58 protein-coding genes and 1 pseudogene (2 of these 59 cut by a window edge) are annotated in these 56,058 nt (G+C 61.1%); 28 read left to right on the forward strand and 31 right to left on the reverse strand.

The genetic code is table 11. From position 1 onward, the window contains the following. A protein-coding gene (locus HKK54_RS29720) for a DHCW motif cupin fold protein (RefSeq protein ID WP_169388795.1) crosses the window boundary here: on the reverse strand, window positions 1–147 show its beginning. 183 nt of this gene lie to the left of the window's left edge; the window shows 147 of its 330 coding nt (coding positions 1–147); it begins with the start codon at window positions 145–147; its stop codon lies off the left edge, out of view. A 125-nt stretch (window positions 148–272) separates the two neighbouring features. Here HKK54_RS29720 and HKK54_RS29725 point away from each other — a divergent pair, with 125 nt between their 5' ends. After that, on the forward strand, window positions 273–749 hold the full coding sequence (locus tag HKK54_RS29725) for an HIT family protein (protein WP_169388796.1): 477 nt from the start codon (window positions 273–275) through the stop codon (window positions 747–749). Window positions 750–953: 204 nt separating this feature from the next. On the opposite strand, the gene HKK54_RS29730 is transcribed toward HKK54_RS29725, so the two are convergent. The 6 genes from HKK54_RS29730 to HKK54_RS29755 all read right to left on the reverse strand — a co-directional run bounded on the left by HKK54_RS29730 (window position 954) and on the right by HKK54_RS29755 (window position 7,272). Beyond that, window positions 954–1,430, reverse strand: a complete 477-nt coding sequence (locus HKK54_RS29730) for a GNAT family N-acetyltransferase (protein WP_169388797.1) — start codon at window positions 1,428–1,430, stop codon at window positions 954–956. A 17-nt stretch (window positions 1,431–1,447) separates the two neighbouring features. Next, entirely contained in the window at window positions 1,448–1,924 is a 477-nt protein-coding gene (locus HKK54_RS29735; RefSeq protein WP_169389391.1) for a GNAT family N-acetyltransferase, read from the reverse strand. Between the two features lie 48 nt (window positions 1,925–1,972). After that, window positions 1,973–3,463 carry an aldehyde dehydrogenase gene (locus HKK54_RS29740; RefSeq protein WP_169388798.1) on the reverse strand — a complete coding sequence of 497 codons (1,491 nt, stop codon included), beginning with the start codon at window positions 3,461–3,463 and terminating at the stop codon, window positions 1,973–1,975. 39 nt (window positions 3,464–3,502) lie between these two features. Beyond that, window positions 3,503–4,882 (reverse strand): APC family permease, encoded by a 1,380-nt coding sequence (locus HKK54_RS29745; protein WP_169388799.1) that lies wholly within the window; start codon window positions 4,880–4,882, stop codon window positions 3,503–3,505. A gap of 121 nt (window positions 4,883–5,003) precedes the next feature. After that, the gene (locus tag HKK54_RS29750; protein ID WP_169388800.1) at window positions 5,004–6,386 is read right to left on the reverse strand and encodes an aspartate aminotransferase family protein; all 1,383 of its coding nucleotides are present in this window, start codon (window positions 6,384–6,386) and stop codon (window positions 5,004–5,006) included. A 46-nt stretch (window positions 6,387–6,432) separates the two neighbouring features. After that, the gene (locus HKK54_RS29755; RefSeq protein WP_169388801.1) at window positions 6,433–7,272 is read right to left on the reverse strand and encodes a helix-turn-helix transcriptional regulator; all 840 of its coding nucleotides are present in this window, start codon (window positions 7,270–7,272) and stop codon (window positions 6,433–6,435) included. Between the two features lie 153 nt (window positions 7,273–7,425). Between HKK54_RS29755 and HKK54_RS29760 the strand changes: the two genes are divergently transcribed. The 4 genes from HKK54_RS29760 to argE are packed head-to-tail and all read left to right on the forward strand — an operon-like array spanning window position 7,426 to window position 11,022. Then, a complete protein-coding gene (locus HKK54_RS29760; RefSeq protein ID WP_442962318.1) occupies window positions 7,426–8,757 on the forward strand; it encodes a flavin-containing monooxygenase in 1,332 nt (443 codons plus the stop codon). Between the two features lie 24 nt (window positions 8,758–8,781). Continuing rightward, complete coding sequence (locus tag HKK54_RS29765; protein WP_010171793.1) at window positions 8,782–9,192, forward strand: RidA family protein; 411 nt, start codon at window positions 8,782–8,784, stop codon at window positions 9,190–9,192. 10 nt (window positions 9,193–9,202) lie between these two features. Continuing rightward, entirely contained in the window at window positions 9,203–9,880 is a 678-nt protein-coding gene (locus HKK54_RS29770) for a DUF1028 domain-containing protein (protein ID WP_010171795.1), read from the forward strand. Further along, a complete protein-coding gene (gene argE / locus HKK54_RS29775) occupies window positions 9,877–11,022 on the forward strand; it encodes an acetylornithine deacetylase (RefSeq protein WP_169388803.1) in 1,146 nt (381 codons plus the stop codon). Before HKK54_RS29770 ends, argE begins: the two co-directional genes overlap by 4 nt. A 130-nt stretch (window positions 11,023–11,152) precedes the next feature. On the opposite strand, the gene HKK54_RS29780 is transcribed toward argE, so the two are convergent. Continuing rightward, a complete protein-coding gene (locus tag HKK54_RS29780) occupies window positions 11,153–12,064 on the reverse strand; it encodes a LysR substrate-binding domain-containing protein (RefSeq protein WP_010171799.1) in 912 nt (303 codons plus the stop codon). A 251-nt stretch (window positions 12,065–12,315) separates the two neighbouring features. Between HKK54_RS29780 and HKK54_RS29785 the strand changes: the two genes are divergently transcribed. The 6 genes from HKK54_RS29785 (at window position 12,316) to HKK54_RS29810 (ending at window position 17,917) form a co-directional block, all read left to right on the forward strand. Continuing rightward, a complete protein-coding gene (locus HKK54_RS29785) occupies window positions 12,316–13,731 on the forward strand; it encodes a purine-cytosine permease family protein (RefSeq protein ID WP_008435358.1) in 1,416 nt (471 codons plus the stop codon). A gap of 379 nt (window positions 13,732–14,110) precedes the next feature. Continuing rightward, the gene (locus HKK54_RS29790; protein WP_169388804.1) at window positions 14,111–14,539 is read left to right on the forward strand and encodes an ATP-binding protein; all 429 of its coding nucleotides are present in this window, start codon (window positions 14,111–14,113) and stop codon (window positions 14,537–14,539) included. A gap of 559 nt (window positions 14,540–15,098) precedes the next feature. Further along, entirely contained in the window at window positions 15,099–15,590 is a 492-nt protein-coding gene (locus tag HKK54_RS29795) for an AAA family ATPase (RefSeq protein ID WP_169388805.1), read from the forward strand. After that, complete coding sequence (locus HKK54_RS29800; protein ID WP_169388806.1) at window positions 15,580–16,542, forward strand: hypothetical protein; 963 nt, start codon at window positions 15,580–15,582, stop codon at window positions 16,540–16,542. The genes HKK54_RS29795 and HKK54_RS29800 overlap by 11 nt, the downstream gene beginning before the upstream one ends. 369 nt (window positions 16,543–16,911) lie before the next feature. After that, on the forward strand, window positions 16,912–17,205 hold the full coding sequence (locus tag HKK54_RS29805; protein WP_169388807.1) for a fructose-bisphosphate aldolase: 294 nt from the start codon (window positions 16,912–16,914) through the stop codon (window positions 17,203–17,205). Window positions 17,206–17,425: 220 nt separating this feature from the next. Continuing rightward, the gene (locus tag HKK54_RS29810) at window positions 17,426–17,917 is read left to right on the forward strand and encodes a GNAT family N-acetyltransferase (RefSeq protein ID WP_169388808.1); all 492 of its coding nucleotides are present in this window, start codon (window positions 17,426–17,428) and stop codon (window positions 17,915–17,917) included. Window positions 17,918–17,958: 41 nt separating this feature from the next. Here HKK54_RS29810 and HKK54_RS29815 read toward each other — a convergent pair whose 3' ends face one another. Continuing rightward, a complete protein-coding gene (locus HKK54_RS29815) occupies window positions 17,959–19,398 on the reverse strand; it encodes an amidase (RefSeq protein ID WP_169388809.1) in 1,440 nt (479 codons plus the stop codon). A 101-nt stretch (window positions 19,399–19,499) separates the two neighbouring features. Between HKK54_RS29815 and HKK54_RS29820 the strand changes: the two genes are divergently transcribed. Both HKK54_RS29820 and HKK54_RS29825 read left to right on the forward strand, forming a co-directional pair. Next, window positions 19,500–20,066: a TetR/AcrR family transcriptional regulator gene (locus tag HKK54_RS29820; RefSeq protein ID WP_169388810.1), complete on the forward strand. Its 567-nt coding sequence runs from the start codon at window positions 19,500–19,502 to the stop codon at window positions 20,064–20,066. 16 nt (window positions 20,067–20,082) lie between these two features. Then, complete coding sequence (locus HKK54_RS29825) at window positions 20,083–20,508, forward strand: GNAT family N-acetyltransferase (protein WP_169388811.1); 426 nt, start codon at window positions 20,083–20,085, stop codon at window positions 20,506–20,508. A gap of 3 nt (window positions 20,509–20,511) precedes the next feature. Here the strand turns inward: HKK54_RS29825 and HKK54_RS29830 are convergent, their stop codons facing one another. After that, entirely contained in the window at window positions 20,512–21,027 is a 516-nt protein-coding gene (locus HKK54_RS29830; protein WP_169388812.1) for a GNAT family N-acetyltransferase, read from the reverse strand. A gap of 131 nt (window positions 21,028–21,158) precedes the next feature. On the opposite strand from HKK54_RS29830, the gene HKK54_RS29835 reads away from it, so the two are divergent. After that, window positions 21,159–21,839, forward strand: a complete 681-nt coding sequence (locus HKK54_RS29835; RefSeq protein ID WP_169388813.1) for a class I SAM-dependent methyltransferase — start codon at window positions 21,159–21,161, stop codon at window positions 21,837–21,839. Window positions 21,840–21,854: 15 nt separating this feature from the next. Here the strand turns inward: HKK54_RS29835 and HKK54_RS29840 are convergent, their stop codons facing one another. Then, window positions 21,855–23,066 carry a TPM domain-containing protein gene (locus tag HKK54_RS29840; RefSeq protein WP_169388814.1) on the reverse strand — a complete coding sequence of 404 codons (1,212 nt, stop codon included), beginning with the start codon at window positions 23,064–23,066 and terminating at the stop codon, window positions 21,855–21,857. A 123-nt stretch (window positions 23,067–23,189) separates the two neighbouring features. Between HKK54_RS29840 and HKK54_RS29845 the strand changes: the two genes are divergently transcribed. Together HKK54_RS29845 and HKK54_RS29850 are read left to right on the forward strand one after the other, a co-directional pair. Then, window positions 23,190–24,008 (forward strand): alpha/beta fold hydrolase, encoded by an 819-nt coding sequence (locus HKK54_RS29845; protein WP_169388815.1) that lies wholly within the window; start codon window positions 23,190–23,192, stop codon window positions 24,006–24,008. Further along, window positions 23,995–25,170 carry a PAS domain-containing sensor histidine kinase gene (locus HKK54_RS29850; RefSeq protein WP_169388816.1) on the forward strand — a complete coding sequence of 392 codons (1,176 nt, stop codon included), beginning with the start codon at window positions 23,995–23,997 and terminating at the stop codon, window positions 25,168–25,170. Before HKK54_RS29845 ends, HKK54_RS29850 begins: the two co-directional genes overlap by 14 nt. Here HKK54_RS29850 and dapF read toward each other — a convergent pair. Then, window positions 25,139–25,972 (reverse strand): diaminopimelate epimerase, encoded by an 834-nt coding sequence (gene dapF / locus HKK54_RS29855; RefSeq protein ID WP_169388817.1) that lies wholly within the window; start codon window positions 25,970–25,972, stop codon window positions 25,139–25,141. The two genes, HKK54_RS29850 and dapF, sit on opposite strands and share 32 nt — an antisense overlap. A 129-nt stretch (window positions 25,973–26,101) precedes the next feature. Between dapF and HKK54_RS29860 the strand changes: the two genes are divergently transcribed. After that, entirely contained in the window at window positions 26,102–27,160 is a 1,059-nt protein-coding gene (locus tag HKK54_RS29860; protein ID WP_169388818.1) for an alginate lyase family protein, read from the forward strand. A 45-nt stretch (window positions 27,161–27,205) separates the two neighbouring features. Next, on the forward strand, window positions 27,206–27,706 hold the full coding sequence (locus tag HKK54_RS29865; RefSeq protein WP_169388819.1) for an AAA family ATPase: 501 nt from the start codon (window positions 27,206–27,208) through the stop codon (window positions 27,704–27,706). Here HKK54_RS29865 and HKK54_RS29870 read toward each other — a convergent pair. Then, window positions 27,703–29,268 carry a L,D-transpeptidase family protein gene (locus tag HKK54_RS29870; protein WP_169388820.1) on the reverse strand — a complete coding sequence of 522 codons (1,566 nt, stop codon included), beginning with the start codon at window positions 29,266–29,268 and terminating at the stop codon, window positions 27,703–27,705. The genes HKK54_RS29865 and HKK54_RS29870 overlap by 4 nt on opposite strands. Window positions 29,269–29,305: 37 nt before the next feature. Between HKK54_RS29870 and HKK54_RS29875 the strand changes: the two genes are divergently transcribed. Both HKK54_RS29875 and HKK54_RS29880 read left to right on the forward strand, forming a co-directional pair. Further along, the gene (locus HKK54_RS29875) at window positions 29,306–30,019 is read left to right on the forward strand and encodes a murein L,D-transpeptidase catalytic domain family protein (protein ID WP_010171825.1); all 714 of its coding nucleotides are present in this window, start codon (window positions 29,306–29,308) and stop codon (window positions 30,017–30,019) included. An 86-nt stretch (window positions 30,020–30,105) separates the two neighbouring features. Beyond that, on the forward strand, window positions 30,106–30,855 hold the full coding sequence (locus HKK54_RS29880; RefSeq protein WP_010171826.1) for a creatininase family protein: 750 nt from the start codon (window positions 30,106–30,108) through the stop codon (window positions 30,853–30,855). A 106-nt stretch (window positions 30,856–30,961) separates the two neighbouring features. Here the strand turns inward: HKK54_RS29880 and HKK54_RS29885 are convergent, their stop codons facing one another. Continuing rightward, window positions 30,962–31,303 carry a hypothetical protein gene (locus tag HKK54_RS29885; RefSeq protein WP_169388821.1) on the reverse strand — a complete coding sequence of 114 codons (342 nt, stop codon included), beginning with the start codon at window positions 31,301–31,303 and terminating at the stop codon, window positions 30,962–30,964. Window positions 31,304–31,332: 29 nt separating this feature from the next. Further along, entirely contained in the window at window positions 31,333–31,977 is a 645-nt protein-coding gene (locus tag HKK54_RS29890; RefSeq protein WP_169388822.1) for an ATPase, read from the reverse strand. Window positions 31,978–32,120: 143 nt separating this feature from the next. Between HKK54_RS29890 and HKK54_RS29895 the strand changes: the two genes are divergently transcribed. Beyond that, a complete protein-coding gene (locus HKK54_RS29895) occupies window positions 32,121–32,384 on the forward strand; it encodes a hypothetical protein (RefSeq protein WP_010171830.1) in 264 nt (87 codons plus the stop codon). A gap of 15 nt (window positions 32,385–32,399) precedes the next feature. Here HKK54_RS29895 and HKK54_RS29900 read toward each other — a convergent pair whose 3' ends face one another. Both HKK54_RS29900 and yfcF read right to left on the reverse strand, forming a co-directional pair. Beyond that, on the reverse strand, window positions 32,400–33,131 hold the full coding sequence (locus HKK54_RS29900) for a GntR family transcriptional regulator (RefSeq protein ID WP_169388823.1): 732 nt from the start codon (window positions 33,129–33,131) through the stop codon (window positions 32,400–32,402). 33 nt (window positions 33,132–33,164) lie between these two features. Continuing rightward, the gene (gene yfcF / locus HKK54_RS29905; protein ID WP_169388824.1) at window positions 33,165–33,797 is read right to left on the reverse strand and encodes a glutathione transferase; all 633 of its coding nucleotides are present in this window, start codon (window positions 33,795–33,797) and stop codon (window positions 33,165–33,167) included. 170 nt (window positions 33,798–33,967) lie between these two features. On the opposite strand from yfcF, the gene HKK54_RS29910 reads away from it, so the two are divergent. After that, the gene (locus HKK54_RS29910; protein WP_169388825.1) at window positions 33,968–35,398 is read left to right on the forward strand and encodes a hypothetical protein; all 1,431 of its coding nucleotides are present in this window, start codon (window positions 33,968–33,970) and stop codon (window positions 35,396–35,398) included. Here HKK54_RS29910 and HKK54_RS29915 read toward each other — a convergent pair. Continuing rightward, window positions 35,395–35,934, reverse strand: coding sequence for a DUF924 family protein (locus HKK54_RS29915; protein WP_169389392.1), 540 nt, complete (start codon window positions 35,932–35,934; stop codon window positions 35,395–35,397). The two genes, HKK54_RS29910 and HKK54_RS29915, sit on opposite strands and share 4 nt — an antisense overlap. A 112-nt stretch (window positions 35,935–36,046) precedes the next feature. On the opposite strand from HKK54_RS29915, the gene HKK54_RS29920 reads away from it, so the two are divergent. Continuing rightward, the gene (locus HKK54_RS29920; protein ID WP_169388826.1) at window positions 36,047–37,105 is read left to right on the forward strand and encodes a HoxN/HupN/NixA family nickel/cobalt transporter; all 1,059 of its coding nucleotides are present in this window, start codon (window positions 36,047–36,049) and stop codon (window positions 37,103–37,105) included. 244 nt (window positions 37,106–37,349) lie between these two features. Here HKK54_RS29920 and HKK54_RS29925 read toward each other — a convergent pair whose 3' ends face one another. From HKK54_RS29925 to HKK54_RS29950, 6 genes are all read right to left on the reverse strand, one after another. Next, window positions 37,350–39,791 (reverse strand): TonB-dependent receptor, encoded by a 2,442-nt coding sequence (locus HKK54_RS29925; protein ID WP_169388827.1) that lies wholly within the window; start codon window positions 39,789–39,791, stop codon window positions 37,350–37,352. Between the two features lie 89 nt (window positions 39,792–39,880). After that, window positions 39,881–40,828, reverse strand: coding sequence for a FecR domain-containing protein (locus HKK54_RS29930; RefSeq protein WP_169388828.1), 948 nt, complete (start codon window positions 40,826–40,828; stop codon window positions 39,881–39,883). Then, window positions 40,825–41,322 (reverse strand): sigma-70 family RNA polymerase sigma factor, encoded by a 498-nt coding sequence (locus HKK54_RS29935; RefSeq protein WP_088422446.1) that lies wholly within the window; start codon window positions 41,320–41,322, stop codon window positions 40,825–40,827. Before HKK54_RS29935 ends, HKK54_RS29930 begins: the two co-directional genes overlap by 4 nt. Window positions 41,323–41,569: 247 nt before the next feature. Then, on the reverse strand, window positions 41,570–43,858 hold the full coding sequence (gene metE, locus HKK54_RS29940) for a 5-methyltetrahydropteroyltriglutamate--homocysteine S-methyltransferase (protein ID WP_169388829.1): 2,289 nt from the start codon (window positions 43,856–43,858) through the stop codon (window positions 41,570–41,572). Between the two features lie 334 nt (window positions 43,859–44,192). Next, window positions 44,193–45,038 (reverse strand): LysR family transcriptional regulator, encoded by an 846-nt coding sequence (locus tag HKK54_RS29945; RefSeq protein WP_029615953.1) that lies wholly within the window; start codon window positions 45,036–45,038, stop codon window positions 44,193–44,195. Window positions 45,039–45,059: 21 nt separating this feature from the next. Continuing rightward, window positions 45,060–45,950, reverse strand: a complete 891-nt coding sequence (locus HKK54_RS29950) for a LysR substrate-binding domain-containing protein (RefSeq protein ID WP_169388830.1) — start codon at window positions 45,948–45,950, stop codon at window positions 45,060–45,062. Window positions 45,951–46,067: 117 nt separating this feature from the next. Between HKK54_RS29950 and HKK54_RS29955 the strand changes: the two genes are divergently transcribed. The 4 genes and pseudogenes from HKK54_RS29955 (at window position 46,068) to HKK54_RS29970 (ending at window position 49,405) form a co-directional block, all read left to right on the forward strand. Continuing rightward, complete coding sequence (locus HKK54_RS29955; RefSeq protein WP_169388831.1) at window positions 46,068–47,369, forward strand: NAD(P)/FAD-dependent oxidoreductase; 1,302 nt, start codon at window positions 46,068–46,070, stop codon at window positions 47,367–47,369. 29 nt (window positions 47,370–47,398) lie between these two features. Next, window positions 47,399–48,487 (forward strand): polyamine ABC transporter substrate-binding protein, encoded by a 1,089-nt coding sequence (locus tag HKK54_RS29960; protein ID WP_169388832.1) that lies wholly within the window; start codon window positions 47,399–47,401, stop codon window positions 48,485–48,487. A 68-nt stretch (window positions 48,488–48,555) separates the two neighbouring features. Continuing rightward, window positions 48,556–48,948 (forward strand): annotated as a pseudogene (locus HKK54_RS29965) (GFA family protein). Then, window positions 48,941–49,405, forward strand: coding sequence for a GNAT family N-acetyltransferase (locus tag HKK54_RS29970; protein WP_169388833.1), 465 nt, complete (start codon window positions 48,941–48,943; stop codon window positions 49,403–49,405). The pseudogene HKK54_RS29965 and the gene HKK54_RS29970 overlap by 8 nt, the downstream one beginning before the upstream one ends. 6 nt (window positions 49,406–49,411) lie before the next feature. On the opposite strand, the gene HKK54_RS29975 is transcribed toward HKK54_RS29970, so the two are convergent. The 7 genes from HKK54_RS29975 to HKK54_RS30005 form a co-directional block, all read right to left on the reverse strand. Further along, window positions 49,412–50,245 carry a phosphodiesterase gene (locus tag HKK54_RS29975; protein WP_169389393.1) on the reverse strand — a complete coding sequence of 278 codons (834 nt, stop codon included), beginning with the start codon at window positions 50,243–50,245 and terminating at the stop codon, window positions 49,412–49,414. Between the two features lie 16 nt (window positions 50,246–50,261). After that, window positions 50,262–51,293, reverse strand: a complete 1,032-nt coding sequence (locus tag HKK54_RS29980; RefSeq protein WP_169388834.1) for an ABC transporter ATP-binding protein — start codon at window positions 51,291–51,293, stop codon at window positions 50,262–50,264. After that, the gene (locus tag HKK54_RS29985; RefSeq protein ID WP_169388835.1) at window positions 51,290–52,084 is read right to left on the reverse strand and encodes an ABC transporter permease; all 795 of its coding nucleotides are present in this window, start codon (window positions 52,082–52,084) and stop codon (window positions 51,290–51,292) included. The genes HKK54_RS29980 and HKK54_RS29985 overlap by 4 nt, the downstream gene beginning before the upstream one ends. Beyond that, window positions 52,081–52,902, reverse strand: a complete 822-nt coding sequence (locus HKK54_RS29990) for an ABC transporter permease (RefSeq protein ID WP_169388836.1) — start codon at window positions 52,900–52,902, stop codon at window positions 52,081–52,083. Before HKK54_RS29990 ends, HKK54_RS29985 begins: the two co-directional genes overlap by 4 nt. Then, on the reverse strand, window positions 52,903–53,907 hold the full coding sequence (locus tag HKK54_RS29995; RefSeq protein ID WP_010171864.1) for an ABC transporter substrate-binding protein: 1,005 nt from the start codon (window positions 53,905–53,907) through the stop codon (window positions 52,903–52,905). Then, window positions 53,907–54,911, reverse strand: a complete 1,005-nt coding sequence (locus HKK54_RS30000; protein WP_169388837.1) for a LacI family DNA-binding transcriptional regulator — start codon at window positions 54,909–54,911, stop codon at window positions 53,907–53,909. The genes HKK54_RS29995 and HKK54_RS30000 overlap by 1 nt, the downstream gene beginning before the upstream one ends. A gap of 257 nt (window positions 54,912–55,168) precedes the next feature. After that, a complete protein-coding gene (locus tag HKK54_RS30005) occupies window positions 55,169–55,831 on the reverse strand; it encodes a DUF2268 domain-containing putative Zn-dependent protease (protein ID WP_169388838.1) in 663 nt (220 codons plus the stop codon). 184 nt (window positions 55,832–56,015) lie between these two features. Here HKK54_RS30005 and HKK54_RS30010 point away from each other — a divergent pair, with 184 nt between their 5' ends. Beyond that, window positions 56,016–56,058: the start of a carboxynorspermidine decarboxylase gene (locus HKK54_RS30010; RefSeq protein WP_010171870.1), read on the forward strand. 1,055 nt of this gene lie beyond the right edge of the window; the window shows 43 of its 1,098 coding nt (coding positions 1–43); it begins with the start codon at window positions 56,016–56,018; its stop codon lies beyond the right edge, outside the window.

The raw sequence follows: 56,058 nt of genomic DNA on the forward strand, positions 1-56,058 counted from the left end.
GTAACCGGCGCTGTATTCGACCATGCGCACGCGGGTTGAACCGAACTGGCAGGTGCGCCAATACGCGCTGCCGGTTTCGCCGGGATGCAGCACCGGTTCGAGGGTCGACCAGTCGGTGGTGCCAAAGGGAATTGCGGTCAGGTTCATGAGGGTCTCGGCGGTGAATATAGATGGTCAGAACGTACTGAACAGGTGCGCACAGCGATAGAGACAGATCCACTGCATTTGCGGGATACAGTATCCTGCACCCTCCTCCGCATGGACGCCCGTCGATGAAGATCGATCCATCCTTTGTTGTGCATGAGACCGAGCATTGGCTGCTCAATCATCACCTGTCATCCGCACTGCCGGGCTACCTGATGCTGGGTGCCAAGGCGCCGGCCCACTCACTGGCGGACATGCCCGAGGCGGCGCTCGCAGAGCTGGGTGGGTTATTGGCCAAAACCCAGCGAATCATGGAGGCGCAACTGCAGCCCAAGTGGCTTTACATCAGCCGGTTCGGGCATATGCCGGGCTTCCCGCTGCACTTTCATTTCATTCCGGTTTACGAGTGGGTGGAAGCGTTGTTTTGGGGGGATGAGCGCTATCGGGTGCTGCAGAATTTCGGGGTGCAGCAGGAGGCTACCGACGGAGCCGAACTGACATTTTTTATCTGGCGAGAGTTTGGTGAGAGCCCTACTCCACCGGCGGTACAAGGCCCCGTTGTAGGCGAGGTGATCAAGCGTTTGCGTGGGGCATTCAAGACATGACCTGTGGCGAGGGGGCTTGTCCCCCGTTGGGCTGCGCAGCAGCCCCAAAACAGTCACTGAGTTCTGCCTGCAGGACCGCAGTCGCCTTATTGGGGCCGCTTCGCAGCCCAACGGGGGACAAGCCCCCTCACCACAGCAAGCCCCCTCACCACAGCAAGCCCCCTCACCACAGCAAGCCCCATCGCAACAGGTTTTTTTGGGGTGTCAGTGCGAACGGTGCAGGTATTTGCGCATCGGAATACACGCCAGCTGCAACCCCGATGGCGAATGGTAGATCGCCTGTTCGCTGCCCACATAGCCGTGCCGCCGGTAAAACTCCGCCGCGTTCAACGTCGCGTCCAGGATCACTTCCTCAACCTCCAATTCCCGCGCCAACGCCTCCAGGTACACCACCATCTGCTTGCCAATCCCGCGTCCGGTAAACCCGGGCAACACGAACAGCGCACCGATTTCGTTGTTCGCCAGGTCCAGCATGCCGGTAGCCACCGGCTCACCGTTGATACATCCCAGGTAAAAATGCTTGTCCATCAGCGTGTCATAACCATCCTCGGCGCAGCCCCGGGTCCACAGCATCATCTGTTCCGCCGTATAGGCGCCGATGCATTGGCTGCGTATGGCCAACAAGCGAATATCAAACGCGGTCTGTGCATCGTCCTGCGTGGCGCGTCTTATCTCGAGCATCTGTCCCTCCATGGACATCAGGCATTCTCGTCACCCGGTCGGGTAAACGAATAGCGGTCAATATCGGTCCTCAACTGCCAGCCCTGGCCTTGCCAATAACGGGCGGCGCTGTCATTGGTCTTGAACACATCCAGGTGGCATTTGCGAATGCCGAGCTGCGCAAGGCTGTTGAGGCAGCGCTCAACCAGCGCATTCGCAATACCCTGGCGCCGATACTCCGGCAACACCAGCAGGTGCTGCAAATAGCCCCGACGGCCATCGTGCCCGCACATCACGCACGCCACCAGCCGACCCTCTACCTCGGCCACGAAACTCATGCCGGGGTTGCGCTCCAGGTAACGCTCGGTGGCCTCGCGGGAGTCCGCATCGCGCAGGGAGATGCCGGGGGTGTTTTGCATCAGTTCGAGCACGGCGTCGTAGTCGGCAGCGCTCATTACGCGAAGAGTGGACATGCTGTTGAAAGCCCTCTGAGTTCGGGTGAAGTTTGCCTGCATGGACGCCGGCCGAACACTCATAAATACACGACCGGATGACAACTTGAGTCAACGCAGCTGAAACCAGGTGGTTTTCATCTGCGTGTACTTGTCAAAGGCATGCAGTGATAGGTCACGACCGAACCCGGATTGCTTGCCGCCACCGAAGGGTACCGCGACATCCAGGGCGTCAATGGTGTTCACCGAAACAGTCCCGGCATTCAGCGCACGGGCCACGCGGTGTGCACGGTTGAGGTCATCACTCCATACCGACGCCGCCAGGCCGTAGAGGCTGTCATTGGCGTGTTGTATCGCCTGTTCTTCCGTGTCAAAGGCGCTGACGGCAAGCACCGGGCCGAACACTTCATCACGGGAGAGCGCCATGTCGCGGGTCACGCCGGCAAAAATGGTCGGCTGGATGAAGTTGGTGGAACCATTGATGCTCAACTGTTCGCCACCGCACACCAGCCTGGCGCCCTCGCCCTGGGCCTGGACGATGGCGTTCATGATGCGGGTGGTTTGCTCACCGTCGACGATTGCACCGGCAGCACTGCCCGGGTCCAGCGGATCACCGGGCATCCAGGCCCGTGATTTGGCAATCAGGCGCTCAACGAACTCGTCATGGATGGAGCGTTGCACGTAGAGGCGGGAGTTAGCCGAGCACACCTCGCCCTGGTTGAAAAAGATGCCGAAGGCGGCCTTCTCCGCCGCAAGGTCCAGGTCCTGGCAGTCGTCGAACACCAGGTTCGGGCTCTTGCCGCCACACTCCAGCCACACCTGCTTCAAGTTGGACTGGGCGGAGTACTGCATAAAATATTTGCCGACCTGAGTGGAGCCGGTGAAGACCAGGCAATCCACATCAGGGTGCAGCCCCAGGGCCTTGCCGGCACTTTCGCCGAGGCCGGGTACCACGTTCAACACGCCTTCCGGAATGCCCGCTTCCAGGGCAAGCTGGGCCAGGCGCAACGCAGAAAATGGCGACTGCTCAGCGGGCTTCAGGACCACGCTGTTACCGGCCGCCAATGCCGGCGCGAGCTTCCAGGCGGCCATGTCGAGCGGGAAGTTCCACGGCACCACCGCTGCAATCACGCCCAAGGCTTCGCGGGTGATGGTTGCCAGCGCGTTGTGAGCGGTGGGTGCCACTTGATCGTAGAGCTTGTCGAGGGCTTCGCCGTACCAGGCAAACACATTGGCGGCGCCGGGTACGTCAACGTTGTAGGCGTCCATCACCGGCTTGCCCATGTTCAGCGAATCGAGCAGCGCCAGTTCCTCACGGTGGGTCATCAGTAACTCGGAGAGCCTGACCAGGATTTTCTTGCGCTCCACCGGCGGCATCCGCCGCCAGGGGCCGGTGTCGAAGGCCTGCCGAGCGCTGCGCACGGCCAGGTCAACCTCGGCGTCACCGCAGGCCGACACACGCGCCAGCAACTGCTGGGTGGCGGGATTGATTGCATCGAAGGTGGCCCCGGTGGTCGCGCTCACTGAGCGGCCACCGATCAAGGCGGTATTGATGAACATCTGGCGGGCAACACGCTGTTGCCAGTAGTTAAGGTCGAACACGTTGTACTCCCGATAAATGGCTTTGGATAAACGGGCGGGTCACTCGGCGATCTGCAGTTCCGGCATCTTCACCCGCAGCCCTCGCGTGATGCCCAGCAAACAAATGAGGCCAAGCCCCATCCAGCACAGGCCGATGGTGAACGACAGGCTGGAAAGGCTGCTCCACAGCCAGATCGTGCTGAGGAACCCAAGCGCCGGCACAACCGCGTACAGCAAGTAGTTCCTGGTGCCACGCAACTTCTGGTCGACCAGGTAATGCTTGATCACCGCCAGGTTCACCGCCGAGAACGCGAACAGCGCACCGAAGCTGATCATGTTGGCGACGGTGTCCAGCGTGATCACCAGGGCAATCAGCGAGAACAGGCTGACCAGCACGATCGCCGTGGCCGGCACGCGCTTTTTGGTCACCAGCTTGCCGAGCACGCGGGGCAGTGCGCCGTCACGCCCCATGGCGAACAACACCCGCGACACACTGGCCTGGGAGACCATCGCCGAGGCAAAGCAACCGGCGACATAGGTCGCGGTAAAGGCCGTCACCAGCAGTTCGCCGCCCACCCGGCGCATGACGTCCACCGACGCCGCATCCGGGTCGACGAAGCTGTTCCATTCCGGGAACACCATTTGCGCGAAATACGAAACCAGCAGGAACAGCAGACCGCCAAACAGCGACACCACCATGATCGCCAGCGGAATGGTGCGTCGCGGGTTGGGGGTTTCCTCGGCCATGGTCGACACGGCGTCGAAGCCAAGAAACGACAGGCACAACACCGCAGCACCCGCCATGATCAACGGTGCGCTGAAGCCTTCGTGGTGGAATGGCGCCAGCAGCGACACCGGTGCGGACTGCTCGTTGAGGGTCTGCACCGACAACGCCACGAACACCACGATGAACACTAACTGGGCCACGATCAGTATCCAGTTGACCCGAGTGATGGACTCAATGCCCACCAGGTTAAGCGTGGTCACCAGCGCAATCGAGCCGAGCACCCACACGGCGGTCGGCACCGCGGGAAAGTACTCGGACATGTAGATGCCAATCAGCAGATAACTGAGCAGCGGCAAAAAGATGTAGTCCAGCAACAGGGTCCACCCGGCGATAAAACCGAAGTAAGCGCCGAACGCCTTGCGGGTATAGGAATAGACCGAGCCTGAATAGGGATGCGCCTGGACCATGCGCCCATAGCTGTAGGCCGTCAGCAGCATGGCGGCGAGGGTCAGCATGTAGGCGGTCGGCAAGTGGCCCTTGGTCATTTGGGTCACCAGGCCGTAGGTGGTAAACACCGCCAGCGGCACCATGTACGCCAGGCCGAAAAGCACCAGCCCCACAAGGCCCAGAGGCTGACGAAAGCGCCGGGATGAAGTGCCTTTGGGTAAGGTTTGATGAGCGGGTGTATCGGTCACGTTTGTTATTGTATTCATGGGTGACTCCTGGAAATGGGGATGCAGGGCGTCGCGGCATTCGATGACCTCGATGCCGTTCAAGCGTTGCCTGATGGAGGGTGCGCACCACCCCTTACAGGGGAGTGGCGCGCAGGTCACTTCACAGTTTTCCCGCGATCCGTGCGGTGCGATCTACCGCGATGCGGGTCTTTTCGACCAGCTCGTCCAACTCCGCGCGCGTGGCCACCAGCGCGGGTGCCATGATCATGCGGCCCAGTGTGGAGCGAATGATCACGCCCTCTTCGAAACCGAAGGTGCGGCACTGCCAGGCCAGGTCGTTTTCATGCTCGAAGCGTTTGCGCGTGGCCTTGTCTTCGGCGAACTGCAAGGCCGCGAGCAGGCCCGTGCCCTGGATCTCGCCGATCATCGGGTGGTTGCCGAACACTTCCTGCAGGATTTTCTGCAGGTACGGCCCGGTGTCGTCCTTCACCTGGCGCACGATGCCTTCGTCCCGCAGCGCCTTGAGGTTGGCCAGCGCCACCGCCGCCGCCACCGGGTGCCCGGAATAGGTCAGCCCGTGGGCGAACACACCGCCACGTTCCACCAGCGCATCGGCCATGCGCTTGCTCAGCACCAGGCCGCCCATTGGCAGGTAGCCGGAGGTCAGGCCCTTGGCGATCGACAGGGTGTCGGGCTCAAAACCGAAGTGTTGGTGGGCGAACCACTCGCCGGTACGGCCAAACCCGCCAATCACCTCATCGGCACACACCAGCACATCGTATTGACGGCAAATGCGCTGGATCTCGGGCCAGTAGCTTTGCGGCGGGAAGATCATGCCGCCCGCGCCCTGGAAGGGCTCGGCGATAAACCCGGCGACGTTTTCCGCGCCCAGTTCGAGGATTTTTTCTTCCAGCTGCAGGGCGCAGCGGCGGCCGAACTCGGCAGGCGTCAGCTCGCCGCCATGGGCATACCAATAAGGTTCGTCAATGTGCGCGACGTCCGGAATCAGGCCGCCCATCTCGTGCATGAACTTCATGCCGCCCAGCGCCGACGCGGCCAGGGTGGAGCCGTGATAGCCGTTCCAGCGACCGATCATGATTTTCTTCTGCGGCTGGCCGACCACCTGCCAGTAGCGGCGCACGGTGCGGATCAGCACTTCGTTGGCCTCGGAGCCGGAGTTGGTGTAGATCACGTGGCTGTAGTGCGCCGGCAACAGGCTGAAGAGCAGCTCCGACAGCTCGATCACCGCCGGGTGGGTGGTGTGAAAGAACATGTTGTAGTACGCCAGCTGATCCATTTGCGCGGCGGCGGCAGCGGTCAAGTCCCGGCGCCCATAACCCAGCTGGGTGCACCACAGGCCCGACATGCCGTCCAGGTAACGCTTGCCTTCGCTGTCCCACAGGTACAGGCCCTCACCGCGCACCATCACACGCGGGCCTTCGGCATTCAGCGCCTTTTGGTCGACAAATGCATGGATGTGGTGGGCCGCATCAGACGCCTGGTAATCCTCGGTCAGGCGGTTCAGTTGGGCGGGTACGTTCATGGTATTTCTCTCTTATTAGTGGTGACGCAAGGGGGAGCAACGCCGCTCAGCGGTTCTTGCTCATATAGCTTTCCAGAGGGTCTTTGCTCAGGACGCCCTGGGCTTCGGCCAACGAGTCGATAAACAAGGCAAACAGTTCCGATTGCGCGCCGATATCGAGCTTGGTGTAGATGTGTTTGCGGTGGGACTTGATGGTGTCTTCCGAGACGTCGAGGCGCTCGGCCAACGAGCGAGTGGAATGCCCACGCAGGATCAGTTGGGCGATCCGGCATTCCCGCTCGGTCAAGATCGACGAGCCAAAGTTGTTCAGCGCCGAGTGAATGCGCTGCTCCAGCAGGTTTTCGAAGCGCGCACCGTGGGCATCCAGGCCAACGAAATGCTTGCCCAGCACCGCCAGCACCCACGGGGCTATGCGTTTGAATTGCCGGGTGACCGCGGCGTCGAGCTTTTGCGTAAAGGCCAGTGACACCGCCAGGCTCGACCCGTTGCTCGACTGCAGGATGTAGTTCAGCTCATCCTCCAGATGGGAGTGCCGGTAAAACGACTGGAAATATTCACTGAGTTCGAAGTGATCGGGGGCGACGTCGGCCAGGTCGTAACACCCGGAGCTGACGCCTTCCACGCAGGCCCCGTAAAACGGGTCGAGCAAATAAAACCCCGACAGGTACTGGCGCACGTTGCCTTGTGGCAGCCACGGTCCTTCCAGCTCGAACAGCGCGCTGGGCATGCCGCCACGCGGGTAGAAATACAGCGTGGTGGCCTGGATCGGCTGGAGATAACCGAGGGCCTCGAACAAGGTCGCGGCGAACCCCGGTTGCCCGATGCTATCGGTCACCCGCGCCATCTGTTCGAACCATTGCGCAGAAGAAAGCCGGTCGTTTTCCACTTCAAAGACTCACTGAAAGAACTGCAAGGATGGTCACACACTCCTCCCCTCCTCGAAATCACCCGATAGGGTGAGCCTGCATTCGATATTTATGCTCACTTCCCAGCTTAATAATATTTTATTAAAAACCGCCCTCCCCCTAGCCTTGAAGCCATGCCCAAGCTGAATCCAACTGCATTACGCAAGGACAGACACATGACTCAAGCAATAACAAAAACAGACACGCTGGTGGTGGGAGCCGGTCAGGCTGGCGTCGCCATGAGCGAGCACCTGAGCAAGCAAGGCGTGCCGCACCTGGTGCTGGAGCGCAGCCGTATCGCCGAGCGCTGGCGCACCGGCCGCTGGGATTCGCTGGTTGCCAACGGCCCCGCCTGGCACGACCGTTTTCCGGGCCTGGCCTTCGATAACGTCGCCCCCGATGGCTTTGCGCCAAAAGAGCGGGTGGCGGATTACTTCGAAGCCTATGCACGCAAGTTCAATGCGCCGATTCGCACCGGCGTGGACGTGACGTCCGTGGTGCGCAATGTCGGCCGCCCAGGCTTTACCATCCACACCAGCGAAGGCGTGATCGAAGCCAACCGTGTGGTGGCGGCGACCGGGCCGTTCCAGAAGCCGGTGATTCCGGCGATTGCGCCTAAAGACACTGCGCTGCACCAGATCCACTCCGCTGACTACCGCAACCCCGCCCAACTGCCGGCCGGCGCCGTGCTGGTGGTGGGTGCGGGCTCCTCCGGGGTACAGATTGCCGATGAACTGCAACGCTCCGGCCGCCAGGTGTACCTCTCGGTCGGCGCCCACGACCGCCCACCGCGTGCCTATCGCAACCGCGATTTCTGCTGGTGGCTGGGGGTGCTGGGCGAGTGGGACCAGGCGGCGATGAAACCCGGTCGTGAGCACGTCACCATTGCGGTAAGCGGCGCCCACGGCGGCAAGACCATCGACTTCCGCGAGCTGGCCCAGCAAGGCATGACCCTGGTTGGCCTGACCCAATCCTTCAACGGCAGCGTTGCGAGCTTCCAGCCCAACCTGGTGGACAACCTGGCGCGCGGCGATGAGAACTACCTGGCCCTGCTGGATGCGGCGGATGCCTATATCGAACGCAACGGACTGGACCTGCCGGTAGAGCCTGAAGCGCGCCGCGTGTTTCCCGATGCCGAGTGCATCAAGCACCCGATCCTTGAACTGGACCTGGCCAAGGCCGGTATCACTTCAATCATCTGGGCCACCGGTTTTGCCGTGGACTACAGCTGGCTGAAAGTCGATGCGTTTGACGCCTCCGGCAAGCCGCAGCACCAGCGCGGCGTGGCCAGCGAGTCGGGCATCTACTTCCTCGGTTTGCCATGGCAGTCGCGCCGGGGCTCGTCGTTTATCTGGGGCGTTTGGCATGACGCCAAGTACGTGGCCGACCATATCGCCATCCAGCGCCAATACCTTGAGTACCGCGAACCCGCGCCGGTTGTTCACACCTCACCTGTCAGCGCCTGATCACTTATTTCTGGAGTTTTTTTGATGCCTACTCACACTCGTATCCGCATGTTCAACACCAAGGAAACCTACCCTAACCAGAGCCTGGACAACGACCTGTGCCAGGCCGTACGCGCCGGTAATACAGTGTATGTGCGCGGCCAGGTGGGCACCGATTTCGACGGCAACCTGGTAGGCCTCGGCGACCCACGCGCCCAGGCCGAGCAGGCCATGCGCAACGTCAAGCAATTGCTGGAAGAAGCCGGCAGCGACCTGAGCCACATCGTCAAGACCACCACCTACCTGATCGACCCGCGCTACCGCGAGCCGGTGTACCAGGAAGTCGGCAAGTGGCTCAAGGGTGTGTTCCCGATCTCCACCGGGCTGGTGGTGTCGGCTTTGGGCCAGCCACAATGGCTGATGGAAATCGATGTGATCGCCGTTATTCCCGAATAAGGAGCTGCACATGACCTTTTCAATCGTCGCCCGTTGCGCGGACACCGGCCAGATGGGCATTGCCATCAGTTCATCGAGCATTGCCGTGGGCGCCCGTTGCCCATGGCTGCGGCCCGGCGTGGGTGCGGTCTCGACCCAGAACATCACCCTGCCGGCCCTGGGCCCGGACGTGCTCGATTTGCTGGAGCAAGGCCTTGCCCCCGCCGACGCTGTCGATAAAGCCCTGACCCGCAACGGCTACAGCCAATACCGGCAACTGACGGCGATTGATCACCTGGGCCGCACCGTGCATTTCAGCGGCAGCGAAACCCTCGGCACCCATAACGCGGTGTCGGGCGAACAGTGCGTGGCCGCCGGCAATATGCTCGCCGACCGCGCGGTGATCGAGGCGATGGTCAAGGCTTTCGAGCAAGGCGAAGGCCAATTGGCAGACCGACTGCTGGCCGCGATGCACGCGGCCATCGACGCCGGCGGTGAAGCCGGGCCGGTGCACTCGGCAGCGTTGGTGGTGGTGGGCGAGCTGACCTGGCCGATCATCAACCTGCGGGTAGACTGGGCCGATGAGCAGCCGATCGCCGAGCTGCAAAAGCTCTGGGACGCGTATCGCCCGCAAGTGCAGGACTACATCGACCGCGCCCTCGCCCCCGACCGTTCCCCGGGCTACGGCGTGGCCGGAGACGACCGATGAGCACCAGCCGCGAACTGCTGCAGACGCTGGTGGGGTTCGATACCACCAGCCGCGAATCCAACCTGATGTTGATCGAGTTTGTGCGCGACTACCTGGCGGGCTTCGATGTCGCCAGCGAGTTGGTCTACAACGAAGAACGCAGCAAGGCCAATCTGTTCGCCACCCTCGGCCCGGCGAATGTGCCCGGGATTGTGCTGTCGGGGCACACCGATGTGGTGCCGGTGGATGGCCAGCCGTGGACGTTGCCGCCGTTTGAGTTGACCGAGCGCGACGGCAAGCTGTTTGGCCGGGGCACAGCGGACATGAAGGGGTACATCGCCTGTGTGCTGGCGCTGGTGCCGGCACTGGTCGAGGCCAACTTGCGCATGCCGGTGCATATCGCCCTGTCTTACGATGAGGAAGTCGGCTGCCTCGGGGTGCGTTCGTTGCTCAAGGTGCTGGAGCAATGGCCGGTGAAACCGCTGCTGTGCATTATCGGCGAGCCCACCGAGCTGAAACCGGTGCTCGGTCACAAGGGCAAGCTGGCGATGCGCTGTGATGTGCATGGCGAGGCCTGCCACTCGGCCTATGCGCCTTCCGGGGTGAATGCGATCGAGTATGCGGCCGAGCTGATTGGTGAGCTGGGCCGGATTGGCCAGCGCCTCAAGGCCCATCAGGACGAGCGCTTCGACCCGCCGTTCAGCACCGTGCAAACCGGGGTGATTTCCGGCGGCAAGGCGTTGAATATCGTGCCGGCTGATTGCCGCTTCGACTTTGAAGTGCGCGCCCTGCCCTCGATGGACCCGGGCGAAGTGGCTGAGGAGCTGCAAGCCTATGCGATGCAGCAGGTGTTACCGCGGATGCAGGCGGTGAGCCGGCAGAGTTCGATTCGCTTCAGTGAGTTGTCGGCGTATCCGGGGCTGGCCACCGATCAGCGCAGCCAGGCGGCGGAGCTGATTGCGGCGTTTTCCGGCTCGCGGGCATTTGGCACCGTGGCGTTTGGGACTGAGGGTGGGCTGTTTGATGCGGCGGGCATTCCGACCGTGGTGTGCGGGCCTGGGAGCATGGACCAGGGGCATAAGCCGGATGAGTTTGTGAGCGTTGAACAACTGAAGGGTTGCGACGATATGCTGCAGCGGATGTTGCTCTCGATCCGTACCTGATTCCCCAAACAACTCAAATCAACTGTGGGAGCCGGGCTTGCCCGCGATGGCGGTGTATCAGCCAGCAGATTTGCAAACTGATCCACCGCCATCGCGGGCAAGCCCGGCTCCCACATTTTTGGTTTTGTGTCTAACCCAGTAACCGCGCCAGCTCTTCGCGGCAGTAGTCCACAAACAACTGCACCGGCTTGGTCAACGGTGCCCGCCGCAACCACACCGCCGACAGCCCCGACCCCGTCACCGTCTCCGCCAACGGCACACACACCACCTTCTGCCCGTCATAGGTGTATTCGGTAAACGGCTTGGTCACCAGAATCGAAAACCCGAACCCCCTGCCCACCATGCCGCGCACCATCTCAATCGACGGCGAGCTGAATACAATATTCGGCGTCAACCCGCGCTCTTCAAAGATGCTCACGAAGTACGTCCGGCTCGGCAGCACGTCCAGCAAAATCATCGGCTCCAGCACCAGGTCCGCCAACGACACCTTGGCCTGCTGCGCAAAGCGGTGATCCGCCGGCAACAACGCATACGGCTGCTGCGGCGGCATCAACGGCGTGGTCTCGATGGTGCCACCCAAGTCATGCTCGAACAGCATCGCCACATCGATACTGCCCGCGGTCAGCGCCTGTACCAGCTCCTGCTGCTCGCCGTCGCGAATACGGATTTCCACCCCTGGCCACAGCGCCTTGAAGCCGGCAATCAAACGCGGCAAATACAGCGGCGCCACGGTTTCAAAGCAGCCGATGTCGATCTGCCCGGCCACCACGTCGTTGTCGGCGAGGGCGTTCTGCTCAAATTCATGGGCCACCCGCAGCAGCTCCAGGGCCTTGCGATAAAACCGTGCACCACTGGGGGTCAGCGACACCCCTTGCGCGTGATGCCGGATAAACAGCTGCACGCCAAAGCTGTCTTCCAGTTGCTTGATGGCCGTCGACACCGACGGTTGCGCGATATAGAGCTTGCGCGAGGCCTCTGCCACGCTGCCGCACTCGGCGGTGGTTACAAAATATCTGAGCTGACGCAGGTTATAGGCAGCCATCGGGACCTCCATAAACGTGGGATTTCGCCCCAAACAAGTGCGTGAAAATCGGCTTTTTCACACTGATTCAAGTACATGCAACATACCGGAGCAAAAAATCACGCGAGATACTTTTTTTAAGGTCTATAGCAACAAACTTACTAATTTACCTCCCCGTGGCCATTGCACATGATCACTCCAACAACAAAAGCGACGCACACGCGCCGCCCAGCGAAGTACGTCAACGTACTCACCTTGCCTTGGAGCTCGTCATGGTTACCACTGCAACATCCTCCGCCCCGCTTATCGAAAAACACACGATTGGATACGTGCCCCCGGAAGATCGCCACGGAAAGGTAAGAGACCTGTTCACCCTGTGGTTCGGCGGCAACATCGCGCCGCTGCCCATCGTCACTGGCGCCCTGGCGGTGCAACTGTTCGGCCTGAACCTGGTGTGGGGCATCATCGCGATCCTCGTCGGCCACCTCGTCGGCGGCGTGCTGATGGCGCTGCACTCAGCCCAGGGCCCGCAAATGGGCATCCCGCAAATGATCCAGAGCCGCGCCCAGTTCGGCTCCCTCGGTGCGCTGCTGGTGGTGGTGATCGCCGGCGTGATGTACATCGGCTTCTTCGCCTCCAACATCGTGCTGGCGGGCAAATCCCTGCACGGCGTGGTGGACGTGATCCCGGTGCCGGTGGGCATCGTCATCGGCGCCATTGGCTCGGGCATCATCGGCATCATCGGCTACCGCTTCATCCACGTGCTCAACCGCATTGGCACCTGGGTGCTGGGCGCGGGCATCGTGCTGGGTTTCGGCTACATCTTCACCCACGTGCAAACGGCCGACTTCCTGACGCGCGGTAACTTCAACATCTCCGGCTGGCTGGCCACCGTGTCGCTGGCGGCGCTGTGGCAAATCGCGTTTGCGCCGTACGTCTCGGACTATTCCCGCTACCTGCCGGCGGACGTGCCGGTGGCGTCGACGTTCTGGACTACTTACCTGGGCACCGTGCTGGGTTCCAGCCTGTCGTTCATCTTTGGTGCCGTGGCGGTACTGGCAACGCCCGTGGGCATGGACACCATGGACGCGGTCAAACTCGCGACCGGCTCCATTGGCCCGCTGATGCTGTTGCTGTTCCTGCTCAGCGTGATCAGCCACAACGCACTCAACCTGTACGGCGCGGTGCTGTCGCTGATCACCCTGGTACAAACCTTCGCCTACCGCTGGATCCCCACCGCCAAGGCGCGTGCCGTGATCTCGGTGCTGGTATTGGCGGCGTGCTCGATTGCAGCGGTGTTTGCCTCGAAAGACTTCATCGGGCACTTCGTGGACATGGTGCTGGTGCTGCTGGTGGTGCTGGTGCCGTGGACGGCGATCAACCTGATCGACTTCTATGCGATCCATAAGGGCAAGTACGACATCGGTTCGATCTTTCGGGTGGATGGCGGGATTTACGGCCGGTACAACCCCCAGGCGCTGGTGGCGTATGCGGTGGGGATTGTGGTGCAGATTCCGTTTATGAATACGCCGCTGTATGTCGGGCCGATTTCGGCACACATCAACGGGGCGGATTTGTCCTGGCTCGTGGGGTTGGTGGTGACGTCACCGTTGTATTTCTGGTTGGCGAGTCGGGACAGTGCGTATAAGCGTCGGTTGGAGGGGGGGAAGTTGGTGGGTGGGGTTTGAGCACCGAGCTCCTCTTATTACACATAAAGCCCAGCACTCAGCTGGGCCTTTTTTTGTACCTAGCCAAGCAAGGCAGGCGCAGACAAAGAGATTCGCATCTGCTCCTAGCTCCGTTTTTTTGATTTAAGAGTTATTAAATTCGCCGCTGGTGCAAATCAGTACGACGCTACCAAAACCGCTCGTTCATCCCTCGCTCCCAGCACAATAGCGACGTCCACTAGAAAAACTGAAGAGGGGTTTTCATAGCGACGCCATATGATGGCATACTGCCGCATTCAAGACGTTGTTGGAAGCAGTACCATCAACAGAAAGTTCAACCTAGGATTTCTAGAAGCCTCACATAAAAATTATATAACCTGATTCAGCAAGGACATTAGAATTGAGACTGACAAGCATACGGATATCGGATAAAAAAATCACATTACGCAATAGTTCACCAAATCTTTTTGATATTGACTCTATTTCATTATTAATAGGCAAAAATGGCTCAGGAAAAACATTAGCCCTTCAGAGCATCATTAAGGCCTTCAATGCCAAAGACAAAGACCTACTGAGCAACTCCTGCGAACTATCGTTCGATTACCGAAAATCATACAACAAAGATGACACTAATAAATGGGGAGTAATTTACTACACCCCTGCCCAAAACCGCCCAATACGAAATAATTCAATCAGTTTTTTGGACGCCTCAAAAAGAAAAATAGAAAACCTATTCCACCTAGATCGTTACAGCGACGTTCTCGGCGCATTTGATTTAAAACTAGAACTTGTCGCAACTATAAAATCCGAACACAAAAAAAATAGGTGACCTATTAGCAGAGTCACTCATTAAAAACAAAAATTTTCGCTCCAAAACAATACAAGAAAAATTTGACTTTACCAAAGCAAGCCAACTAAAAACAAAGCTTGAATCGACTTCGGACTTCGAAATCCCCCAAGAAGAATTTGAAAAACTCTCTCAATCCTATACGAATTTACTGTCATCACTTTCCGAACTAATCCTAGATACGATCATACATTCAACCTCTGAAGCCAGGACTTTTTCATGCCTAGCAACGGCCACACACATCATTGAAAAAGAAAAACTTGGAATCACACATCTAATTGAATTCATCCGAACATACCTGAAGATTGACTTATTCCCACCTCTAAAGTTACGCCGCACCGACCTAGCCTCGCACGTTCGTTTAGCTGACGACGTTGAAATTCGTCTACACAATTTCAAAAAAGCCCCCACACTAGGCAGTAGAGTTTCTTACTCCTACTACTTAACCACTAAAGGCAAAAGGAATGAAATAGAAAACTCCCCCATATTTACTTTGTGCAAGATTGACTTTCCGGCGATTAGCTCTGGTCAATGGGCAATCATGAAGCAAACCATAGCAATTTACGAATCGCTATTTGATTTAGCAAAAAAGAAAAAAAACCCGAATATATTACTACTAATTGATGAGGGTGATGCATTCCTTCATCTTGAATGGCAACGTCGCTATATCATGCAGATTAACGACTTTTTATATCGATGCAAAAAAGATCTAGATATTAAAAATCTGCAGCTTATTCTTGCAACGCACTCTCCCCTTTTAGCGACCGATATACCACGGGATTTCGTTTGTACTCTAGATAGCCCAGACCCTCAGCCCTCCTTTGCCGCACCGCTGCAGCTCATTCTAAACAAATCATTTAATTCACGTTCAATCGGTGAGTTTGCAACGCGTGAAATAAATAGGACTCTACATCGCATAAAAAGCGGAAAACTGGAAAACAAAGATCTTTACATCATTGAAATGATTGACGATCCAGTCATAAAAAGAGAAATCTTATACCTCTTAAAAGAGGCCAAAGAAAATGCTAATTAATATCTCAAACAGCTGGGCGGGCGCACGCGCTCAACACAACAACTTTCTTATAAATGAAATACAAGCAGCATTAGCTTCACCAAGTAAAGACCCAGTAATGGTCAAGACAAAAAAGTTTCTACGCTGGATTGAACCTCACCTCATTTCAACCAAACCACAAAATTTAATTCATGCCATCAATAAATTTAACAAAATTCGCATGCAAATGACAAATGCCGAATTCACCACATTCAAAACACAACTAAAAGCAGTATTTAAATATGATAACTTCATCAAACGAAAAAAAATCAAGTGGGATGCATACAAGCTCTGCGAAGCATTTCCTTTTAAGGTATGTCCTTATTGTCACTATACCCACATATTTACTGTCATAGAAGAAAAGGGCATTCGTCCAACCATCGACCACTACTACTTAAAAGATGAATACCCGTTTCTAGCCTTGGCTCTAAACAACCTAATACCAAGCTGTGCTACTTGCAACTCTAACCTTAAGGGGGTTATAAACTTTTGCAAAACACCACACCTAAACCCTCTTATTGATCCAGAGTCCATTAATTTTCACTGCACTAAACCCGGCTCTACAATTCTGGACATTGTGAGCAACTTTGAAAACTTAAAGCATGAGCTCACAATTGAATTGAGACTGGCCACATGCCAAAAAACTAAAAACTCAGCAACGACTTTCAAGCTCAACGCTCGCTACCAAAACCTTGTACATTACGGAATTAATTTTATAGGCGCCAAGACTTCTATTGAGAATTCTTCTGGGCTTTCAAGCTTTTTTTCAGTAGGCCCTCAGCTACCAGGCAAAGCGGTAAACTTTGATGCCCCACCAGAAGAGATTCAGAAACGACAACTTCAATTTGATAGAGAAGAATACAAAAACATAATACATGGAAAAATGCTTGCCGACCTATACGATCAATTTGATCGAAAGTCGATCTTCTTCTAAACCTTACTAACAGGTGTATATCTTCATCAGTTTCGGAATATTCAAAGGCTCTCGTCAAAAGAAAGGCTCGACTTGACCTAAGCTTTGACCAGTTGCACCATTTAATGCTAGCAATTATAGTTCGTCGCGCCGCTGGCTTAGGTCAGCGACAGGGTTTCGCAGCCCTACCAAAATAGAATCAACCTGCACAGTCATCAGACCCCCAGGCGGCTCCCGCCTGCGTCTAGCTTTATGGCGGCTGTGCGTGGGAGACCTTCGGGTCTGCCGGGGGTGATTCTTCCTGGTCTGCGAACCCGCGCACAGTTGCCACCCAATCTGTTTCGCAGCGGCAAGGTGGCAGTTCTTTTACCTAAAATAGAATCGAACCTTATGACTACGACTAACCCGCCCCACCGTTTCACCCCCATGTCCCAAACCGCCACCGAATCCCCCGTCCTGCTCATCGACAGCGACGCGGCTCTCTGCGATCTCCATGCCTGCATCAGTGAGCGCCTCAACGCAGCCCTCAAATACCTGCACCTGATGGCCTGTTCCAACGTGTCTGATTACGGTGAACAAGACATCAATACCGTCGCCGAAACCGCACGAATCCTGGTCCAGGATGTGGCGGATGTGTTTGGGGTGATTGAGCGGCGTGGGATGCATACACCTGTAGCCAGCTGATTTATTTCCAGCGTTGAGAAAACCCGCATTTGCGGGTTTTCTAGTTATGGGGCATGGCGAATATTGATAGTGTCAGGACCGCCGCCATCGCGGCCTCGCTAAGGCTCGACGGCTCCCACAGGGGATCGGGGGGGTTTGTGGGGTTTGTGTTCGGCGGTGCTGTCGGGGCGTTCTTTCTTTATCATGGGGGCTGTCGTTCCATTTTCCCTCAGGAAACCCAATGCCCACCCTCACCTTCCGTAACGCCACCCCCGCAGACGCCAACCGTTGCTACGAGATCGAAATCTCGGCCTACGAAGGCGACGAAGCCGCCACCCTGGAAAAGATCGCCACGCGCATTGCGCTGTACCCGCAAGGCTTTCTGATCCTGGAGGCGGATGGTGTTGTGGTCGGTTTCATCAACTGTGGTTGCGCCGACGAAGTGGTGATGTCGGATGAGGCCTTCAAGGAGTTGGTGGGGCATTCAGCCGACGCGCCAAATGTGGTGATCATGTCGGTGGTGGTGGACCCCGCCCGGCAAGGCAAGGGCTACTCGACGCGCTTGATGACGGAATTCTTGCAGCGCATGCAGGCGATGGGCAAGAAGACCATTCACCTGATGTGCAAGGACCAGCATGTGGCGTTGTATCAGCGCATGGGCTATCGCTATGTGCAGCCGTCGGCCTCTGACCATGGCGGGATGGCGTGGCATGAGATGGTGATGGATATCTAGCCATCACACTCCCTCACCACAGGGAAAGCATTTGCCTTGGGTTACAGGTTTCCCCCAGTCCACACATTCGGGTGCCGTGCCGCCCAAGGCGTTGCCCGTTCCAGTTGCGTCGCCAGGCCCAGCAGCATTGCCTCCTGACCAAACGCGCCCATGAATTGCAGGCCGATCGGCAGCCCGCTCTGTGAGTCATGCCCCAACGGCACCGACATCGCGGGCGCGCCAATGACGTTGGCCAGCGCGGTAAACGGTGAATGCGCAAACACTCGGTTCATCCACCCTCGCCCGTCCAACTGCGCCTGGCCCTGGTTGTAGTCGCCGATCATCGGCGCCAGCCCGGGCAATGTGGGTGACAACAGTACGTCATACCGTTGGAACAGGCGGCCCATATGGCGTGCGACGACGTTGCGTTCCCATAGCGCACCCAACAGGTCCGTCGCTTGCAGTGACTTGCCCAGGCGATACAACGCCAGTGTCGCCGGCTCCAGGTGTTCAGCGCTGATTGAGCGCCCTGTCGCGCCGGCGATTGCATCAATCCAGGCCGCCGTGTTCGACGACCAGAAGCGTGCATTGAGTTCGACAAAGGCCTCCCAGCTCAGACCAATATCCGGCTGGATTTCTTCAACCTGATGACCCAGAGCTTCCAGTTGTTTAGCCGTATTGAATAGCGCTTGTTCCACTGAAGGGTGCAACGTTTGCCCGTTCAGGGGCAGGCTCTGGAGGGCAATGCGCAACGAACCAGGCTCCCGTTGGGCAAGGGCCGAAAAGCTGCTTTGCGGCGCAGCTATATGGAATGGATCTCCAGGCGCCCCGCCATGGATCGCGTCAAGCATGGCAGCGCTGTCGCGTACCGAACGGGTCAATACCCCGTGCACGGCCAGGCCACTCCAGACCTCGTCAACCTCTGGCCCCATCGGCACGCGGCCACGGCTGGGCTTTAGCCCGAACAGGCCGCACATCGATGCAGGCACGCGAATTGAGCCCCCACCATCGGTCGCATGAGCCACCGGCACCATGCCCGCCGCCACCGCCGCTGCCGAACCACCGCTGGAGCCACCGGCACTGCGCTGTACGTCCCATGGGTTGCGGGTGGGGCCTGACAGGCGGCTTTCGGTGGTGGTGCTGGCGGCGAACTCCGGTGTGGTGGTGCGGCCCAGCGGCATGAGGCCAGCGTGGCGCAAGCGGGTCATCAGTTCGGAGTCGGCATCGGCGGTGCAGCCCTGTGCGAGCGCACTGCCCAGTTCATTACGACGACCTGCGGCGCTGACGCCAAGGTCTTTCAGCAGCAATGGCACCCCATGGAATGGGCCTTGTGCCGCAACCGGCTCGTCGCCCCAGGTTTCCACCAGCGCGTTGATCTGCGGGTTGATGGCTGCGATGGCTTGCAGGGCCACCGCGCGCACCTCGTCAACACTGACGGCATGGGTATGGATCAGGTGTGCCAGGCCGGTAGCGTCCAGATCGGCGTATTCAGACAGGTACATGAAACTCTCCAAACGGGTATGATGGATACTCTTCGGTATCGAACGATACCGATAAGTATCATGCGATACTCATGGGTATCACTGTCAAGTGGAGAATGTGCATGCGTGCGCAACGGACACCTCAATTGCCCCCGCGCGAGCGGATTGTCGATGCGGCGCAAACGCTGTTTGTGGAACAGGGCATCACCCGTGTAAGCGTGGATGCCATCGCTGCACGGGCCGCCTCGACCAAGATGACCGTGTACCGGCATTTCGAGAATAAAGATGCACTGGTGCTGGAATGGCTGGAACGGCTGACGGAAAGCTACAGCGATGTGCTGGATGACCTGGCGCAGCACTATCCCGAGTCCCCCAGGGAACAACTGTTGGGGTTTGCGGGTTTTATCGTCGAAGACCTGGACCGCGCGGGCTATCGCGGCTGCCCGTTTACCAACACCCTGGCCGAAATTCCCGAGGCCGACCACCCGGCGCGGGCGCTGATCCAGGCGCATAAAAAACGCCAGTTTGAGCGCGTGAAACGGCTTTGCACGCAGCTCAACGCGATCAAACCCGAAGCACTGGCTGAAGAGCTGACGCTGTTGATGGAAGGTGCCCAGGTGGTTGCGCAAAACAAAGGCGTGGATCAGGTGGGTGAACGGCTGATGCGGATGGTGCGCGAGCGGCTTTGATAGGGTAATTAACCTGATGAAACAGCCTTTGATTGAAGTAGGTGACCAACCAAACGCCGAAGCCGAGCAACGCCTTGGCAGCAGCCTCGCCGCCTTCAACGAACACATCACCGGCTCCAATGATCGGCGCCCGCTGACGGTGCTGATCAAAGATCCGGATACCGGTGAAATCCTCGGCGGTATCACCGGCAAAACTACGCTTGGGATGGCGTTCCTCGACCTGTTTCACCTGCCCGATACGTTGCGTGGTTCAGGCCTGGGCACAACCCTGTTAAAGGCATTCGAAGACGAAGCCCGTCACCGTGGTTGCCGTTCGGCGGTGCTGTACACCCTCAGTTTCCAGGCCCCGGCGTTTTACGAAAAGAAGGGCTGGGTGCGTTTTGGTGAATTCCCCTGCGATCCGGAAGGCAGCAGCCGGGTGTTCCTGAGCAAAACCCTCTGACGGCTAAACCCCAAGCCTTTTGCCAAACAGCCGATTTTCATGGCTTTCATTCTGGAACGTGTAAGTCGGCGCCCCCAGCAGTTCATAACCACGGCGCGGATAAAACCCCAGGGCCCGCTCGTTGCCAATCCACACCGTCGCCCATAACAACGACGCACCGCCCTCCCCGGCACGCTGTTCCGCCGCTTGCAGCAAGCGGTAACCCAGGCCCAGGCCGGTAAACCGTTCCTGGATGTACAGCCGCTGCAACTCGGCGGCGTTCGGAGTCGAGATCAGCGCATGGCCCGTATCCAGCGCCACCTGGGCAAACCCCACCAGATGCGCGTTGGACTCAGCGACGATAATCGCCGTGCCCGGCTGGGCAATCAGCGCGGCGATCGCCTGGGGCGAAAACGCTTGCAGCGCCTCGGCGGCGATTGAATCGCGAATGCCTTCGGTGGCGTAGGTGTCGAGAAACACCTGCATGCCCAGCACGCCAAGGCATAACGCGTCTTCAGGCCGCGCAGCGCGGATAAGCATGTCGGGGAGCATTCGGCAGGTACTCTCATCATCAGCAAGGGCAACGTTTTAACACAACTGCACATCTCTGCAATTGCCAGCCGGAATTCGCCCCAGTAGGGTTATTGCTTCCCCCGCCAACAGGAGCCACCATGACCTGGTTTTCAGACCCCGACGCTGTTGCCCGCTACGCCGAAGGCCCGGTGAGGCTGGTGCCGGGTTTCGAGTCGCTGCAACGCATGACCACCCTGCTGCTGCGCGAAAGCGTCCCGGCCACCGGCCATGTCTTGGTGCTGGGTGCGGGTGGCGGGCTGGAGTTGAAGGCGTTTGCCGACAGCCAGCCCCAGTGGCAGTTTGTGGGCGTGGACCCGTCTGCCGAGATGCTGAAACTGGCCGAAGCCACGTTGGGCCCGTTGATGACGCGGGTGCAGTTGCATGAGGGTTATATTCATACCGCACCCGAAGGTCCGTTTGATGCTGCTACCTGCCTGCTGACCCTGCATTTCATCCCGGCCGAAGAGCGCCTGCAAACCTTGAAAGCACTGTGGCGGCGCTTGGTGCCGGGGGCACCGCTGATTGCAGCACATCACAGCTTCCCGCAGGCCTCGCCAGAGGAAAAAGCCCGCTGGCTGAAGCGGTATGCGGCCTATGCGGTGGATTCCGGCGTACCGGCCGAGGATGCCCAGCGGGCGATTACCGCGATCAGCAGCCATTTGCCAGTGCTGTCGCCCGAGGACGATGAGGCACTGCTGCGGGCGGCAGGTTTTGAAGGTGTCGAGCTGTTCTATGCGGGTTTCAGCTTCAAGGGGTGGATTGCCTACAAACCCGCCTAGGTTCCGGGGGGAGTTTCACCAACTCCCCGACGCCCCACCCCCACCGCTGGAACCGCCACCACCCGATGAACTGCTGCTGGAGCTGGAGCTTGAACTGGAGGAACTCGAACTCCCGCCCGAGCCCGAGCCCGAACCCGACCCGTCGCTAATGCCATGGGCAAAGATGAACAGCGCGGCGAACGACGCAAAGGGGAACGCCAGCAGCCATCCGGTGGCGCCCTTGTCGATCAAGGTGCCGGCCACCCCATACACCACCAGCACTGCCACCAGCCGCGCGATAAAGCCAACCTGGCTCTCTTGCCACATGCCCTTCATCACCAGGAACAGGCCGAAGTACAGGCCCAGAATCACCAGCCCGCCCATGGGATAGGCCAGCCAGTGGATCAGGGACAGGTCGCGCACAAAGTGGTCGGTCAGCAGCACACCGGCGATATAGCCCAGCAGCGCCAGCACCGCATAAAACGCCGCCCGCGCCTGCCACAACGCGCCGAACGTGGCGCCGCCGATCAACATGCACAAGGGCAGCAACAGCAGGTACACCGGCCAGTCTTTGCCGCCCGCCACCGCGACCAGCGCCACGGTGACAATCACCACCGCCATCAGCGCCCGGCGCCAAGGGAGTTTTTCAGCGCCCATCAGCACGCCGACCACCCCGCCAAACATAAACGCCAGAAGCACCGCATATGCTTCAGGAGGAAAACCGGCCTTGGCCACGTCGGGCAAGTTGCCGCCGTCCACCAACAGCGTCAGGTCATCCACGGCTTGCTGGACGCCACCCGCATAATCGCCCTGGCGAAAGGCCGGGGTGATGTGCTCTTCGATGATGCGGTGGGCCAGCAGGTCGGTGACGACGCCTTCCAGGCCGTAACCGACTTCGATGCGCACCTTGCGATCGTCCTTCGCCACCAGCAGCAGGATGCCGTCGTTGACGTCCTTGCGCCCCAGTTTCCAGGCGCGGAACAGTTGGTTGGCGAAGTCCTCGATGCTTGCCTCGCCGGTGCTCGGCAACAGCATCACCGCCACCTGGGCGCCCTTGCGTTGCTCAAGGCCGGCGAGTTGCCCGGTCATGCGGGATTGGCTGGCGGCGTCGAGGGTGTTGGTCAGGTCGATCACCCGCTGATCCAGGGGGACCGTGACCAGCCCAGGGGGCGCGGTATCGGCCAACACCTGCGTGCCGGAAAAAATCACCAGCAAGCCCAGCACACACTGCCGTAGGAACACCATCATGTTTTGTTACCTGAAGTTTCATCCTGAATAGGCCGACTTTACCCTATCGACGCGATAAACAGGTGACCCGACGCCATCGACTATCTAGACTCACGTCACCGCCCGCATCAACACGAGAAACCCATGGAGCTTCAGCAACGCAACAACGTCAGGGTACTTGGCGACGGTCCATCGACGCTGGTGTTCTCCCATGGCTTCGGCTGTGATCAAACCATGTGGAGTTATCTGTTTCATCACTTCACCGGGCGCTTCCGGGTCGTGCTGTACGACCTGGTGGGTGCGGGGCAGTCCGACCTGGGCGCGTACGACGCGGAAAAATACAGCTCGCTGGCCGGCTACGCCCGCGACCTGGGCGAAATCATTGATGAATACGCCATTGGCCCGGTCATTCTGGTGGGGCACTCCGTCAGCGCCATGATCGGTGCACTGGCCGACCGTCAGTCCCCCGGGAAAGTCGCCGCTCATGTGATGATCGGCCCGTCGCCCTGCTATATCGACTCGGGTGCCTATACGGGCGGGTTCACCCTCGACGACATCCATTCGTTGCTCGATACCCTCGACAGCAATTACCTCGGCTGGTCCAGCACCATGGCGCCGGTGATCATGGGCGCCCCCGGGCAACCGGCCCTCGGTGAAGAACTGACCAACAGCTTCTGCCGCACCGAGCCTGAAATCGCCAAGCGCTTCGCCCGAGTGACCTTCCTGTCGGACAACCGCCAGGACATCGTCGGCCTGATGACCCCCACACTGATTTTGCAGTCCACCGACGACTTGATCGCACCGGTCTGTGTGGGCGAGTACCTGCACGCCGCAATGCCTGCCAGCACCTACTGCCTGGTGGACAACGTGGGCCACTGCCCGCACATGAGTGCACCCGGCGCCTGTTCGGCGGCCATGGACAGTTTCCTGTTGCCATGGGTGGGCGCCGATGCCAGCCGATGACCTGTCACTGACGGACGCCCAGCGCCTGTTCGACGGCGCGCCCTGCGCACTGGTGGTCACCCGGGAAGACGGCACGATCGAGCAGGCCAACCAGTGCTTCAGCGACTGGACCGGCTTCGGTGCCGGCGAATTGAAGGGTCGGCGGTTTCAGGACTTGCTGACGATGGGCGGGCGAATCTTCCATCAGACCCACCTCGCCCCGCTGATGAAAATGCAAGGTTCCATCGCCGAAGTAAAACTCGACCTGCTGCACCGCGACCGGCACACCGTCACGGTGCTGCTCAACGGCGTGCGGCATGAACAGGCGGGCACGGTCTACAACGAGTTGGCCCTGTTCGGTACCACCGACCGTGACAAGTATGAGCGTGAACTGCTCAACGCCCGCAAGCTGGCTGAAGCCTTGCTGCTGGAAAAGACCGCCGCCGAAATGGCGCTGCAGCAGGCTCAGGCCGAACTGAACAACGCCTATGAAATTGCCCAGCGCCGGGCATTGTTTGCCGAGCAGATGGTGGCGATCGTCAGCCATGACCTGAAAAACCCACTCACCGCGATCAAAATGGCCTCGGAAATCCTCGCCCGCGGCGAACGCAGCCCCAAGGAGCGCCAACTGCTGGGGCATATCGGCCTGTCCAGCGACCGGGCACAGCGGATGATCGCCGACCTGCTGGACTTCACCCTGGCCAGAGTCGGCCAGGGCATCGGCATTAGCCCGGTGGTCATCGACCTGCACACGGTCACCCGGGACAGCCTCGATGAGTTGCGGGTGGCCTTCCCCCAGGCAACCCTGAACCATCAGGCCACCGGCAGCGCCAATGCCTTCCTGGATGCCGACCGCGTCCAGCAAATCATCGGCAACCTGGTGGCGAACAGCGTGGCCTACGGCGACCTGCAACACCCGATAACGGTCACCTCGCACCAGGACGAGCAAGAAAGCAGGTTGTCGGTGCATAACCAGGGCGCGGTCATTCCTGAAGCGTTGATTGCCGTACTGTTCGAGCCCATGACCCGTGGCGCCGACCAGGACAGTGAGGTGCGCAGCGTAGGCCTGGGGCTGTTCATCGTGCGGGAAATCGCCCAGGCCCATGGGGGTGATGTTTCGGTGAGTTCAAGCCTGGGCCGGGGCACAACCTTCAGCGTGCACTTTCCATTGCGCACCCCATAACCGCATCCTCGACAATGCCGTGGAGAATGGTTTGCACGGCTCCCGTCAATACCACCCCGCCGTGCCCGGCCCAGTGCACCGTCAACGTACCGCCGTCGCATTGCACGTCGACGGTGTGATCCAGCAACCCGCGACGAATCCCGTTGACCACTGCGCCACAACAGCAAGAGCCCGAGCCCTGCGGAATGCCGCCGCCACGTTCCCAGATGCGCAGGCGGATATGGCTACGGTCCAGCACCTGCACGAAGTGCACATTGGTTTTTTCGGGAAACAGCGGATGGGTTTCGAGCACCGGCCCGATGGCTGCAATGTCGATGGCCGCCAGATCGTCGACAAAGAACGTGCAGTGCGGGTTGCCCATGCTGCACGCCGCCGGGTCGCCCTCCAGCGGCAAGTGTTCGGTGTTCATTGCTTGCGCCAGCGGAATGGCTTCCCAGCCCAATGACGGCGGCCCCATGTCCACCGACACCCGCTGGCCCGATTCGCGCACGCAGGTCAGCAGGCCCCGGTTGGTACGCAGCAGCACGGAAGTGGTGCCGGCTTCGCGCATCAGCATGTCTGCCACCCCACGGGTGGCGCTGCCGCAGGTGTCGAGCGGCGTGCCATTGGGGTTCCAGAACAAGATGCGGGCGGCGGCGTCGGTGCAATCGAGCACCACGGCCAGTTGATTGAAGCCGATGCCGCGATGGCGATCCCCCAGGCGGCGGGCGACGTCAGACGTTATCGGGTCATGCTGGCCGCGCCGGTCGATCACGATGAAGTCATCACCGTGGGCGTGCATCTTTACGAACTGCAAGGTCATGGGCGTCCTGTTCCAGAGCTGTCTCTGCGCCCAAGCATACGGACGTAATGGGTATTTCATCAAATACCCGGCAAGCTCATGTTAACGTCGCGCGATTGCGCCATGGCCACTCAATCCCAGAGAGAAAGCATGCTACAACGCCCCCTGACAACCGTGGTTCTGGCCGCGCTGCTCGCCTCGTTCACCCACGCTGCGGTGGCCGCGCCCTCAGTGCTGAGCGCTTGCCAACCCGCCAGCTCGAACCCGACCTCCAAATCGCTGCTCGCCGCCGCCCAGCGCCACCTCGGCGACCAGCCCGACGCCCTGTCCCATCTGCACACCGAGGGCACGCTGCCTAACCAGGGCATCCGCGAGCAAAGCATTGCCGCCGAGAAGGACTGGCCGGTGATGCGCCAGGCGGCCCTGGCCTGGCGCCTGAGCCGTGATACGCGCTACCTCAAGCAAGTCGACGACTACCTCAGCGCCTGGGCCAGCACCTATCAGCCGGATTTCAACCCGATCGACGAGACCAACCTCGACATGCTGATGGGTGCCTACGCGCTCACCGCCAGCGACCTTCGCCCCCAGACCCGCGACGCCACCCGCGCGCTGCTGACCAGCCTGGGCAACGGCTACATCGAGCGCATCAAGCAATTCCATGGCGAAAAGAAAGCCACCAACACCAATAACTGGCAAAGCCACCGCGTGAAGCTGGTCACCGTGGCCGCCGCCGCATTGGGCGACCGCGAGATGCTGGAAGAGGCCTTTCGGCTGTTCCAACAACAGATCACCGACAACGTGCTGCCCGACGGCTCGGTCACCGACTTCCAGGACCGTGATGCCCTGCACTACGTGGTCTACGACCTGGAGCCGCTGGTGCAGGCGGCGTTGGCGGCCAAGCCCTACGGCATTGGCGGCAACTGGCTGGACTATACCGCCGCCCACGGTGGCTCCCTGAGCGAAGCACTGGACTGGCTTGCCCCGTATGCCAAGGGCCAGCGCAGCCACGAAGAGTTCGTGCACACCCACGTGCAGTTCGACAAAGACCGCGCCCGCGTCGGCGAGCCGGGCTACAGCGGCGAATGGAACCCGAAAAGCAGCAATACGCTGTACTGGCTGGCGGCGCAGTTGGACGCGCGGTATTTGCCGGTGGCTGAACAGCTCGCGCCCAAACCCTCGGACTGGATCAGCGCCTGTTATTTGAAGTGAGCCGTCCGTTAGACTGAGCCGTCTCACCCATTCGAAGGATCGACAATGCTTATCGTATTCAGCGGCCTGCCCGGCACCGGGAAGACCACAATTGCCAAGGCCCTTGCTGTCCAGACCGGTGCTGTTTACCTGCGCATCGACACCATCGAGCAGGCCATCCGGGACGCAGGGGTCCTGGTACAGGGCGTGGGCAGCAGCGGTTATCAGGTGGCCAATGCGCTGGCGTTGAGTAATCTGGCGCTGGGCCAAAGGGTGGTGGTTGATTGCGTGAATCCGGTGGCTGAAAGCCGTCAGGCGTGGCGCGAAACCGCTCTGCGCGCGGGTATGCCGCTGGTGAATATCCAGGTGGTTTGCTCAGACCCACGTGAACACCAACGCCGGGTGGAAACACGCACCGGCGATATTCCCGGGCTCACGCCGCCCACCTGGCAATCCGTATTGGCCCATGAATATGAGCCGTGGCAAGCATCGCCGTTTACCGTCGACACCGCGCACGTGTCGCCCTGCGAGGCGCTGACAATGATCAGCGCGCAGCTCAGGGTTTAGAGCGCACTTTCCATCGCCTTCATCAACACCGGGTCCCGCCCGTAGATATCCGGCGCGTACAGCAATGCGCCCTTGCCATCGACCTGCACCGTCCAATACCCCAACAACACCGGTACCGGCGTCGCGAGCCGGAACTCGTGGGTGGTTTCTGTCGCCAGCAGTTCTTCGGTGCGGATCTTCTCTGCCGGGCTCACCAGCAAGTCCCGCAGTTGCAGCGGCTGTTCAACCCGCACACACCCGGAGCTGAAAGCCCGTGGCCCCTTGGAGAACAGTGGCTGGCTCGGGGTGTCGTGCAGGTACACCGAATATGGGTTGGGAAAGCGCAGCACGATCCGACCCAGCGGGTTGCGCGGGCCGGCGCCTTGGCGCAGCAGGATGTTGCCGGGGCGCGACCAGTCGACCTGTTCCGGCGCCAGCGGGTTGCCCTGGCTGTCGAGCACTTGCAGGTTCTGTTGGCGCAGGTATTCGGGGTTCAGGCGGATCGCCGGCAGCTTGTCCTCGCGCATGATGGTGGGCGGGATGGTCCAAGTGGGGTTCAGGGTCAGCCGGGTGATGCGCGACTTCAGCAGCGGCGTCTGGCGGTCGGCGCGGCCGACTTGCAGGCGGGTTTGCCACACCGGTACGCCGCCCTGGTAGAAGCTCAGTTGCGCCGCTGCCACGTTGACCAGTACGCCTTCGGGCTCAAAGTCCCGGGACAGCCAGCGAAACCGTTCAAGGTTGATGCGCAACTGTTCGCGGCGAATCGCCGGGCTGATGTTCAGCTCGGTGACGGTACCGGGCCCGATCACGCCATCGGCTTGCAGGGAGTGGCTCAGTTGGAAGGTCTTGACCGCGTTCACCAGTTCACCCCGGTACTGCGTACCGGACGAGGTGCTGCTCAGGTAGCCGCCATTGACCATTCGCCGCGCCAGTTGCGGCACCCGCGCATCGTCCATGCCCGGACGCAACAGCGGGCCGCTGGCGACCGCATCCCAATGGGGCAACGGTTGCTGGCGCAGTGCGGCGTAGGCACTGCGCAGGCTGAGGTATAACGGCGCGCTGGGGCGGGCCTGATCGAAGGCTTGGGGAATGTTCTGCAGGCCGGCCTCGGCCATTGCCAGCACCTGGGTGTCGGGGTCCTGGGCCGGTGGTTGCGAGTGCCAGAGGGGTTCGAAGCGCGACTGCTGCAGGCGGCCGAAATGCAGGTCCTGCAGGGCTTGCAGGTATTGCTGGCTGCTGCCGATGTCGATGCACAGCACGTTCCCGGTGGCATCCAGCGGAGGCAGTCTATAGTGAGCGGGGTCGAGGCCGTCATCGGCCAGCATCAGCAGTTGGGCTTGCAACGCGGTGCGACGCTCGCCCTCCGACCAGAGCACCACGTCGCCCTGCTGCTGATAAAAAGCTTGCAAGCGCGCCAGTGAAGGGGCGTCGACTTGCCCGGCCAGGCCGGGGCAAACCGTCGACAATTGGGAGAGCGCCAGCTGCACCGGGGCCGGCGACACCACCAACAGGTCTTCGGCTGTCGCGACCAGCGGTGCAACGAGCAGGCAAATGCTCAAGTAACATGCGTGTTTTTTGAACAATCGCTTAGCTCCCATCCACGGCGGAGATGCTCTATACATGCTGACCTTTTGCTGCCGACTCGGCCTGATCATCTCGACCTTTGCCTCGCTGAGCACCGTTGCGCTCGCAGACACGGGTAAACCTCATACTCTGTATAGCAGCCTCGCCCACGCGGCTCCAGAACTCAACCCCGCTGTGCTTAAAAGTGCCCTCACGGCCATGCAGTGCGCGGTAGGAAACGGCCTTGAACAGTCCGATCGACTGGCCGTCATCGACTATTCCCAACCATCGACCGCCCGTCGCCTATGGATCTTCGACCTGCGCAAGAAGACGTTAGTGCTGCGGGACCTGGTGGCCCACGGGCAAAAATCCGGGGAAAACTTTGCCACGCAGTTCTCCAACCGCGAGGGCAGCTACCAGTCCAGCATTGGCTTGTTCCGCACTCAGGAGAGCTACGAAGGCGCCCATGGCTACTCATTGCGCATGGACGGCCTGGAGCCGGGGTTCAATGACCGTGCGCGGGACCGCGCCATCGTGATTCATGCCGCCGAGTACGTCAGCCCCTTGTGGAGCAAGCGCGAAGGCCGCATCGGCCGCAGCCAGGGTTGCCCGGCCGTGCGCCCGCAAGTGGCGCGCCAGGTGGTGGATAAGCTCAAGGACGGCCAGTTCATGTTTTCCTGGTACCCCGACCAGCGCTGGCTGAAGTCCTCGGCCTACCTCAACTGCAAACCACGCCAGATGGCGAGTGCCGGCACCGTCAAAGGCGGTTGATGGTCTCGCCGTTGCCGTGCACCATGCGGCTCACGCCACCAGGAACTTCACCGTGTTCCTGGGCTTGATGAGAGAGAGACCCCTAGATGCTTTTACATCAATCCACCTGGATCGAGATTGGTCAGTTTCTGGAACGCAGCCGCAGCATCGTGATTCCCATCGGTTCCAACGAGCAACACGGCCCCACCGGCCTGCTGGGCACCGACTGGATGTGCCCGGAAATCATCGCCCATGAAGCGCAAAAAAACGCCGACATCCTGATCGGCCCGACCTTCAATATCGGCATGGCGCAACACCACCTGGGCTTTCCCGGCACCATCTCCCTGCGCCCTTCGACCTTTATCGCGGCGATTGGTGACTGGGTGCGCTCGCTGGCGGGCCACGGTTTCGAAAAGATCCTGTTCCTCAATGGCCACGGCGGCAATATCGCTTCGATCGAAGCGGCGTTCTCCGAGCTGTACGCTGAAGCGAGCTTCACCGGACGCCCGTCGGGTTATGCGCTGAAGCTGTGCAACTGGTGGGATCTGGAAGGCGTGAACGAACTGGCGCACCAGCAATTTCCGGTCGGCCACGGCAGCCATGCCACGCCGTCGGAGATCGCGGTGACCCAATGGGCCTACCCGCACGCGATCAAGTCGGCTGACTACTCGCCGCAAATCGCCAACACGGGCCCGATCCGCGAAGCCCGCGACTTCCGCGCCCGCTTCCCGGATGGCCGCATGGGTTCGGACCCGGCGCTGGCTACCCCGCAAAAAGGCGGTGAGTTGGTGGCATTGGCGGCCAAAGGCCTGGTGAAGGCGGTCGATACGTTCAGCAGCGAGCCAAAGCCGAGCTGAATCACTCGAGTGTAGGCGCTGGCTTGCCAGATGCAGACACCTCGGTGCATCAGATACACCGAGGCGATGCGATCGCTGGCAAGCCAGCTCCTACAGGGTCATGTGTTTACAGGCAATCCCGCGCCGCATGCTCGAAACGCGACGGCTTGAACGGCGACGCCACCGGCTTGCGCTCGTACAGGAACACCTTGCCGCCGTCCTGCGCCTTGTAGACCTCCAGAATGTTGTCTGCGGCGATCTTGCTGCTCACCACGATCCGGGCGTGCCGCGAGTTCTGCGTCACGGTGGCGGTCATCTCGTATTTCTCGAACTTGGGCACCACACACTGCACATAGGCCTCGGGTTCCTTGGCGGTTTGCAGGGTGAGGGTTGGAGCGTTGGGGGCGGACGCACAGCCCGTCATCAAAACAGAAGCAAAAGCCATCGCAGGCACTAACAACACGCGCATAAAAAATCCTGAAATATAGAAGAAGTGGGCTAACCGGCGGCGACCAACGCCTTGAGCGAGGCATCGAACTGTTTCAATGCATTCAACTGAACGTCGCGCTGCTGCCCAATCTGTGCAGCGATCTGGGGCGCCGTTTTGTCATGTACCCATACAGAAGGCAAGTGCATTTGCATCGAACCCTCGGCTTTCGCGATGTATTGCAGGTCAATGTCATAGAATTTGGCCACAAACCGCGCCTCCACCACGTCATTGCGCTGGGTCAGCAACTGGTTGTAGGTGTCGAGCAGCACCACCACATCCGGATGCGCCTGCAAAAGCTCATCAAGGGTGTCGTAACGGGTGACCGAGGCAAAGGTGTGCCGCAGGGACGTCATCAGCCAGTCAATCGCCAGGTCCGGGTCGGAGCTGTCGACGAAGGCCTGGCGAATCTCCTCGTCCAATTGGCCCTTGGCACCATTGACCGCCATGTCGTGGTAGCGCGCCAGGTACTGCAGGTTATCGAGGGTGTTGTCGCTGTAGAGCACACCGACCGATTGCGAGTGTTGCAAACTCAGCGGGCTGGCGGCGATGGGCGATAAATGGCTGGCTTGCAGGCCCCCGGCCACCGCCGACGCAGCTGCGCCAATCCCGCTCATCAGCAACGCCACCAGGGCCAATCCAGTAAAAGTCCTCATCGCAGGGTCCTTGCACATCATTTCCGATGAGGGCAATTGTCCTCCTTTTCCAGAAAAACAGAACTCGCAATACTTGATGGTGACTATTATCTGGAGCAATAGTGTCGTGCAGGCCGCCCCACACAAAATGATAAGGAATGCCTATGAACCCCCATCAGAAAACCTTCGACCGCATCCGTGAAGCCGTGCTGCCGGAATTTCGCGACCGGGTTGCCGAGTACCTGGTCGATTATGAGGACGTGCTGCTGCACAACGCCGCAGAACCGGAAGTGGTCTACGCCATCGCCCAGCAACTGCGCGGGTACTTGCGCGGTTTGAACACCACCCGGGTGCTGGGCATGGCCGACTGGGAGGACCTTGACCGCCGGGTGGTACAGACATGGCTGGTGTTGCTGGAAGCCGAATAGCCGCGCGCAACGGGCTCAGCGGATATCCACGCGGTAACGGAAGTGTTCGGCATGGCCACGGCCGCGTCGCAACTCCAGGGGTTGGCCGGCGTAATCCCGGGCCAGCCGCTCGATCACCATCACCGGGCTGCCCACCGGCACCTGCAGCCAGCGCGCCCACACCTCATCGATGGATTCGGCGGTGAGGGCTTCCTCGGCGGACGCCACGACCTGCCCGCATACCTCTTCGTAGGTCGGGTACAGCAACAAGCCCTGACGGGTCAGGTCGACGTCCAACAGCGCCTGGAATCGCGTACGCGGCAGCCAGATTTCCTCGGCCAGTACCGGCCCGGTGTCCAGCACGTGCACCCGCACGATGCAAATCACCGGCGCATCCGGCTCCAGCCCCAACACCTCGCTTACCGACAACGGCGCCTTCACCGGCTTGACCGACAGGATCCGGCTCTGTGGCAGCTGGCATTCGCCGCCCGGGCCCTGGAAGCGGAAACACCGGAACAACGACGATTGAAACTTCGGGCGGCGCACAAACGTACCCCGGCCTTGTTGGCGTTCCAGGATGCCTTCACCGACCAACGCCTCGATGGCTTTACGCACGGTGCCGGTGGACAGCTGGTATTGGGTGGACAGCACCGCCTCAGGGGGAATCGCCGCCCCGGCTCGCCAGTGGTTATTGGCAATCTGCTCAATCAGATGATCCCGAAAGCGTTGGTACAGCGGCAGGCGGGAGTCACTCGACAGTATATTCATGGACCAGGATTCACTTTGTAATTGAGAAGGTGGCTACAGCGACGGTCGTGCCTGCTTGACCCATTCCTGGACCGAAGGCCGTTGCCATTGGCGCCGGGCGTACGCCACCAGGTTGGCGGGCACGCTGTCACCGTTGAGGATCAGCCGGTTGAGCATCACGGCCAGGTCCACGTCGGCAATCGACCACTCGCCGAACAGGTAGTCGCGCCCGTCAGCCAGCAGCGCCTGTGCCGCGCTGATCAGCTTTTGCGCTGCCGATTGCGCTGCCGCCGACAGCGGCTCGCCCTTGAGCCCGTAAAACACCACCAGGGTCGAACGTTCCTGCCGGATCGGCATCAGGTCACTGCGCAACCACGCCTGAACCTGACGCGCCCTCGCCCGCTGGCGAGGTTCTGCCGGGTACACCGGGACCTGTGGGAACACTTCTTCCAGGTACTCGGTAATCGCCGAGGACTCGGACAACGCAAACTCACCCTGCACCAGGGTCGGTACACGCCCGGTCAACGACAACTGGGCAAACGCCTCGGACTGGTTCTCACCCGTGTCGAGGTTCAGGGTGACCAGCTCGAACTCCAGGCCTTTTTCCCGCAGGGTTACGAACGCCGACATCGCGTAGGGGCTGGTGAAGTGGGCGTCAACGTACAGGCGTAGCGAGCGATTGTTCACGACGGGATCTCCTTGGCTGGAACGCCACACTACGAGATCCCGGGACGCAAATGAAATGCAGGGTTTTTATGGGGGCATTCCTGTCTGGAATACCAGCGATAATGGCAATACTATGGCGTCTAGCCACCCTGCCCTTTACACCCAAAAACAGATCAAGGAACGATCAATAGATGAAACAAGCGGTAGTCGTCATCCACGGCATCGGCGAGCAGCGCCCGATGGACACCCTGCGCAGCTTCGTGGAAGCGATGATCCCGGCGGACACCCCCGAGGCCACGCCGTTCTACTGGAGCAAACCCGACCGTTTTTCGCGCAATTTCGATTTGCGCGTGTTGAAGTCGGCGGGCCGCAACACCACGGATTTCTACGAGTACTACTGGGCCCACAAGATGCAGGGCACCAAGGTCGGCCACCTGCTGAGTTGGCTCTGGGATATTTTCAAGCGCCCGCGCCGGGATATTCCCACCGCTATCGTGCCGATCTGGCGCGCCACCCGCTGGACCGTGCTGGCCCTGCTCGTGCTGCTGGTCAGCGGCACCCTGGCGACGCTGTATGGCCGGTTCCCCCACAGTGACAATCCCTTTGCCCTGATCCCGGTGCTGCTGGCGGTGATCGGCCTGGGCTTGAAGTACTCGGCGCTGTCGTACCTCGGCGACGCCGCCCGCTACCTGAGCCCCAACCCGCAGAACGTGGCGGTGCGCGAACAGATCCGCGCCGATGGCGTCGACCTGCTGCGGGCCCTGCACGACAAGGGCGACTACGACCGCATCATCGTCGTCGGCCACAGCCTGGGCAGCGTGATTGCCTACGACATCGTCGGCTACCTGTGGCACGAACATCACGACCAGTTGCACCCCAACAGCCCGGAACTCGCCGACCGCTACGCCAACCACGAGCGCCTGCAACCGGTGGTCCAGGACACGCTGCCCCGGGCCGGAAACGCCCTCGACGGTCGCCTGCAAAGCCTGCTGCGGTTTCGCGAGCAACAGGCCGAAGCCTTTATCGAACAACGCAACCTCGGCAACCCGTGGCGCATCACCGACCTCGTCACCGTCGGCAGCCCCATGGCCCACGCCAGCCTGCTACTGGGCCGCAGCGTGAGCGACTTCCAGCGCCGCATCGAACGCCGCGAAGCGCCCGCCTGCCCGCCCACACGCGACGAAAAGGGCTATGGCTACAGCGGCCGGCTTTCCCTCACGGTGGGCCAGCGCCCCTTTTCACCGCTGTACCTGCACCACGCCGCCGCGTTCGCCGTGACCCGCTGGACCAACCTCTATTTCCCTGCGCCAATGGGCCTGTTTGGCGACATCGTCGGCGGCCCGGTCAGCCCGGTGATGGGCGCCGGCGTGCTGGACCTGCCGGTCACCGTGGGCAAGTGGAAAGGCTGGCTGGCCAGGTCCTGGCTCAGCCACACCCACTACTGGAGCGAACGCGGCGGCCAGCAGGGCTACCTCGGTAAACTGGCCACCGATGAGGCGGCAATCACCCACGGCGAACGCCCGTCGGCGACGCAAGCGTTGCGTTGGGCGATCGATCTCAAAGGTGTTCGGCGTTTTCGCCAGGCGGGCGCCAGGGACATCGTGGCCGAATCAGAGGCCTAGCCCGAAAAGCCACCGCTCTCCAGAAACGCCCGCTCCTCTTCTGTCGTGACCCTGGCCAGCACCTCATTACGATGGGGAAAGCGCCCGAACCGCTCAATGATGCGGGCATGCTCTTTTGCCCAGTGATAGGTATTGGCATCGAGTTCCTTGTTCAGCGCCACCGACAATTGCTGATCCTCGGGGTCTTCAGAATGCTCGAACGGCAAATAACAAAACGCCCGCAACGGGGTTTCAATCAACGTGTCCATCCCCGCCTCGACCATTTGCCGCGCATACAGGCGCGCCAGCGGGTCGGTGGCGAACATATGCGCCGTGCCACGAAAGGTATTGCGCGGGAACTGGTCCAGCAGCAACAACAACGCCAGCGCGCCTTCAGGTGATTGCATCCAGCCCTCCAGCTCACGCCGGGCCGCCTGTAAATGCAACGTGTAAAAAGCCTCCCGAAAGCGCTGGTCAAACGCCTCATCCTTGGCAAACCAAAGCTTCGGCCCCGCTTGCTTCCAGAACTCAATAACCGCCCGCGATCCATTTTCCATCGTCGTCACAACCCTCTCCTCACTCACGCCCCAAATTTCATCATCACTCTAAACAAAACCTTTAAAGTTTCGGAATGTGTCTGAATGTTTCTACTGCACAAAGGTATTGTTGATGATCCTACGCCTCGCCCAGATTTTCAGTGACTCCAACACCCAGGTTCGCGCCAAGCTGTTTGGCATCTACGGGGTATTGATCGGCATTAACGTGGCCGCCTGGGTTTGGGCGCTGGTGGCGTTCCATGATCATCCGGTGCTGCTCGGCACCGCGTTGCTGGCCTACGGTTTCGGGCTGCGGCATGCGGTGGATGCTGACCATATTGCTGCCATCGACAACGTCACCCGCAAGCTGATGCAGGAAAACAAACGCCCGGTGGCGGTCGGGTTCTTTTTCTCCCTGGGGCACTCTTCGGTGGTGGTGCTGGCGTCCATTGGCGTCGCGTTTGCGGCGTCGGCGATGCAGGACCGGTTTGAAGGCTTCAAGGCCATCGGCGGAGTGATCGGCACGTCGGTCTCGGCCTCGTTCCTGTTGGTGATCGCCTTGATGAACCTGGTGATCCTGCACGCGATCTACAAGGCCTGGCGTCATGTGCGCCAGGGCGGCGCGTACGTGGAGGATGACTTTGACCTGTTGCTGGCAGACCGTGGCTTTATGGCGCGGCTGTTCCGCCCGGTGTTTCGCCTGATCAGCCGCAGCTGGCACCTGTACCCGCTGGGTTTCCTGTTCGGCCTGGGTTTCGACACCGCCACCGAGATCGGGCTGCTGGGGATCTCTGCGACACAGGCATCACAGGGTCTTTCGCCGTGGGCGATCATGGTGTTCCCGCTGCTGTTCAGTGCGGGCATGTCCCTGGTGGACACCCTCGACGGTCATCTGATGCTGGGGGCGTATGGCTGGGCGTACATGAAGCCGATCCGCAAGATCTACTACAACATGAGCATCACCCTGGTGTCGGTGGTGGTCGCGGTGGTGATCGGCAGTATTGAAGCGTTGGGGTTGATTGGTGACCAGCTGGATTTGAAGGGGGCGTTCTGGGGCTTTATCGGCGCGCTGAACGACAGCTTCGGGATGCTGGGCTACATGATCATCGGGATCTTTGTGGCCAGTTGGGCGATCTCGGTAATGCTGTATCGCCTCAAGGGGTTTGACCGGATTGAAGTGAAGGCGGGTTGACCTTATGGCTGTGCAGCCCGCTCAAGCTGGAGGTCTGGTGCAGGGACTTTTGTGGCAAAGGAGGCTTGTTGTGGTTAGCGGGGCTTGTTGTGGCGAGGGGGCTTGTCCCCCGTTGGAGTGCGTAGCGCTCCCAGCTTTTTTGGGGCCGCTGCGCAGCCCAACGGGGGACAAGCCCCCTCGCCACAGCAAGCTCCCTCACCAAAGCAAGCTCCCTCACCACAAGGTATTCATACGTTTGGGCGGCTTAGAAATCCACCGTCGCCGATAACTTCACGGTCCGCGGCTCGCCCTGGGTCAGGTAGTTATTGGCCGTCGACGCCGACGACCAATACGCCTTGTTCGCCACGTTCTCCACGTTGGCGCGCAAGGTGATGTACTTGTCGTCGGCCTTGAAGCCATACCGCGCGCCCAGGTCGACGCGGGTCCAGGCCGGAATGCTCAGGCTGTTGGCGGCGTTGACGTATTCGCCACCGGTGCGCAGCATCCGTGCGCTGACCGCCGCGCCCTGGAGGCCCGGCACGTCCCAATCCGCACCGACGTTGTACTGGAAGCGCGGCACGCCGGCGGCGCGGTTGCCGTCGGTGGCGCCGTTGGAGGTGTTCTTCTGTTCGGTGTCCATCCAGGTGGCGCCGGCCAGCAGACGCAGGCCGTCAATGGGCTCACCGAACACGTTGAGTTCGACGCCTTTGTTGATCTGTTCACCGTCGACAGTAAAGGTGTCGAGCCGCTGCCCCGGGAAGCGGGTGGTGGCGTTGTTCGGCTGTTCAATGCGATACACGCCCAGGGTGGCGCCGTAGCTTTCCCAGTCCAGCTTGACCCCGGCTTCCGTCTGCTTGCTGCGCTTGGGCGGGAATACCTCGCCAGGGTTGGTGACGTTCGTGAGCGGTGCCGTCGGGCCCTGCGCCAGGCCTTCAATGCGGTTGGCGTAGAACGACACGTGCTCCCACGGCTTGATCACCAGGCCATAGACCGGCGTGGTGATGGACTCCGAATACGGCGTGCCCCGCACACCGGAGGCGGTGTTCCAGCTGTCCACCTCGATCGTCTGGCGCCGCACCCCCAGGGTCAGCAGTACCCGATCATCAATAAAACCCAGGGTGTCGGACACCGCCGCACTCTTGATCCGGTTCTTGCCCACAACACGCGGGTCGTGAATATCACTGCCGAAATAGGTGTTGGTCGGCCGCGGTGTTTGCGTCGGGTTGTACAGGTTGCCGGGTTGACGGTTCGCCACCAGGATCGCCTCATAAGCCGAGCGTTGCTCGCCCCAGATCCCCGACAGACCGAAGTTCATCTGATGGGTCACCGGCCCGGTAGCGAAGTGGCCGTTCAAGCCGGCCATTGCGCTTTTGTTGTCTTCGTCATGGGGCGAATACAGGAAGCCCACCTTGGCGCTGCCATCGTTGCCGACATACAACGATGAATACTGGCCGTTCTCCCGGGTGTGCTTGGCGCCGCCTGCTGCGTAGGCCGTCCAGTTATCGTTCAAATCATATTCGGCATTCACCATGCCGTAGGTGTCCTCCAGCTCCGACCAGCTCCAGTTCTGGGCGTAGTTATCGTTGGCCGACGGCGCATGGGGCACCTGGGTACCGGTCGGGTACACCACCGCACGACCATTATTGATGCGCTCTTTCTGGTAGCCAAAATCGGTGGAAACCCGCAGGCGCTCGCCGCGGTAATCCAGCGCGACGGCAATCAACTGCGAGCTTTTGTTTTCGTCATCCACGGCGGTGTCGCCACCGTGCCTGGCCAGGTTGACCCGGGCGCCAAAGCGGTTGTCTTCGCCAAAGCGCTGGCCGAGGTCCAGGTGGCCGCCGGCCTGGCTGTCGCTGGCGTAATCAAGCGTCACGCTGCGGGTGGGCGTATCTTCGGCGCGCTTGGGCACCAAGTTGACGCTGCCGCCGATCCCGCTGCCCGAGGGTGAAACGCCGTTGACGAACGCGTTCGGTCCCTTGAACAACTCCACCCGCTCCAGGGCTTCGGTGGTGATGATCTGCCGGGGCAGCACGCCGTACAGGCCGTTGAAGGCGATGTCATCGGTGCTCAGCGGCAGGCCGCGAATGGTGAACACCTGGGAGAAGTTACCGAACCCCGCCGACTGGCGCACCGAGGCGTCGTTGAGCAGCACGTCGCCTACTGTTCGCGCCTGCTGATCGGCGATGGTTTTCGAGGTGTAGCTGACCACACTGAAGGGCACGTCGCTGATGGACCGGTTGCCCAGTACGCCCAGGCGTGCCGAACGTGCCACCTGGCCGCCGCCGTACGTGTCCACCTGCGCCCCGCTCGCCTCGCCGCTGATGGTGGTGGCGCCCAGCTCCAATGCGCCACCGCTGGCCTGAGGCACCACGGTGTAGCCATTGGCGCCGGTGCCCTGCAGGGTATAACCGCTGCCCTGCAGCAACTGGGCAAAGCCCGATTGCGCGCTGTAGCTGCCTTGCAACCCCGGGCTTTGTTGATCGTTGAGCAGCGTGGAATCGAACGACAACGGCACCCCGGACAGCGCTGCAAACTGTGCCAGCACATTCCCCAGCGGCCCCGGCGCGAGGTGATAGCTGCGCGCCGCACTGCTTTGCGCCGCGTCTTCTGCCTGGGCGCTTTGCAGCGGCGCGATGGCCGCCAGGGCGACTGCCAGGCTCAGTGCTTTCAGGGGGCGGGGGCAGTTTGGGAGCGATCTGGCGGTCATGGGCATTCCTGTCGGCGCGGCGCAAAGTTGAGGGTTCTCCCCTACACCGAACGACAACGAAAAAGGTATCAGCGAACGTTGAAAAAAGTTCAGCGCGGCTCGACCGTCACCCAATACCCGGTGACGCTGCTGACCTTAACCGGCAAGGTTTCCTGCAACAGGTGCAGGCTGGCGTCGGTATCGCGCAGGGAAAACGCCCCCGACACGGTGAGGTTGGCCACCGAGTCATGGCAGCGCAGCATGCCGGCGCGATAGCGCCCCAACTCATCCAGCAAGTCCGCCAGGCGCATGTGCTGGGCCAGGAGCATGCCGTTTTCCCAGGTCAGGGCGCTGACGTCCAACGGCTCCACAGCGGCCACACCGTCTGCGCTGAAGGCGCCCTGCTCGCCCGCCTTGACGATCACGCCCTGGCTGGCATGCTCCGGCAGCAACTCCACCGCACCTTCGGTCACCGCCACTCGGCTGCGCTGCTCACCCACCCGCACACTGAACCGCGTGCCCAAGGCCCGGGCGGTGCCGTGGCGGGTCTGGACGATAAACGGGCGGTGGGCTGCGTCCTTGGCGGTGGTGATCAACACTTCACCCTTGAGCAACTCGATGCGCCGTACCTGCTCGGAGAACGCGATATTCAACGAGCTGCCGGTGTTGATCAGCAAACGCGTGCCATCGGGCAAAGTAAGGTTCTTTTGTTCGCCGATCGCCGTGTGCTGGTCGGCGGTCCATTGCTGCCAGGGTAACTGCCGATACGCCAGCCAGGTCGCCGGGCCTGCCGCCAGCAACAGCCCGAGCGCCTGGCGTCGGCCGAGGGGCTTCTTGCGCCCGATGCGCTTGAGGGTCTCGCCGGCAATCGCCGCCGGCACCGTGTTGAAATCCCCCAGAATCGCCTCCGCCCGTTGCCAGGCCTGCGCGTGCTGGGCGCTGCGGCCCTGCCATTGGGCGATGGCGCGGCGGTCTTCGTCGGTGGCGCTGCCGGACTGCAACTGCACCATCCAGTCGGCGGCTTCACCGAGGATCAGCGGATCGATCGACTGGCTCATGCCACGCTCAGGCAGGCCAGGAAGGCGTCGCGCATGTAGCGTTTGACCGAGATCAGCGACACGCCCAACGCATCGGCGATCTGCTGGTAGGTCAGGCCGTCGATCTGCGACATCAGGAATGCCTGGCGGGTCTTTTCCGGCAGGTCCCGCAACATCGCCTCAATGCGGTACAGCGCTTCGAGGATCAACCAGCGGGTTTCCGGCGACGGTACATGCTGCTCGGGCAGGTGCGCGATGGTTTCCAGGTAGGCGCGCTCCACTTCCTGGCGGCGCCAACTGTCGATCATCAAGCCCTTGGCGATATGGGTGAGCAACGCCCGTGGTTCGGCGCCCAGGTTGCTGCTGGCCTGGCGGGTCAGCAGGCGCATAAAGGTGTCGTGGGCCAGGTCGGCGGCATCGCTGGCGTTGCCCAGCTTGCGGTCCAGCCAGCGGTGCAACCATCCATGGTGTTCGCAGTACAGGTCCTGGATATGCAGATTGAGAGGAGACGACATGCCGATCACCGGGGCGCGCCGGAGCGGTGAGGCTCAAGCGTAATTAAGAATTGATCGCATTCTAATCTGCATCGGCGGTGCTGGCAATTTCACGGTTTTTTGAGCGCTGGAGATTCCTGTGGGAGCTGGCTTGCCTGCGATGGCGGTGTATCAGGCGCCAACGATGCAAGCGGGTCCGCCGCTATCGCAGGCAAGCCAGCTCCCACATTTTTGGTCTTCACCCGGCGTGTTATACCGGGTGCCTGGATCACGCCAGTTCAGCCCGCAGTTGACGCGCCGCCGTCACCATGTGAATCAACGCCGCTTCCGTCTCCGGCCAGCCGCGGGTTTTCAAGCCGCAATCCGGGTTGACCCACAGGCGTTCGGCCGGAATACGCTTGGCCGCCTTGCGCAGCAGGTTGGCCATTTCCGAGGCGTCCGGCACCCGGGGCGAGTGGATGTCGTACACGCCCGGGCCAATGTCATTCGGGTAAGCGAAGGCTTCGAACGCGTCCAACAGCTCCATGTCCGAGCGCGAGGTTTCGATGGTGATCACGTCGGCGTCCATGGCGGCGATGGACTCGATCACATCGTTGAACTCGCTGTAGCACATGTGGGTGTGGATCTGGGTTTCGTCACGCACACCGCAGGCGCACAGGCGGAACACTTCGGTGGCCCAGTCGAGGTAGTGCTGCCACTGCGCCCGACGCAACGGCAAGCCTTCGCGGAATGCGGCTTCGTCGATCTGCACGATCCTGATGCCGGCCGCTTCCAGGTCCAGCACCTCGTCACGAATCGCCAGCGCCAGTTGGCGGGCCTGCTCTTCGCGGCTCACGTCTTCGCGGGGGAACGACCACATCAGCATGGTCACCGGGCCGGTCAGCATGCCCTTCATTACCTTGTTGGTCAGGCCCTGGGCATAGCGGATCCACGCCACGGTCATGGCGTTCGGGCGACTCAGGTCACCGAAAATCACCGCCGGTTTCACGCAACGCGAACCGTAGCTCTGCACCCAGCCGAAGCGGGTAAAGGCATAACCCTCCAACTGCTCGGCGAAGTATTCGACCATGTCGTTACGCTCGGCTTCACCATGCACCAGCACGTCCAGGCCGAGGTTTTCCTGCACGTCTACCGCGTGACGAATCTCGCTGTGCATGGCTTCGACGTATTCGGCTTCGCTCAACTTGCCGGCCTTGTACGACTGGCGCGCCAGGCGGATCGAGGCGGTCTGCGGGAACGAGCCGATGGTGGTGGTCGGGAACAGCGGCAGGTTCAGGCCGGCACGTTGTTTCTCGATACGCTGGGTAAACGGCGAGTGACGCTGGCTGTCTTTGGCGGTGATCGCCGCCACACGCGCTTGCACAGCCGGCTTGTGGATACGCGGGGAAGCGGCACGGGCCGCTTGTACGGCGCGGCTTTCGGCCAGGGCGGCCACCACGCTTGGCGCGTCAGGCTGATTCACGGCTTGGGCCAGTACGGCGACTTCTTCACACTTTTGCACCGCAAACGCCAGCCAGCTTTTCAGCTCTGCATCCAGTTTGTCTTCACGGCCCAGGTCCACCGGGCTGTGCAGCAAGGAGCAGGACGGCGCCACCCACAGGCGATCACCCAATCGCTGATGAGCGTGCTGCAAGGTGGCCAGGGTTTTTTCCAGGTCGCAGCGCCACACGTTACGGCCATTGACCACGCCCAGGGACAGCACCTTATAAGCCGGCAGGCGATCGAGGATGACCGGGTACTGATCCGGAGCGCGCACCAGGTCTATGTGCAGGCCGTCTACCGGCAGGTTGGCGGCCAGGCCGAGGTTCTCTTCCAGGCCGCCAAAGTAGGTGGCCACCAGCTTCTTCAGCGGGTCGCGCTGGATCAGGTTGTAGGCGCGTTCAAACGCATTTTTCCAGTCCTGTGGCAGGTCCAGGACCAGGATCGGCTCGTCGATCTGCACCCACTCCACGCCCAGGTCCGCCAGGCGCTGGAAGATCTGGCCGTACAGCGGCAGCAGGCGGTCCAGCAGGTCGAGCTTGTCGAAATCGCCGCCCTTGGCCTTGCCCAGCCACAGGTACGTCAGCGGGCCGATGACCACCGGTTTGACGGTGTGACCCAGGTCGCGGGCTTCCTTGACCTCTTCGAACAGTTGATCCCAACCCAGCTGGAACTGCTGGTCGGCGCTGAACTCAGGGACCAGGTAGTGGTAGTTGGTGTCGAACCACTTGGTCATCTCCTGGGCGTGGGCACCGCCGCAGCGGTTGTCGCTGACGCCACGGGCCATGCCGAACAACGTGTGCAGGGTGGCTTTGCCGTCGACCGGGCGGAAGCGCTCAGGGATCACACCAAACATCAGCGAGTGCGTCAGCACCTGGTCGTACCAGGCGAAGTCACCGACAGGCAGCAGCTCGATGCCGGCTATCTTTTGCAGGTCCCAGTGCGCCTTGCGCAGCTCGCGGCCTACGGCGCGCAGCCCGGCTTCGTCGAGTTCACCCTTCCAAAACGCTTCCTGCGCTTTTTTCAGTTCACGATCGCGACCAATGCGCGGGAATCCAAGGGAATGGGCAACGGCCATGACGTAAAGCTCCAATGTGTAAGTATGGGAGCCATTGTCGGGACGAGGTGATAGTGAGACAAACTCATTTTATTCCAGATGATCACAAGTTCCACTCATGATGACCGGATGAGTCTTCGGTCTTGCTTATCACTGAAATAGCCGGCAGCGTCTGTTTTGACGCCTACGCGCTCAGCATACTTTTGCTTCCCGAACACCCCAGGAAGCCCTCACATGGAACAGCATCCGCCGCTGACCACCCTCCTCGTTCACCTCGCCGCCCTAGGCGTGGCCATCCTCGGCATCGGCAGCCTGGCCGTGTTGATGGCCTGGGCCGGGCGCCTGATTTTCTAGGTCAGTCGGCCGCAATATCGGCGCTCAAGGTGCGGATCAGCGCCTGCGCCTGAGCGTCCCGCTGCGCGGTATACAGCACCACTTCGCGACTGGGCAGCGGCGGCAGGTCGAAACGCTGCTCCACGTCGACGCAGCCACTCGGCGCCATCCGCCCCACCATCGCACCGATGCCAATCCCCGCCACCACCGCAGCACCGATCGCGAGGATGCCGCTGCCCACAAACGCCTCTTCCCAGGCACGGTTCTGCTCGGCCAAGGCCGCCATCACCATGCTGCGCATGCCGCAGGGTTCCGGCTGGATCGCCAGGGGCAACGCCCCGCCCTGGCGCAATTCGAAATCCCGTGAAGCCATCCAGCCAAAGCGTTCGACGCCCACCACTTCACCGTCCTGGCGACGGTTGTCGTGGCGCAGGATCATCGCCACATCCAGCTTGCCTTGCTCGTAGCTCATCAGCATGTCCCGCGAGGTGCCGAGGCTGAACGCGACGATGACGTCCGGGTCGGTGGTGGCCAACCGTCGCAGCCACAGGCTGAGGTCGGCGCCGACAATGTGATGGCTGACGCCCACGCGCAAGGTGCGTTTCTGCGGGCCAAAACAGTTCATTGCGTCCTGGTAGTTGTCGAGCAAACGCCGGGCGCTGGCGAGGAACATCTGGCCATGGGCCGACAGCGTGACCCGCCGCGGCGTGCGCTCCAGCAGCTTGCGGCCGAGGTTATCTTCGAGGCGCTTGATCTTCAGGCTGATGGCGGCCTGGGTGCCGCCAATGGCATCGGCGGCGCGGGTGAAGCTCTGGAGTTCGGCGACCAGGACGAACGCCTGGATGGCGTCGATATCGGGCATTTTCATGGATAGGCTGACGCTGGAAAGTTAAGAGGTGACGTTAGCATGCCGCGCCTGCTGCCCAAACCACTGCATGATCAGCCCGCAGCCCGGGTGCGAGGCGGCCGATGGCTGCAAGCACAACGCATACACCCCGCCAGTCGTCAGTGGCTCTCCAAACGGCACCACCAGCACACCGCGCTCGATCGACTCCGCCGCCAGCGTCATGTCGGTCATCGCCACCCCAAGCCCACGCGCGGCGGCGTCCAGTGCCAGCTCGTCGAGGTTGAACGGGATGTGCCGGTAATCATCCAGCGACCGCGCACCGTTGGCGGCCAGCCAAGTCATCCAGTCCTGTTTGTCGGCCGAGCGATGCAGCAGCGCAAAGTTCGCCAGCTGTTCCATTGCAACCAATGGTCCCAACCCCGGCGCGCAGACCGGCACCAGCGACTCGTGGAACAAGGTCAGGCGCGCAGGCTCGTTGTCGGGTTTGGGCAGGTAAAGAATATAGGCGTCGCTGTCACTGGCCGGCTCAACCACCTCTGTGGCGACGGTCTCAATCGCCAGGGAAATATCGGGATGGTTGCGATAGAAGTCGCTGAGCTTGGGCAGCAGCCAGCGCACCGCCAGCGACACATGCAGGCGGATGCGAAACGGGCGTTTGTGCGGCGAAAGCCGGTCCTCCAGACCCTTCAGTTGCGCCAGGATGCTCCGCGCGCTGGCCAGCACCTGTTCACCCTCGGCGGTCAGGCGCAGGCTGCGGCTGGTCCGGGTGAACATCGGCACGCCGAAGTGGCTTTCCAGTTGCTGGATCTTGCGGCTCACCGCGCTTTGGGTCAGGCACAGCTTCTGTGCCGCCACGGTGAAGCTGGCGCAGTCGCTGACTTCCACCAACGCCTGCAAGCCTTGCAACGAGGGCACATGACGGATGTTATCCATGCGTTTTCCGAATGGCTGGATGATTTTATAACGTTGGTTGTATCACCACAGGCCCTATAGATTCCAGCTGTCGCCCGAACTTAGTCATGCGAACCACGCATACAGCCGAGGATCATCATGGAAAACACCTGTGGCTGGATTGCCCAGACTGAAAGCCTCCCCGCCCGGGACCGACTGACCGGCGTGCAGAAAGCCGACTGGCTGGTGATCGGCGCCGGGATCACCGGTTTATGTGCAGCCCATCACCTGGCGGAGATGCACCCCGAGGCCCGCATCGTGATTGTCGACCGCCAGCGTGCAGCCCAAGGCGCCTCGGCGCGTAATTCGGGTTTTGTGGTGGCCCATGAGCACCCTGCTGAAAGTGAACTGATGGGCAACGCAGGCTTCACGGATTTCGAAGTCGACACCTCGATCTCCCGCGCCGCCAGCGACGAGGTGCGCCAGCGCATCGCCCGCCATGCCATCGACTGCGATTTCCGGGACAGCGGCTACTTCTTCGCCGTGCATGATCCCGACAAGCTCAATCATGTGGAGGCCAAGCTGGCGACCTTGCGGGCAGTCGGCGCTTCAGCGCACTTCCTGGAAGGTGAGGCGCTCGCGCAAACACTTGGCACCGAGCATTACCAGGCCGCCATCTGGTGCGGCAACGGCAACGCCCTGCTGCAACCGGCGAAGTACGTGAAGGGTTTGCTGGAAGCCCTGCCCGACAACGTCACGCTTTTTGAGAACACCGACATCACCAGCCTTGAGCGCATGGCCAATGGCGGCATTCGTGCCAACGGCCTGGACGCCTGCATTGAAGCCGGCCAGGTGCTGGTGTGCCTCAACGCCTTTATTCCACGGGTGGGCCTTGAGGCCAGCGCGACGTTCCCGATGGAACTCAGCGCCAGCCTCACCCGCCCTCTGAGCGACGAGAAATACCGCCGTATCGGCGCGGTAGAACCGTGGGGCGTGCTGTCCACCCGGCCACTGGGCGCTACCGTGCGCCTGACACCGGACCGCCGGGTGATGATCCGCAATACGGCGGAATACCGCACCCGCGACTTGTCCAACGGCGAGCTGCTGCACCGGCGCCAACACCATGTGAAGGGCTTGCAGCGGCGCTTCCCGTGGCTCACCGAACAAGACATCCACCACACATGGACCGGCCACCTGAGCGCATCCCGCAGCGGGCAACCGTATTTCGCGAAGGTCGAAAACAACCTGTACGCCGTCGCGGGCTGCAATGGTTCGGGCGTCGCCCGCGGCACGCTGTGGGGCCGGCTGCTCGCCGAATGGGCGTCGGGCCAGGCTTCCTCGCTGCTGCAATCCGTGATGCACCGGGCGCAACCCGGCTGGCTGCCTCCCCGCCCGCTGTTCGACATCGGTGCCCTGCTGCGTATGGGCGTGGAAACGGTGCGAGCGCGGACCGAAATCTAGAACAAAAAACCTCAACAAAGGTGATTCACATGCACATCAACAGTCTGTCCCTGGCAGTCATCCTCAGCGCGCTCCCGGCAGCCAGTTACGCCGCCGAAGAGGTGAACATTTCCAACTGGAACGGCTACATCGCCGACGACACCTTGACCCGTTTCACCCAGGCGACCGGGATCAAGGCGACCTACGACATTCACGACAGCAACGAGGTGCTGGAGTCCAAGCTGATGACCGGCAACACCGGTTATGACGTGGTCAGCCCGTCCAACCATTTCCTGTCGCGGCTGATCAAGGCCGGGGCGATCCAGAAGCTCGACCGAAGCCAGCTGCCCAACTGGAAAAACCTCGACCCGCTGCTGATGAAGAAGCTGGAAACCAACGACCCCGGCAACCAGTACGGCTTCCCCTATATGTGGGGCACGGCGGGGATTGGCTACAACGTCGAGAAGATCAAGGCGATCTTCGGCAACACCGACGTCACCCATTCCTGGAGCCTGTTTTTTGATGAAAACAACATCAAAAAACTCAGCGCCTGCGGCGTGGCAATCATCGACAACCCCACGCAGATCCTGCCGATAACCCTCAACTACCTGGGCTTGCCGCACCACAGCCACGAACCGGCCGACTACAAAAAGGCCGAGCAGGCACTGTTGAAGATCCGACCTTACATCCAGTACTTCCACGCCTCCAAGTACATCAGCGACCTGGCGAACGGCAATATCTGCGCGGTGATCGGTTTCAACGGTGACGTGGTGCAAGCCGCCGCCAGCGCCAAGGAGGCGAAAAACGGTATCAACATCGCTTACTCGATCCCGGATGAAGGCTCGACGTTGTGGCTGGACATGGTGGTGATGCCCAAGGGCGCGCCCCACGAGAAGAACGGCTACGCCTACATGAACTACCTGCTGGAACCGAAGGTGATTGCCAACATCAGCAACAGCATTCACTACGCCAACCCCAACAGCGCGGCGGATGAGTTTGTGACCCCGGAGGTAAAACAAGACCTGGCGATCTACCCGCCGAAAAGCGTGATGGACAAGCTGTTTATCGTCGAGGACCTGCCGCCGGCGATCGCGCGGTTGGCGACGCGGTTGTGGACGAAGTTGAAGACCAATACGTGAGACCGGACTTGCTCCAGGCTCATGGGAGAGCGTTATAGTCACTCCATTGAGCTTGGGATTGAATCAACATGGAAGGACTTCACCAAGGTAGCTGCCTGTGTGGCGCAGTCAGCTACAGAGTATCCACACCGCTGAAAGCCGTGACTCATTGCCACTGCAAAAAGTGCCAGAAGGTTCATGGCGCCGCGTTTGCGACGTACGCGAGCGCCCCGAAATCGTCGGTGCACATCACGTCTTCGCTTCAAACGCTCAAGGCTTACGAATCTTCCGAGGGTGTGTTTCGTTAATTTTGTTCACACTGCGGCTCGTCGCTGTTCTGGTCTGATGCCAACGGCGCTTACCCCGACTGGATTTCGATAGCGATCGCCACACTCGATACACCCTTCCTTCCTGGCAAGCAGAAGCACTCCTGCGTTGAATCCAAGGCGGGGTGGTTTGAGCTGGAAAATAGCAGTGGCTGAACCAACGAACGGATTGTCGATACGTGCCATCTCGGTATTGCCCGACCAAATCCAGGCACTGGAAACAGAGGCGGTAGCTGAAGGTTTCAGGTTTCTAACGCGCCTGATTGCAGATTGGCATAGCGGCACCAACCGTTTCGCTCGACCCGGCGAATGTCTGTTGGGCGTATTCAGCAACAGGCAGTTGATCGCCATAGGCGGGCTGTCCCATGACCCTTACGCCGGGCCGGATGTCGGCAGACTACGCCGGGTGTACGTCGCCCGGGCTTCCAGGGGGCGCAATGTGGGCAAGGCCCTGGTCAGTCAGCTTCTGGAACACGCTGCGCAGCGGTTCAGTGTTGTGCGCTTGTCTACCGACACCCGAGAAGGCGCCGCCTTTTACCTGCGCTGCGGGTTTGAGCCGGTAATGGATGAGCACGCAACTCATGCCAAACCATTAAGTGCCCAGAAGCATTAACAGACTTCAGTCAATCAACCCATCCGCGTCATAAAACGGATACGGCCCCGGGTAGTCCCCGAATACGCCGTTGTGGCTGACCAGCCCTTGCTGTTCATCCCAACGGTGCAAGAGATAACCCGCCGGTTCCAGGTTGAAATGGGCCGGTGCGGCCTCCTGCAAATCCAGCACGATTTGATGGGACGTGCCCGGGCATACACAGCTCACACTGCCGCCGAAACGTCGCTGCATCGGCCGGTGCAAATGCCCGCACAACAGGCGCTCCACCTGGGGGTGACGGGCGATGACCGTTTCCAGCGCGGCGGCGTTACGGAACGGCTCGCGGTCCATATGGCCAATGCCGCCGATAAACGGCGGGTGGTGCAAGACCACCAGGGTCGGCACGTTCGGGCACAGCGCCAGTTGCTCATCAAGCCAGTGCAATTGGCTGTCCAGTAACTGGCCGCCATGGGCATCGGGAATCGTCGAGTCCAGGCCAATCAAGCGCACCGGGTAGTCATCCACCACCCAGTCCAGCGGGCCGTCGGCGCCATGCGGCAAGTAAGCGTGATCGCGGAAGGCATCAAGCAAATGCTGGCGGTGGTCGTGATTGCCCGGTACCAGGTAACAAGGCATCTGCAAACGGGCCAGTTCGGGGTGCAGCACGGCGTATTCATCGGCGCGACCGAAGTCCACCAGGTCACCGCTGACCACCACGATATCGGGCCGTGGGTAGCTGGCATTCAAATGGTCCACCGCTCGGCGCAATGCACCGAGGGTGTCGACCACTCCGTAGGTCAGGCGCTGGCCGGCTTTAAGGTGCAGATCGCTGATCTGCGCAACAAGAAACGGACGGTTCAACATAGGCTCTCTGAATTCAGGCATGCAGGGTGAACAGCTTGTGTGGGGCGATAGACAGGGCAATCGGTGCGCCGACGGCATGAAGCAGGTTGTCGTTGCTGTCCACCAGCAGCGGTTGCGGGGCGCCGACGTCCACCAGCAGACGGCTTTGCGCGCCCTGGAAAAACTGCGCCAGCAGGTGCCCGTGCAGGTGCCCTTCGCGCTCCATCACCCGCAGGTGTTCGGGGCGGCAGTACACGGTGGCCGGCTGATGGGGCTCGTGCCACGGCAGCTCACCGCCGCACACGGTCAAGCCATGGGCCGTGCGATCCAGCACCGAAAAGACATTCAGGTTGCCCACAAAGCCTGCGACAAACGCGTTGGCCGGCTGCTGGTAGATCTCCCGGGGGCTGGCCAGTTGTACGATACGCCCCTGCTCCATCACCAGGATGCGATCGCCCAGGGCCATGGCTTCGCCCTGGTCGTGGGTGACGAACACCGAGGTGATGCCCAGGCCGCGCAACAGCTGGTCCAGTTCGCTGCGCAGGCGCTCACGCAACTGTGCGTCGAGGGCGGCCAACGGCTCATCCAGCAACAGCACTTTGGGCCGTGGCGCCAACGCGCGGGCCAGTGCCACACGCTGGCGCTGGCCGCCGGACAGTTCATGGATACTGCGCTTGCCGTGATTCTGCAGGCCCACCAACTCCAGCAGTTCGTCACAGCGCTTGTTGCGCTCCGCCGGCGCGATGCCGCGAATCTTCAAGCCGTAGACGATGTTGCCGGCCACATCCAGGTTGGGAAACAACGCGTAGTTCTGGAACACCATGCCCACGTCACGCCGTTCGATGGGCAGGCGGGTGACGTCGTGGTCACCGAAAAACACTTGGCCCACATCGGGACGCTCAAGGCCGGCAATCAAGCGCAAGGTGGTGGTTTTGCCGCAACCGGACGGGCCGAGAATGGCCAGGGTTTCGCCGCCCTCGATGGTCAGGTCGAGGTTCTGCACGGCAACGGTGCCGTCGGCGAATGCCTTGCGGCATCCCTTCAGGCGAAGGGTGATAGCGGTCATCGACGCTCTCCACGGGACAGTCGAGCGCTGATGGCCTGCAACGCAATCAGCAGCGGCACGATCATCAGCAAAAAGATAAGGGTGTAGGCACTGGCGATTTCCAGGCGCGCCGAGGCGTAGCTGTCGGCGAGGCCGACCGGCAGGGTCTTGGTCATCGGCGTGTGGAGCATCCAGGTCAGGTTGAACTCACCCAGGGACAGGGTGACGACCATCAACACCCCGGCGAGAATCCCCGCCCGGCAGTTGGGCACCACCACGCTGAAAAAGCGCTGGATCGGCCCCGCTCCCAGACTGGCCGCCGCCTCTTCCAGCACCGGCAATTGCTGGCGTTGCATCACCGCCATCACCGGGCGCACCAGGAACGGCAAGGTGAACAACACATGCCCCACCAGGATGAACAGCCAACTGCTGCGAAACCCGCCGAACTGACCGTAGGTCAGCAACAACGCCAGCGCACTGGCCAGGCCAGGCATCGCCACCGGCAGCACCATCAACTCCTCGAAGGCGCGGCTGAAGCGGTTGTTCATGCGCACCAGGGCGTATGCCGCCGGCACGCCGATCACGCAGACGCACACCGCACAGGCCAGGGCCAGTTGCAGCGAGAGCCAGACCGTCGGTGAGTAGGCCTGCCACACCTGGATCAACCAGTCGAAGGTCAGGCCGCTGGACAGGCCGACGAAGAAATTGCGCGTCAGCCCCGCCAGCAATGACATCAACACCGGCACCAACATGAAGGCACAGACCAGCAAGGTAAACAGCAGTTGGATGACAAACAGCGATGAGCGCTTCACAGGACCGTCCCCGCGTTTTTCACCAGGCGCCGCGTCAGCAGCAACACGGCCCAGGTCACCGCGCCGAGCACCACCGAGAGCGCCGCCGCCACCGCAAAATTGGCGTAGTTGGTGAACACGTTGTAGATGGCGACCGGCGTCACGTTCAGCCGCGTGCCCAGGGTGAACGCCGTGCCGAAGGCGCCCATGGACGTGGCAAAACAGATCGCCCCACAGGAGGCCAACGCCGGCGCCAGCCCCGGCACAATCACATCGCACACCACCCGCCAATGCCCGGCCCCCAGTGAGTGGGCGGCTTCCTCCAGGCTACGGTCGAGGCTTTCACACGCCGCCATTACCGTGAGGATGACCCGTGGAATCGAAAAGTACAGGTAGCCGACAAACAGCCCCGCCAGCGAATAGGCAAAGATCCAGCGCTCACCGGCCAGCTGAAGCCCGAGTGAGGCGAACAAGCCTTGGCGGCCCGCCAGCAGGATCACCAGGAAGCCCACCACCACGCCGGGAAACGCCAGGGGAAATGTCAGCAACGCCACCAGCGCCGAACGCCCGAAGAAGTGCTGGCGCGCGAGAAACACACCGGTGATGCCGCCCACCAGCAGCGCCGCCAACGTCACCAGCACCGCAAGCACGCAGGTTTGCGCCAGGCTGCCCAGGTATTGCGCGCTGCTCAGCACTTGCCAGTAACCGCTGCCGTGGCTGTCGCGGCTTTCGCCACCCAGCACGATCAAGTGCGCCAGCGGCAACAGCCAGAAGGCGAGCAGCACCGCAAACGCCGGGGCCAGGGCCCAAGCGGGGTTTGGCCGCAAGAGTGCCTTCACTTACTTGACCTCACTCAAATAACGCGCGGCGAAAGCTTCCTGCACGGCGGCCATTTTCTGGTAGTCCACCACACCGGCGCGGGCGTAGTCGCCGTCTGGCAGGAACTGCGCGGCAACGTCCGCTGGCATCTTCACCGGCCGCACCGGGCGCAGGTAGGCCTTGGCCCAGAGTGCCTGGCCTTCATCGGAGAGCACGAAATCCAGGACCTTTTCACCGTTGGCGCGGTGCGGCGCGTTCGCCACCAGGCTCATCACATAAGGCACGCTGATGCTGCCTTCCCTGGGAATCACGAAGGCGACGTTGGCATTGTCTTTGTAGCGGGCGCGGTAGGCGTTGAAGTCGTAGTCCACCAGGATCGGCAACTCACCGGAAAGCACCCGTGCATAGGCGGTTTGCTTGGGCACGATGGGGGCGTTTTTCGAGAGCTTCTGGAAGTAGTCGATGGCCGGAGCGAAGTTGTCGAGGTCGCCGCCCATGGCGCGGTTGATTGCCACCGCCGAGACGTAGCCGACGAAGGCACTGGACGGGTCGAGGTAGCCGACCATGCCTTTGTATTCGGGCTTGAGCAGGTCGGCCCAGCTTTGCGGCACTGGCAGGCCTCCCAAGGCGTCGACGTTGACCATGATGCCCAGGGTGCCGGAGTGAATCGCGAACCACTGGCCGTCCGGGTCTTTCAGGCCGGCGGGAATCTGTTCCCAACCTTTGGGCTTATAGCCCTCCACCACCGCCGCCTTTTGCGCTTGCAGGCCGAACGTCACGCCGTAGTAGACGACATCCGCCACCGGCGCGGCTTTCTCGGCCACCAACTGCGCCAGGGACTGGCCGGAGTTCTTGTTGTCCAGCGGCACCTGCACGCCGGTGCTCGTGGCGATGGCCTTGAGTTGCGTGCCCCAGTCTGCCCAGTCTGGCGGGCAGTTGTAGCAAATCGCGGTGTCGGCGGCCTGGGCCAGGCTGGCCGCGCCGCACAGCAGCAATGCCGCCAGGGTTTTACTGAGCATGCTCATCAAGCGTCTCCTTTATGGGGTTGGGTGCTTTCGCCCGGACGGATATGGCACGGCAGGCAATGGGAAACCGGGGCGTTGCCGGCGATTTGCGCCAGCAGTTGGTCGATCACGGTGCTGGCCAACAGCGCGATGGGCTGCACCACGCTGCACAGCGTCGGGTGCATCTGGGTGCCCAGGGAAATGCCGTCAAAGCCCATCACCGAGAGTTGTTCGGGTACGTTCCAGGCATGCCGGCGCAGTTCGGCGATCAGGCTGATGGCGAGAAAATCGTTGGAACACACCAGCGCGGTGGGCGCCTGCGAGCCTTGCAGGAAGGGCTCGATGGCGGCGAATTCGGCTTGGGTGTGGGCCGGCATTTCGATCACCGGTTGGCTGTCGAGGCCGTACTCGCCCATGGCATCGCAATACCCGGCGTAACGCAGGCGCGCCCGGTCGGACTGCAACGCGGGGCCGGCGACCATGGCGATGCGGCGATGGCCCGCTTCCAGCAGATAACGGGTGGCCAGCGCCATGCCGGCGCGGTTGTCCACCGAGACGGCGCTGTAGTTGGGGTTGTCGGGTTGGTGGTAGGCCAACACGAACGGGGTTTCTTCCGTGGCCAGGCTGTGGAGCACGCTGTTGCTTTCAGCGTCGGTAACGGTCAGCACCAGGCCATCGACGCGCTGACGCAGCAGTTCTTCCACCACACTGCTTTCGCGCTCGGCGCTGTAGTCGGTGGTCGCCAGCAGCAGGTTATAGCCCCGCAGGCGTGCGGCGCGCTCCATGGCCTGGAACTGCTCGGCGAACACCGGGTTCAGCAGGTTGGGCACCACCACGCCAATCAGCTGGGTGGTTTGCAGGCGCAGTTGGCGGCCCAGCAGGTTGGGCCTGAAACCCAGCTCGCGGGCGGCGGCGAATACCTGCTCGCGGGTGGCCGGGCGCACTTGTTCCGGGGAAGCAAAGGTGCGCGCGGCGGTGGCGCGGGATACGCCAGCGAGCCGGGCTACGTCTTTCAAATCAGTCATTGTCACTCGCTTGAGATCGATCTCATTGGCGAGGACAGTAACGGGGGAATGTGGCAGTCAGGCGATGGGGAGATGACGGTTTGATGTCAGCGTGGGCGGGGTTTTGGAGTTCGCTGAACATCTCATGTGGGAGCTGTCGAGCTTTAGCGAGGCTGCGATAGCGGTGTGTCAGGCAGCCTGTTTATCGGCTGTGCCGCCGCCTTCGCGTCCTCGCTAAAGCTCGACGGCTCCCACAGGGGACCGATGTTGCTGGATGGTCAGGCCACCTGCCCCTCTTTGGCGGCGTTGGCGAGTATGTCTTTTGCGGGCACGTTGACCCATGTGGCGGCGTCCACCTCGGCTTGCTTCGCCAGCCAGTCACCCACCATCTGATAACCCAGTGTGTACCCCAACCACCTGGGCCTTGCCCCGGTGCCGAAGAACCATTCACTGTGGTCGTAATACGTGGCCTCCAGAAGCTGGAGCTCTACCGGCGAACTCAGCAGCTCCCCGGGTGTAAGCGCCCTCTCCCACAGCTCCGGCTCACTGCCCAGCACCCGCCGCACAAACTGCCCGGCCAGCCCTTCGCTGATCATCGCCTCACCCAGCGTCCAGCCATAACCCGGCCCCGCCATGCGCAGGCAATGATGCACCTCATGCACCACATGCCGACGCAGCGAGCCACTGCGCAAACTGGCCAGGAAATTCGGGTTGTCGGGGTCCAGGGTCATGCTGAACATCGTGCTGCGATAAGCGCGGCCGACCAGGCCCAGCTCCGGGAGGGTTTCCCCTGGCAATCGCTGGATCAGGACATCCAGGCGCGGCGGCGGCATCAGTTCGGCAATTGCCCCGTAGGCGGCTTCAAATTCACGGATCAGCTCAGGGCGAAACTCCGCCAGGCTCCCCGAAGCTTCCAGCCAATGCAGTGTCCATGCGTCCATTCTCACCTCTCGTCGCCAAAGCCGGGATCCGTTTGCAATGCGGCTCATCATACCCACAGGCTGTCATATTCACAGGCCAGCTTATAACCGGGCCAGCAAATTCCGCTGACTAACCTTTCGATCTGTCCCAAGTGCGGGCACAATGCGTGTCCTTTTTTGGCAGGCACCGCCGCAGGCTCTGAAAATGATCAAAACGCCGTACTACCTCATCGACAAACAGAAGCTTC

Source organism: Pseudomonas sp. ADAK13 (genome assembly GCF_012935715.1).
In the GTDB taxonomy this organism is placed as follows: Bacteria; Pseudomonadota; Gammaproteobacteria; order Pseudomonadales; family Pseudomonadaceae; genus Aquipseudomonas.

Coding starts and splice junctions, on each gene's coding strand:
- HKK54_RS29725 (WP_169388796.1), top strand. CDS start 273: ATGAAGATCGATCCATCCTTTGTTGTGCATGAGACCGAGCATTGGCTG.
- HKK54_RS29730 (WP_169388797.1), bottom strand. CDS start 1,430: ATGCTCGAGATAAGACGCGCCACGCAGGACGATGCACAGACCGCGTTT.
- HKK54_RS29735 (WP_169389391.1), bottom strand. CDS start 1,924: ATGCAGGCAAACTTCACCCGAACTCAGAGGGCTTTCAACAGCATGTCC.
- HKK54_RS29745 (WP_169388799.1), bottom strand. CDS start 4,882: ATGAATACAATAACAAACGTGACCGATACACCCGCTCATCAAACCTTA.
- HKK54_RS29750 (WP_169388800.1), bottom strand. CDS start 6,386: ATGAACGTACCCGCCCAACTGAACCGCCTGACCGAGGATTACCAGGCG.
- HKK54_RS29760 (WP_442962318.1), top strand. CDS start 7,426: ATGCCCAAGCTGAATCCAACTGCATTACGCAAGGACAGACACATGACT.
- HKK54_RS29765 (WP_010171793.1), top strand. CDS start 8,782: ATGCCTACTCACACTCGTATCCGCATGTTCAACACCAAGGAAACCTAC.
- HKK54_RS29770 (WP_010171795.1), top strand. CDS start 9,203: ATGACCTTTTCAATCGTCGCCCGTTGCGCGGACACCGGCCAGATGGGC.
- argE (WP_169388803.1), top strand. CDS start 9,877: ATGAGCACCAGCCGCGAACTGCTGCAGACGCTGGTGGGGTTCGATACC.
- HKK54_RS29780 (WP_010171799.1), bottom strand. CDS start 12,064: ATGGCTGCCTATAACCTGCGTCAGCTCAGATATTTTGTAACCACCGCC.
- HKK54_RS29785 (WP_008435358.1), top strand. CDS start 12,316: ATGGTTACCACTGCAACATCCTCCGCCCCGCTTATCGAAAAACACACG.
- HKK54_RS29795 (WP_169388805.1), top strand. CDS start 15,099: ATGAAGCAAACCATAGCAATTTACGAATCGCTATTTGATTTAGCAAAA.
- HKK54_RS29800 (WP_169388806.1), top strand. CDS start 15,580: ATGCTAATTAATATCTCAAACAGCTGGGCGGGCGCACGCGCTCAACAC.
- HKK54_RS29805 (WP_169388807.1), top strand. CDS start 16,912: ATGACTACGACTAACCCGCCCCACCGTTTCACCCCCATGTCCCAAACC.
- HKK54_RS29810 (WP_169388808.1), top strand. CDS start 17,426: ATGCCCACCCTCACCTTCCGTAACGCCACCCCCGCAGACGCCAACCGT.
- HKK54_RS29815 (WP_169388809.1), bottom strand. CDS start 19,398: ATGTACCTGTCTGAATACGCCGATCTGGACGCTACCGGCCTGGCACAC.
- HKK54_RS29820 (WP_169388810.1), top strand. CDS start 19,500: ATGCGTGCGCAACGGACACCTCAATTGCCCCCGCGCGAGCGGATTGTC.
- HKK54_RS29825 (WP_169388811.1), top strand. CDS start 20,083: ATGAAACAGCCTTTGATTGAAGTAGGTGACCAACCAAACGCCGAAGCC.
- HKK54_RS29830 (WP_169388812.1), bottom strand. CDS start 21,027: ATGCTTATCCGCGCTGCGCGGCCTGAAGACGCGTTATGCCTTGGCGTG.
- HKK54_RS29835 (WP_169388813.1), top strand. CDS start 21,159: ATGACCTGGTTTTCAGACCCCGACGCTGTTGCCCGCTACGCCGAAGGC.
- HKK54_RS29840 (WP_169388814.1), bottom strand. CDS start 23,066: ATGATGGTGTTCCTACGGCAGTGTGTGCTGGGCTTGCTGGTGATTTTT.
- HKK54_RS29845 (WP_169388815.1), top strand. CDS start 23,190: ATGGAGCTTCAGCAACGCAACAACGTCAGGGTACTTGGCGACGGTCCA.
- HKK54_RS29850 (WP_169388816.1), top strand. CDS start 23,995: ATGCCAGCCGATGACCTGTCACTGACGGACGCCCAGCGCCTGTTCGAC.
- dapF (WP_169388817.1), bottom strand. CDS start 25,972: ATGACCTTGCAGTTCGTAAAGATGCACGCCCACGGTGATGACTTCATC.
- HKK54_RS29860 (WP_169388818.1), top strand. CDS start 26,102: ATGCTACAACGCCCCCTGACAACCGTGGTTCTGGCCGCGCTGCTCGCC.
- HKK54_RS29865 (WP_169388819.1), top strand. CDS start 27,206: ATGCTTATCGTATTCAGCGGCCTGCCCGGCACCGGGAAGACCACAATT.
- HKK54_RS29875 (WP_010171825.1), top strand. CDS start 29,306: ATGCTGACCTTTTGCTGCCGACTCGGCCTGATCATCTCGACCTTTGCC.
- HKK54_RS29880 (WP_010171826.1), top strand. CDS start 30,106: ATGCTTTTACATCAATCCACCTGGATCGAGATTGGTCAGTTTCTGGAA.
- HKK54_RS29885 (WP_169388821.1), bottom strand. CDS start 31,303: ATGCGCGTGTTGTTAGTGCCTGCGATGGCTTTTGCTTCTGTTTTGATG.
- HKK54_RS29890 (WP_169388822.1), bottom strand. CDS start 31,977: ATGAGGACTTTTACTGGATTGGCCCTGGTGGCGTTGCTGATGAGCGGG.
- HKK54_RS29895 (WP_010171830.1), top strand. CDS start 32,121: ATGAACCCCCATCAGAAAACCTTCGACCGCATCCGTGAAGCCGTGCTG.
- HKK54_RS29900 (WP_169388823.1), bottom strand. CDS start 33,131: ATGAATATACTGTCGAGTGACTCCCGCCTGCCGCTGTACCAACGCTTT.
- HKK54_RS29910 (WP_169388825.1), top strand. CDS start 33,968: ATGAAACAAGCGGTAGTCGTCATCCACGGCATCGGCGAGCAGCGCCCG.
- HKK54_RS29915 (WP_169389392.1), bottom strand. CDS start 35,934: ATGGAAAATGGATCGCGGGCGGTTATTGAGTTCTGGAAGCAAGCGGGG.
- HKK54_RS29920 (WP_169388826.1), top strand. CDS start 36,047: ATGATCCTACGCCTCGCCCAGATTTTCAGTGACTCCAACACCCAGGTT.
- HKK54_RS29925 (WP_169388827.1), bottom strand. CDS start 39,791: ATGACCGCCAGATCGCTCCCAAACTGCCCCCGCCCCCTGAAAGCACTG.
- HKK54_RS29930 (WP_169388828.1), bottom strand. CDS start 40,828: ATGAGCCAGTCGATCGATCCGCTGATCCTCGGTGAAGCCGCCGACTGG.
- HKK54_RS29935 (WP_088422446.1), bottom strand. CDS start 41,322: ATGTCGTCTCCTCTCAATCTGCATATCCAGGACCTGTACTGCGAACAC.
- metE (WP_169388829.1), bottom strand. CDS start 43,858: ATGGCCGTTGCCCATTCCCTTGGATTCCCGCGCATTGGTCGCGATCGT.
- HKK54_RS29945 (WP_029615953.1), bottom strand. CDS start 45,038: ATGAAAATGCCCGATATCGACGCCATCCAGGCGTTCGTCCTGGTCGCC.
- HKK54_RS29950 (WP_169388830.1), bottom strand. CDS start 45,950: ATGGATAACATCCGTCATGTGCCCTCGTTGCAAGGCTTGCAGGCGTTG.
- HKK54_RS29955 (WP_169388831.1), top strand. CDS start 46,068: ATGGAAAACACCTGTGGCTGGATTGCCCAGACTGAAAGCCTCCCCGCC.
- HKK54_RS29960 (WP_169388832.1), top strand. CDS start 47,399: ATGCACATCAACAGTCTGTCCCTGGCAGTCATCCTCAGCGCGCTCCCG.
- HKK54_RS29980 (WP_169388834.1), bottom strand. CDS start 51,293: ATGACCGCTATCACCCTTCGCCTGAAGGGATGCCGCAAGGCATTCGCC.
- HKK54_RS29995 (WP_010171864.1), bottom strand. CDS start 53,907: ATGAGCATGCTCAGTAAAACCCTGGCGGCATTGCTGCTGTGCGGCGCG.
- HKK54_RS30000 (WP_169388837.1), bottom strand. CDS start 54,911: ATGACTGATTTGAAAGACGTAGCCCGGCTCGCTGGCGTATCCCGCGCC.
- HKK54_RS30005 (WP_169388838.1), bottom strand. CDS start 55,831: ATGGACGCATGGACACTGCATTGGCTGGAAGCTTCGGGGAGCCTGGCG.